This is a genomic window from Pseudonocardia xishanensis (genome assembly GCF_039541715.1).
GTDB classification, from domain to species: Bacteria; Actinomycetota; Actinomycetes; order Mycobacteriales; family Pseudonocardiaceae; genus Pseudonocardia; species Pseudonocardia xishanensis.
Map to the genome: position 1 here is coordinate 56119 of NZ_BAABGT010000097.1, position 55549 is coordinate 111667.

General features: G+C 74.0%; 55 protein-coding genes and 1 pseudogene (1 of these 56 cut by a window edge). 25 read left to right on the forward strand and 31 right to left on the reverse strand.

From position 1 onward, the window contains the following. Positions 1 to 262: 262 nt before the first annotated feature. The 5 genes from ABD993_RS29335 to ABD993_RS29355 form a co-directional block, all read right to left on the reverse strand. Entirely contained in the window at positions 263 to 1096 is an 834-nt protein-coding gene (locus tag ABD993_RS29335) for an alpha/beta fold hydrolase (protein WP_345425648.1), read from the reverse strand. A gap of 27 nt (positions 1097 to 1123) precedes the next feature. Next, on the reverse strand, positions 1124 to 1546 hold the full coding sequence (locus ABD993_RS29340) for a DoxX family protein (protein WP_142099959.1): 423 nt from the start codon (positions 1544 to 1546) through the stop codon (positions 1124 to 1126). Positions 1547 to 1654: 108 nt separating this feature from the next. After that, positions 1655 to 2500 (reverse strand): ABC transporter permease, encoded by an 846-nt coding sequence (locus tag ABD993_RS29345; protein ID WP_345425656.1) that lies wholly within the window; start codon positions 2498 to 2500, stop codon positions 1655 to 1657. Next, the gene (locus ABD993_RS29350) at positions 2497 to 3462 is read right to left on the reverse strand and encodes an ATP-binding cassette domain-containing protein (protein WP_345425659.1); all 966 of its coding nucleotides are present in this window, start codon (positions 3460 to 3462) and stop codon (positions 2497 to 2499) included. The genes ABD993_RS29345 and ABD993_RS29350 overlap by 4 nt, the downstream gene beginning before the upstream one ends. A gap of 103 nt (positions 3463 to 3565) precedes the next feature. Further along, positions 3566 to 4159, reverse strand: coding sequence for a PadR family transcriptional regulator (locus ABD993_RS29355; RefSeq protein ID WP_345425662.1), 594 nt, complete (start codon positions 4157 to 4159; stop codon positions 3566 to 3568). Positions 4160 to 4260: 101 nt separating this feature from the next. Here ABD993_RS29355 and ABD993_RS29360 point away from each other — a divergent pair, with 101 nt between their 5' ends. The 3 genes from ABD993_RS29360 to ABD993_RS29370 all read left to right on the forward strand — a co-directional run bounded on the left by ABD993_RS29360 (position 4261) and on the right by ABD993_RS29370 (position 6043). Continuing rightward, on the forward strand, positions 4261 to 4761 hold the full coding sequence (locus ABD993_RS29360; RefSeq protein ID WP_345425665.1) for a cyclase family protein: 501 nt from the start codon (positions 4261 to 4263) through the stop codon (positions 4759 to 4761). Positions 4762 to 4838: 77 nt separating this feature from the next. Beyond that, positions 4839 to 5618 carry a crotonase/enoyl-CoA hydratase family protein gene (locus ABD993_RS29365; RefSeq protein WP_345425668.1) on the forward strand — a complete coding sequence of 260 codons (780 nt, stop codon included), beginning with the start codon at positions 4839 to 4841 and terminating at the stop codon, positions 5616 to 5618. A gap of 275 nt (positions 5619 to 5893) precedes the next feature. After that, on the forward strand, positions 5894 to 6043 hold the full coding sequence (locus ABD993_RS29370) for a hypothetical protein (protein WP_345425671.1): 150 nt from the start codon (positions 5894 to 5896) through the stop codon (positions 6041 to 6043). Between the two features lie 234 nt (positions 6044 to 6277). Here the strand turns inward: ABD993_RS29370 and ABD993_RS29375 are convergent, their stop codons facing one another. Continuing rightward, positions 6278 to 7267: a LacI family DNA-binding transcriptional regulator gene (locus ABD993_RS29375; protein WP_345425674.1), complete on the reverse strand. Its 990-nt coding sequence runs from the start codon at positions 7265 to 7267 to the stop codon at positions 6278 to 6280. Between the two features lie 83 nt (positions 7268 to 7350). Here ABD993_RS29375 and ABD993_RS29380 point away from each other — a divergent pair, with 83 nt between their 5' ends. Next, the gene (locus tag ABD993_RS29380; RefSeq protein WP_345425677.1) at positions 7351 to 8676 is read left to right on the forward strand and encodes an MFS transporter; all 1326 of its coding nucleotides are present in this window, start codon (positions 7351 to 7353) and stop codon (positions 8674 to 8676) included. A 164-nt stretch (positions 8677 to 8840) separates the two neighbouring features. Here ABD993_RS29380 and ABD993_RS29385 read toward each other — a convergent pair whose 3' ends face one another. The 4 genes from ABD993_RS29385 to ABD993_RS29400 form a co-directional block, all read right to left on the reverse strand. Beyond that, positions 8841 to 9524, reverse strand: a complete 684-nt coding sequence (locus tag ABD993_RS29385) for a fasciclin domain-containing protein (RefSeq protein ID WP_345425680.1) — start codon at positions 9522 to 9524, stop codon at positions 8841 to 8843. Positions 9525 to 9633: 109 nt separating this feature from the next. After that, positions 9634 to 11175: a molybdopterin-dependent oxidoreductase gene (locus ABD993_RS29390; RefSeq protein WP_345425683.1), complete on the reverse strand. Its 1542-nt coding sequence runs from the start codon at positions 11173 to 11175 to the stop codon at positions 9634 to 9636. Positions 11176 to 11223: 48 nt separating this feature from the next. Further along, on the reverse strand, positions 11224 to 12003 hold the full coding sequence (locus tag ABD993_RS29395) for an anti-sigma factor (protein WP_345425685.1): 780 nt from the start codon (positions 12001 to 12003) through the stop codon (positions 11224 to 11226). Further along, a complete protein-coding gene (locus ABD993_RS29400; RefSeq protein WP_345425688.1) occupies positions 12000 to 12638 on the reverse strand; it encodes an RNA polymerase sigma factor in 639 nt (212 codons plus the stop codon). Before ABD993_RS29400 ends, ABD993_RS29395 begins: the two co-directional genes overlap by 4 nt. Positions 12639 to 12691: 53 nt before the next feature. On the opposite strand from ABD993_RS29400, the gene ABD993_RS29405 reads away from it, so the two are divergent. Then, entirely contained in the window at positions 12692 to 13594 is a 903-nt protein-coding gene (locus tag ABD993_RS29405; protein WP_345425691.1) for an NADP-dependent oxidoreductase, read from the forward strand. Here ABD993_RS29405 and ABD993_RS29410 read toward each other — a convergent pair. Next, on the reverse strand, positions 13584 to 14588 hold the full coding sequence (locus tag ABD993_RS29410; protein WP_345425694.1) for an LLM class flavin-dependent oxidoreductase: 1005 nt from the start codon (positions 14586 to 14588) through the stop codon (positions 13584 to 13586). The two genes, ABD993_RS29405 and ABD993_RS29410, sit on opposite strands and share 11 nt — an antisense overlap. A 182-nt stretch (positions 14589 to 14770) precedes the next feature. Here ABD993_RS29410 and ABD993_RS29415 point away from each other — a divergent pair, with 182 nt between their 5' ends. The 4 genes from ABD993_RS29415 (at position 14771) to msrA (ending at position 18415) form a co-directional block, all read left to right on the forward strand. After that, positions 14771 to 16369: a PP2C family protein-serine/threonine phosphatase gene (locus tag ABD993_RS29415; protein WP_345425696.1), complete on the forward strand. Its 1599-nt coding sequence runs from the start codon at positions 14771 to 14773 to the stop codon at positions 16367 to 16369. Continuing rightward, on the forward strand, positions 16366 to 17466 hold the full coding sequence (locus ABD993_RS29420; protein WP_345425698.1) for a cobalamin B12-binding domain-containing protein: 1101 nt from the start codon (positions 16366 to 16368) through the stop codon (positions 17464 to 17466). The genes ABD993_RS29415 and ABD993_RS29420 overlap by 4 nt, the downstream gene beginning before the upstream one ends. Further along, positions 17463 to 17810, forward strand: coding sequence for an STAS domain-containing protein (locus tag ABD993_RS29425; protein WP_345425700.1), 348 nt, complete (start codon positions 17463 to 17465; stop codon positions 17808 to 17810). Before ABD993_RS29420 ends, ABD993_RS29425 begins: the two co-directional genes overlap by 4 nt. A gap of 86 nt (positions 17811 to 17896) precedes the next feature. Next, positions 17897 to 18415, forward strand: coding sequence for a peptide-methionine (S)-S-oxide reductase MsrA (msrA, locus tag ABD993_RS29430; RefSeq protein WP_345425702.1), 519 nt, complete (start codon positions 17897 to 17899; stop codon positions 18413 to 18415). 31 nt (positions 18416 to 18446) lie between these two features. Here the strand turns inward: msrA and ABD993_RS29435 are convergent, their stop codons facing one another. The 4 genes from ABD993_RS29435 to ABD993_RS29450 all read right to left on the reverse strand — a co-directional run bounded on the left by ABD993_RS29435 (position 18447) and on the right by ABD993_RS29450 (position 25131). Continuing rightward, positions 18447 to 19916: a putative nucleotidyltransferase substrate binding domain-containing protein gene (locus tag ABD993_RS29435; RefSeq protein WP_345425705.1), complete on the reverse strand. Its 1470-nt coding sequence runs from the start codon at positions 19914 to 19916 to the stop codon at positions 18447 to 18449. Positions 19917 to 19926: 10 nt separating this feature from the next. Continuing rightward, positions 19927 to 21450 (reverse strand): amino acid permease, encoded by a 1524-nt coding sequence (locus ABD993_RS29440; protein ID WP_345425708.1) that lies wholly within the window; start codon positions 21448 to 21450, stop codon positions 19927 to 19929. Positions 21451 to 21639: 189 nt separating this feature from the next. Then, a complete protein-coding gene (locus tag ABD993_RS29445; RefSeq protein ID WP_345425710.1) occupies positions 21640 to 22221 on the reverse strand; it encodes a peptidoglycan-binding domain-containing protein in 582 nt (193 codons plus the stop codon). Between the two features lie 108 nt (positions 22222 to 22329). Beyond that, a complete protein-coding gene (locus ABD993_RS29450; RefSeq protein ID WP_345425713.1) occupies positions 22330 to 25131 on the reverse strand; it encodes an AfsR/SARP family transcriptional regulator in 2802 nt (933 codons plus the stop codon). A gap of 119 nt (positions 25132 to 25250) precedes the next feature. Here ABD993_RS29450 and ABD993_RS29455 point away from each other — a divergent pair, with 119 nt between their 5' ends. After that, on the forward strand, positions 25251 to 25430 hold the full coding sequence (locus ABD993_RS29455) for a hypothetical protein (RefSeq protein ID WP_345425716.1): 180 nt from the start codon (positions 25251 to 25253) through the stop codon (positions 25428 to 25430). A 29-nt stretch (positions 25431 to 25459) separates the two neighbouring features. Beyond that, positions 25460 to 26125 carry an HAD family hydrolase gene (locus tag ABD993_RS29460; protein WP_345425719.1) on the forward strand — a complete coding sequence of 222 codons (666 nt, stop codon included), beginning with the start codon at positions 25460 to 25462 and terminating at the stop codon, positions 26123 to 26125. 2 nt (positions 26126 to 26127) lie between these two features. On the opposite strand, the gene ABD993_RS29465 is transcribed toward ABD993_RS29460, so the two are convergent. Together ABD993_RS29465 and ABD993_RS29470 are read right to left on the reverse strand one after the other, a co-directional pair. Further along, positions 26128 to 26655, reverse strand: coding sequence for a DUF6328 family protein (locus ABD993_RS29465; RefSeq protein ID WP_345425722.1), 528 nt, complete (start codon positions 26653 to 26655; stop codon positions 26128 to 26130). A 32-nt stretch (positions 26656 to 26687) separates the two neighbouring features. Beyond that, entirely contained in the window at positions 26688 to 27653 is a 966-nt protein-coding gene (locus ABD993_RS29470) for an SDR family NAD(P)-dependent oxidoreductase (protein WP_345425725.1), read from the reverse strand. Between the two features lie 69 nt (positions 27654 to 27722). Between ABD993_RS29470 and ABD993_RS29475 the strand changes: the two genes are divergently transcribed. From ABD993_RS29475 to ABD993_RS29485, 3 genes are read left to right on the forward strand one after another with little or no spacing between them, the layout of a single operon-like run. Then, a complete protein-coding gene (locus tag ABD993_RS29475) occupies positions 27723 to 28904 on the forward strand; it encodes an alcohol dehydrogenase catalytic domain-containing protein (RefSeq protein ID WP_345425728.1) in 1182 nt (393 codons plus the stop codon). After that, on the forward strand, positions 28901 to 29920 hold the full coding sequence (locus ABD993_RS29480; protein ID WP_345425731.1) for a TIGR03557 family F420-dependent LLM class oxidoreductase: 1020 nt from the start codon (positions 28901 to 28903) through the stop codon (positions 29918 to 29920). The genes ABD993_RS29475 and ABD993_RS29480 overlap by 4 nt, the downstream gene beginning before the upstream one ends. Positions 29921 to 29960: 40 nt before the next feature. Beyond that, positions 29961 to 31169 (forward strand): saccharopine dehydrogenase family protein, encoded by a 1209-nt coding sequence (locus ABD993_RS29485; protein ID WP_345425734.1) that lies wholly within the window; start codon positions 29961 to 29963, stop codon positions 31167 to 31169. A gap of 7 nt (positions 31170 to 31176) precedes the next feature. On the opposite strand, the gene ABD993_RS29490 is transcribed toward ABD993_RS29485, so the two are convergent. Beyond that, positions 31177 to 33312, reverse strand: coding sequence for a DEAD/DEAH box helicase (locus ABD993_RS29490; RefSeq protein ID WP_345425737.1), 2136 nt, complete (start codon positions 33310 to 33312; stop codon positions 31177 to 31179). A gap of 269 nt (positions 33313 to 33581) precedes the next feature. Between ABD993_RS29490 and ABD993_RS29495 the strand changes: the two genes are divergently transcribed. Then, positions 33582 to 34226, forward strand: coding sequence for an isochorismatase family protein (locus ABD993_RS29495; RefSeq protein ID WP_345425740.1), 645 nt, complete (start codon positions 33582 to 33584; stop codon positions 34224 to 34226). Here the strand turns inward: ABD993_RS29495 and pta are convergent. Beyond that, complete coding sequence (gene pta, locus ABD993_RS29500) at positions 34201 to 36270, reverse strand: phosphate acetyltransferase (protein ID WP_345425743.1); 2070 nt, start codon at positions 36268 to 36270, stop codon at positions 34201 to 34203. The two genes, ABD993_RS29495 and pta, sit on opposite strands and share 26 nt — an antisense overlap. A gap of 83 nt (positions 36271 to 36353) precedes the next feature. Between pta and ABD993_RS29505 the strand changes: the two genes are divergently transcribed. After that, positions 36354 to 37634 (forward strand): glycosyltransferase family protein, encoded by a 1281-nt coding sequence (locus ABD993_RS29505; protein ID WP_345425746.1) that lies wholly within the window; start codon positions 36354 to 36356, stop codon positions 37632 to 37634. Positions 37635 to 37640: 6 nt separating this feature from the next. On the opposite strand, the gene ABD993_RS29510 is transcribed toward ABD993_RS29505, so the two are convergent. Together ABD993_RS29510 and ABD993_RS29515 are read right to left on the reverse strand one after the other, a co-directional pair. Further along, positions 37641 to 38123 (reverse strand): CoA-binding protein, encoded by a 483-nt coding sequence (locus tag ABD993_RS29510; protein WP_345425749.1) that lies wholly within the window; start codon positions 38121 to 38123, stop codon positions 37641 to 37643. Continuing rightward, positions 38120 to 39415, reverse strand: a complete 1296-nt coding sequence (locus ABD993_RS29515) for an O-acetylhomoserine aminocarboxypropyltransferase/cysteine synthase family protein (RefSeq protein WP_345425752.1) — start codon at positions 39413 to 39415, stop codon at positions 38120 to 38122. The genes ABD993_RS29510 and ABD993_RS29515 overlap by 4 nt, the downstream gene beginning before the upstream one ends. Before the next feature lie 923 nt (positions 39416 to 40338). On the opposite strand from ABD993_RS29515, the gene ABD993_RS29520 reads away from it, so the two are divergent. Continuing rightward, on the forward strand, positions 40339 to 41091 hold the full coding sequence (locus tag ABD993_RS29520; RefSeq protein ID WP_345425755.1) for a hypothetical protein: 753 nt from the start codon (positions 40339 to 40341) through the stop codon (positions 41089 to 41091). A 232-nt stretch (positions 41092 to 41323) separates the two neighbouring features. Here ABD993_RS29520 and ABD993_RS29525 read toward each other — a convergent pair whose 3' ends face one another. Together ABD993_RS29525 and ABD993_RS29530 are read right to left on the reverse strand one after the other, a co-directional pair. Further along, positions 41324 to 41539: a hypothetical protein gene (locus ABD993_RS29525; RefSeq protein WP_345425758.1), complete on the reverse strand. Its 216-nt coding sequence runs from the start codon at positions 41537 to 41539 to the stop codon at positions 41324 to 41326. A 367-nt stretch (positions 41540 to 41906) separates the two neighbouring features. Beyond that, entirely contained in the window at positions 41907 to 42671 is a 765-nt protein-coding gene (locus tag ABD993_RS29530) for an HNH endonuclease signature motif containing protein (RefSeq protein WP_345425760.1), read from the reverse strand. 692 nt (positions 42672 to 43363) lie between these two features. On the opposite strand from ABD993_RS29530, the gene ABD993_RS29535 reads away from it, so the two are divergent. The 7 genes and pseudogenes from ABD993_RS29535 (at position 43364) to ABD993_RS29565 (ending at position 48333) form a co-directional block, all read left to right on the forward strand. Then, positions 43364 to 44173 (forward strand): N-acyl homoserine lactonase family protein, encoded by an 810-nt coding sequence (locus tag ABD993_RS29535; protein ID WP_345425762.1) that lies wholly within the window; start codon positions 43364 to 43366, stop codon positions 44171 to 44173. After that, positions 44170 to 45021 carry an SDR family NAD(P)-dependent oxidoreductase gene (locus ABD993_RS29540; protein WP_345425764.1) on the forward strand — a complete coding sequence of 284 codons (852 nt, stop codon included), beginning with the start codon at positions 44170 to 44172 and terminating at the stop codon, positions 45019 to 45021. Before ABD993_RS29535 ends, ABD993_RS29540 begins: the two co-directional genes overlap by 4 nt. Next, positions 45014 to 45928 (forward strand): NAD(P)-dependent oxidoreductase, encoded by a 915-nt coding sequence (locus ABD993_RS29545; RefSeq protein ID WP_345425765.1) that lies wholly within the window; start codon positions 45014 to 45016, stop codon positions 45926 to 45928. Before ABD993_RS29540 ends, ABD993_RS29545 begins: the two co-directional genes overlap by 8 nt. Continuing rightward, positions 45925 to 46359 (forward strand): cupin domain-containing protein, encoded by a 435-nt coding sequence (locus tag ABD993_RS29550; RefSeq protein WP_345425768.1) that lies wholly within the window; start codon positions 45925 to 45927, stop codon positions 46357 to 46359. The genes ABD993_RS29545 and ABD993_RS29550 overlap by 4 nt, the downstream gene beginning before the upstream one ends. Continuing rightward, complete coding sequence (locus ABD993_RS29555) at positions 46346 to 46741, forward strand: carboxymuconolactone decarboxylase family protein (protein ID WP_345425771.1); 396 nt, start codon at positions 46346 to 46348, stop codon at positions 46739 to 46741. Before ABD993_RS29550 ends, ABD993_RS29555 begins: the two co-directional genes overlap by 14 nt. A gap of 15 nt (positions 46742 to 46756) precedes the next feature. Beyond that, a pseudogene (locus ABD993_RS29560) lies at positions 46757 to 47617 on the forward strand (NAD(P)-dependent oxidoreductase); the annotation flags it as partial. Then, on the forward strand, positions 47614 to 48333 hold the full coding sequence (locus ABD993_RS29565; RefSeq protein WP_345425774.1) for a GntR family transcriptional regulator: 720 nt from the start codon (positions 47614 to 47616) through the stop codon (positions 48331 to 48333). The pseudogene ABD993_RS29560 and the gene ABD993_RS29565, both read left to right, overlap by 4 nt. Positions 48334 to 48340: 7 nt before the next feature. Here ABD993_RS29565 and ABD993_RS29570 read toward each other — a convergent pair whose 3' ends face one another. From ABD993_RS29570 to ABD993_RS29595, 6 genes are read right to left on the reverse strand one after another with little or no spacing between them, the layout of a single operon-like run. Then, on the reverse strand, positions 48341 to 49108 hold the full coding sequence (locus ABD993_RS29570) for a carboxymuconolactone decarboxylase family protein (RefSeq protein ID WP_345425777.1): 768 nt from the start codon (positions 49106 to 49108) through the stop codon (positions 48341 to 48343). Positions 49109 to 49134: 26 nt separating this feature from the next. Then, complete coding sequence (locus tag ABD993_RS29575) at positions 49135 to 49707, reverse strand: carboxymuconolactone decarboxylase family protein (RefSeq protein WP_345425780.1); 573 nt, start codon at positions 49705 to 49707, stop codon at positions 49135 to 49137. Then, positions 49704 to 50648 carry a DUF6282 family protein gene (locus tag ABD993_RS29580; RefSeq protein WP_345425783.1) on the reverse strand — a complete coding sequence of 315 codons (945 nt, stop codon included), beginning with the start codon at positions 50646 to 50648 and terminating at the stop codon, positions 49704 to 49706. Before ABD993_RS29580 ends, ABD993_RS29575 begins: the two co-directional genes overlap by 4 nt. After that, a complete protein-coding gene (locus tag ABD993_RS29585; protein WP_345425785.1) occupies positions 50645 to 51571 on the reverse strand; it encodes an MBL fold metallo-hydrolase in 927 nt (308 codons plus the stop codon). Before ABD993_RS29585 ends, ABD993_RS29580 begins: the two co-directional genes overlap by 4 nt. A gap of 1 nt (position 51572) precedes the next feature. Continuing rightward, entirely contained in the window at positions 51573 to 53069 is a 1497-nt protein-coding gene (locus ABD993_RS29590; RefSeq protein ID WP_345425788.1) for a flavin-containing monooxygenase, read from the reverse strand. Between the two features lie 14 nt (positions 53070 to 53083). Then, positions 53084 to 53542 (reverse strand): carboxymuconolactone decarboxylase family protein, encoded by a 459-nt coding sequence (locus ABD993_RS29595; protein WP_345425791.1) that lies wholly within the window; start codon positions 53540 to 53542, stop codon positions 53084 to 53086. A gap of 145 nt (positions 53543 to 53687) precedes the next feature. Between ABD993_RS29595 and ABD993_RS29600 the strand changes: the two genes are divergently transcribed. Next, on the forward strand, positions 53688 to 54449 hold the full coding sequence (locus tag ABD993_RS29600) for an SDR family NAD(P)-dependent oxidoreductase (protein ID WP_345425794.1): 762 nt from the start codon (positions 53688 to 53690) through the stop codon (positions 54447 to 54449). Here the strand turns inward: ABD993_RS29600 and ABD993_RS29605 are convergent. Together ABD993_RS29605 and ABD993_RS29610 are read right to left on the reverse strand one after the other, a co-directional pair. Next, the gene (locus ABD993_RS29605; RefSeq protein ID WP_345425796.1) at positions 54403 to 54876 is read right to left on the reverse strand and encodes a hypothetical protein; all 474 of its coding nucleotides are present in this window, start codon (positions 54874 to 54876) and stop codon (positions 54403 to 54405) included. The genes ABD993_RS29600 and ABD993_RS29605 overlap by 47 nt on opposite strands. A gap of 26 nt (positions 54877 to 54902) precedes the next feature. Beyond that, a protein-coding gene (locus ABD993_RS29610; RefSeq protein ID WP_345425799.1) for an ABC transporter ATP-binding protein crosses the window boundary here: on the reverse strand, positions 54903 to 55549 show its 3' portion. The gene runs 406 nt beyond the window's last position; only the last 647 of its 1053 coding nucleotides appear in the window; its start codon lies beyond the right edge, outside the window — the gene reads right to left on this strand; it ends in the stop codon at positions 54903 to 54905.

Here is a 55549-nt window from a genome sequence, read left to right on the forward strand (position 1 = left end):
CGTCGGGTGGCGACGTACTCGCGGACCATCCAGTACGACACCACCCCGGCCCCGTCATGTTCGTCAAGCAGTCGATCGACGCGCGCGCCCAGGTCAGTACGACGGCCCGGCCTTGCGTGGTGACGAGCACGCCCAGGATCAGGCCTGTGATGCCGCCGACGACATCAACCTCGACACCACCTGTCCGCCCCGTGTCCCTGGCGCGACGAAGATCTGCTTGTGCGGTGCCTAATCGGTCTTCCTGCAGCACCTCGCGGGCCCCTCAGCGTTCGCTGCTGAAGAACCGTAGCAACAGCGGGCCGACGGTCTGTGGGTCGACGACGTGATCCGGCCCCTCGAGGGTCTCCCGTTGAGCGTGGGGTAGGAGGTCTGCGAGCTCGTCGGCCGCGCGGTCGAAGAAGTCCGAGGGCAGGCCTGCCATGTAGGGGACCGTGATCGGTCCTCCGGTGGTGACCAGGACCGGTTGGGTGACCGTTGCCAGTCGATCGGCCGGCAATTGGTAGCGGTTGAGGAAGACACTGTCGTGGACCAGCGTGGGCGCGAGGGCGACCGAATCCGCCCAATGCGCCGTCTGCTTGCCTACCGCTTTCCTGGCCGCGATGTTGTCGTCGGAGGCGCCGGTCATGCGCATGAACAGTTCGAGAACCTCCTCGTCTCGCCCGGCGTCGAAGGCGCGTCGGGTGTCCGCGATGTACTCCTCGAATCGCGGGCGTATGTCGTCCCCGACCGCGTAGGGCACCTCCCACACGGCGATCGTGTCGATGGCTGACCCGGCCGCGGCGGCTTCCAGCGCCAGCGCGCCACCAGAGGACGCCCCGAACAGGTGTGCCGAGCCGCCCGCCTCCGCGATCAACGCATCCAGGTCCTCGATCTCCCTTTCCACGGCGTAGGGCTCGGTGAAGCCGCTCGCGCCGCGTCCCCGACGGGCATAGTTGTAAACCGTGAAGTGCTCGGCGAGAGCAGGTATCAAGGGAGCGTTCTCGGCTCCGTCGTCCTGTGCGCCGCCTACCAGGACGACAGCCGGGCCGCTTCCCTTCCGGTCGTAGGCGATGGTGGTGCCATCGTTTGATGTCACGCGAAAGGCCATCTCGTTCATCTCACATCGCCGTTCGAGAGGTTTGTCTCAGCGCCTGAGCAGCGTGCCGACGACGGCCTCGGTGCGCGACCACCGCGCCCTTGCGATCACGGCCGCCACGACGAGAAAGGCGAGCGGCAGCCAAGGGCTCTGCTCGAGCACGAACTGATCGGTGATGACAGCACCGGTCAGCAATGCCGCCAACCCGAGACTGGCCAGGCCCGCCAGAGCCGGGATCAGAAGTCCAACCCCTCCCGCGACCTCCAGCGCTCCGACCAGGTACCGGAGCCACTGGCCAGCCCCGATGTCGGCGAACATGTCCACCATGACCGGGTCGCCGGCGAGCTTCGAGATTCCGCCGCCGCCGATTATCGCCGCCAGCACGACTTGCAGAATCCAGACCCCGATGCTGCTCGCCCGCCCGGGCGTGTGCGCAACGGTTTCCGAGTTGTTCTTGGGGATGGTGCTCATGCGTCTCTCCTTGTCGTGTCCGGGCCTGGCCTGGTACCGGTGATGGCGTTGGCCGAGTGGGCCGGGTTGTCGGAGTTGATGTCGACCAAGTGCTCGCGGTAGCGGGATCTACTTCTTCTTGCGGTAGAGGACCATGGTGATGGGACCGAAGACCGCGACGAGAAGTACGGACGAGACGAGCACCCAGCCGATTTCCCCGGCGGGCACCGAGCCGTGCATCAGGCCGCGTACCACGGTCGCCAGGTGGGTGATCGGGTTGACCTCGATGACCGCCTGCATCCACCCGGGCATCGTCTTCGGGTCCACGAAGATGTTGCTCACGAACGTCAGTGGGAACATCACCATCATGCTGACTCCCGCCACCGAGTTCGGCGTGCGCAGGATCAGGCTGAGCATCGTCCACAGCCACGACAGGCAGAACGAGAACACCAGCAGCAGCGCGACCGACAGCACCACGCCGACGGCGCCACCCTCCGGCCGGAACCCTAGGACCAGGCCGAGCATGATGACGATCGCCGACCCGATCGAGTAGCGCACCAGATCGCCGAGCAGGGCGCCGACCAGCGGGGACGGTCGCCACACCGGGAGCGACCTGAACCTGTCGAAAACGCCTTTCTGAATGTCGGTGTTCAGCGTAATACCAGTGTTCATGGTGATCATGACGTTCGCCTGCACCAGGATGCCCGGCAATAGGAACTGCAGGTATTCCTGCGTCGACCCGGCGAGCGCGCCACCGAACAGGTAGGTGAACATCAACGTGAACATGATCGGGAACATGGTCACGTCGACGAGTTGCTCGGGGACGTGCTTGATCTTCAGGAGGGCGCGCCAGCCGAATGTCAACGAGGTGCTCACCGGACCGGGTCGGGGCGGGCGCTCACCGGCCAAGAGCACACCGCGCAGCGCGTCCTCGGTGACCGGCGGCGACGCCTGCTCCGCGGACGTGGCATTCATGCGGCATCCTCCTTGGGTGTCTCCTCGGACGGGTGACCGGTCAGGGCGAGAAACACCTCGTCCAGGCTCGGCTGACCGAGCGCGAACTCGGTGACGTCGATGCCGCCGCGGGATAGCTCGGCCAGGGCGCGGGCAACCCGCTCGGGGTCGGAGATCCGCGCGGACAGCGCGACCGGGTCGGCGGACGGCTCGGCCGGCACGTCGAGAGCGGCGGCGAGGATCCGCTCGGCCTCGGCCCGCTGCTCGGGACTACGGAGGCGTACGTGCAGCGAGCCGGCGCCGACCGATGCCTTGAGCTGGCCGCTGGAGCCCTCGGCGATGACCTTCCCGTGGTCGATCACCGCGATGCGGTCGGCCAGCTGGTCGGCCTCGTCGAGGTACTGCGTGGTCAACAACACGGTCGTGCCTTCGGCGACCAAACCCCTGACGATCTCCCACACCTGGTTCCTGCTGCGCGGGTCGAGCCCGGTGGTCGGCTCGTCGAGGAAGATCAGTTCCGGGGGGACGACCAGGCTCGCTGCGATGTCGATGCGCCGGCGCATCCCGCCGGAGTACTTCTTCACCTGCCGGTCGGCGGCATTGGCGAGGCCAAACGCGTCGACCAGGTCGGCCGCTCGCCGCCTGCCCCGCGGGCGCGAGTAGCCGAGCAGCCTGGCGAGCAGCAACAGGTTCTCCACCCCGGTGAGATCCTCATCGACCGACGCGAACTGCCCGGTAAGGCTCACCCGGGTCCGTACCGAACGCGCATCACGCACGACGTCGTAGCCGAGCACTTGCGCCTCTCCGGCGTCGGGGCGCAGGAGCGTGGCGAGCATGCGGATCGTGGTGGTCTTGCCCGCCCCGTTCGGGCCGAGCACGCCGTACACGCCACCGGCGCTCACGGCCAGATCCACACCGGCGACCGCGTGGGTCTTGCCGAAGCTCTTCTTCAACCCTCTCGTCTCGATCGCGAGCTTTCCCATGGGTTCGAGTCCTTCTCTCGGTGTTGCGAACGGATTGGTTGAGCTAGTCAAGTTTGACTACTTGGTCAGTACTACACGAGGAGGAACGTCTAGTCAAGGTTGATTAGAAGCGCATCTTGAGGGGATCGTGGACCGTTCGCCACGAACCCGGATCATCGGCCATGGTGTAGGCGCCCTCAGACAGTCGTTTGCTCAGGTTCTTCGCCCACTCCAGTTCGGTGCGTGCGTGTCCCGCCCACAGTTCGGCCTGATCGCGGACGTGTTCGGGAATGTCGGGGTTCGGGTTCTCCCACCCCTTGGCCTGCCCTACGAGCTCCGCTTCCAGGCGCGCGACCCGCTCGTTAACGTGCGCGATGGCATCTGTCCTGGTCAGCATGGGCAACATGGCGATGGCCGCGTCGAGCATGGTGGGGTCATGGGTGCGCCGCAGACCGTCGCGGACCAGTTCGACCATCTCGTCACGTCCCCGAGCTGTCGCGCGGTACAAAACGCGCTCCGGCCCGGAGTTGCCCGGCTCGGCGTGTTCGGTGAGGAGGCCATCAGCCGCCGCCTTTTTCAGCGCGTGATAAATCGAGCCGGGCTTGACCTTGGCCCAAATCTCCGCACCCCAGCTCTGCAGTTCGGACCGCACCTGGTAGCCATGCGCGCCGCCGGAGAGGTGCACGATTCCGAGTACCAGGAGCTTCGTCGCCGACATACGCCCACCTCCGCTCAACCTGCTCGGACTCGCTCCGCTTGCGCGCCCGCCAGGGTGGTGTCAACTCCCACCAACACTAGGGTGCCCTCCTGGTCCGGGTGGTGTCAGCACTGACCTACAAACGGTGCTGGTGGAGACCTCCAAAGCCACCCGGCGGCGCCACGCTCGCCGACCTCGACCTCGACCTCGACCTCGACCTGGAGCTGTTCCGCGGCGAGGCGGCGGTGGTGGACCTCCGCGGTTCGCGCGAGATCGGCCCGGCGGACCTGGGGGAGCTGCGTCCCGGCGTCGTGCTGGTGGTGTGCACGGGTTGGTCGGCCCGGTTCGGCACGCCGGAGTACCTCGAGCCTCCGTGGCTGACCGACGACGCCGCCCGCGCCGTCGTCGACGCCGGGATCCGGGCACTGGCGGTGGACACCCTGAGCCCGGATCCCCGCGGGTCGCTCGCGGTGCACGAGATCGTACTGGGCGCGGGCGGGGTGATCGTGGAGAACCTGCGCGGCGTCGAGCGGCTGCTGGGTCACCGCGCGACGCTCGCCTTCCACCCCCTCGCTCTCGCGGGCGACGGGTCCCCGGTCCGCGCGGTCGCCGAGATCGCCTGACCGTTCGCGGGGTGTCGGGTCGCGCGTGCTCGCGCGGGCGGGGAAGCTGTCGACCGGTTCGGTCGAAGGGGAGTGGCGTGGACGAGAGTGTGCAGGAACCGGTGCGGGTCGAGGTCCCGGTCGAGGGGGTGCTGCTGGTGACCCTGGACCGGCCGCGGGCCCGCAACGCGGTGAACGCCGACCTGGCCGAGCGGATGGCCGCCGCGATGGACCGGCTGGACGGGGATCCCGAGCTGCGCGTGGGGATCCTGACGGGTGCGGGCGGCACCTTCTGCTCGGGGATGGACCTCAAGGCGTTCGTACGGGGCGAGTCCCCGGTCGTGCCGGGTCGGGGGTTCGGCGGGCTCACCGAGCGCGGGCCGGAGAAGCCGCTGATCGCGGCCGTCGAGGGGTACGCGTTGGCGGGAGGTTGCGAGCTCGTGCTCGCGTGCGACCTCGTCGTGGCGGGGGAGGGGGCGAGCTTCGGGATCCCGGAGGTGAAGCGGGGTCTGGTGGCCGCCGCGGGCGGGCTGCTGCGGCTGCCGGAGCGGGTCCCCTACCACGTCGCGATGGAGCTGGCGCTGCTCGGCGAGCACGTCCCCGCGGCCCGGATGGCCGAGTTCGGCCTGGTCAACCGGCTCGTCCCGACCGGCGAGGCGCTGTCGACGGCCCTGGACCTGGCAGCCCGGATCGCGGCGAACGGCCCGCTCGCGGTCCGGGCGAGCAAGAAGATCGTGGCCGAGTCGCGCGGCTGGCCCGCGGACGAGCGGTGGTCGCGCCAGCGCGAGATCAGCGGGCCGGTGATGACCTCCGAGGACGCCCGCGAGGGCGCCACCGCCTTCGCCGAGAAGCGCCCTCCGGTCTGGCGAGGCCGCTAGCACCGAGACGAGACCCGGCACCCGGGGTCGCCACCGGGCTACCCAGCCGTTCCCGGATCGTCGGGAGTAGGGCGCCCCTGCGGGGGAACTGCGCCCTCCGGCGGCCTCGCTCCGGGGGTGGCGGCCCCGGGTCTGCGCAGGCCTGCGAGATCTGCACCCGTGGTCTGGAGTCGCGGTACCGGAGAGCGGAGGCGGTGAGGTCGGAGGCGGGGCGCGGTGAGGTCGGGCGCGGTGAGGTCGGGCGCGGCGAGGCCGGGGCGGCGAGGGTGCGTTCGATGACCTGGGCGTGGTCGAAGGAGATCTCCGCCGACGCCAACGCCTCGCTGGTCGACGGCATCGGGGCGGGCAGCTCCTGGCCCTGCAGGGTGCGCTCCGCAGTGACCTTCCGCGCCACCCGCACCCGGGCTTCGCGGCGGCGGAGGTGATCCGTTGCACGGCCTGCAACAGGTCGGCGATGTTCTGATAACCGCGCTCAGTGGCGAGTCCGCGGGCCTCGATTTCGGCGATGGTGGCTACCAGCGAAACAGGGGAAGATTCGGCGAGTGGTGGGCTCGCCGGGATGACTGGTGAGTGGGAGCGAGGCCCCCCGGAGGGCGTGGTCTGTCAACTCGAAGTGCGAGCCCCCGAATGACATCCCCACCGACCAGTCCGAGCGGGGGTCACCGAGCCGGACCGGTGGAACCCCGAACCACGAGCTCGGAAGGAAGAACGGGGTCGTCCGGCGCCGTGCCCGTGACCAGGTCGACGAGTGCCCGGCCCGCCAACTCGGCGGGACTGGTCACCGTCGTGAGCGGGGGGTGGCAGAAGGAGGCGCCGAAGACGTCGTCCGCGCCGACCACGGCGACCCGCCCGGGGACGTCGATGCCGAGGCGCTCCAGGTGTTGGAGCACGCCGATCGCGATCAGGTCGTTGAAGGCGATGAGGGCGGTGGCGCCGGTGGCGAGGCCCGCCTCGGCGGCGGGGGCGCCGGAGTCGAGCACGGCGGGGTGGTGGCCGGTCGCGGCGAACTCCAGACCGTGCTCGGCGGCGTGGGCGGCCAGGGTGCGGTGGCGCTCGCCGTCCGCCCAGGAGGTGTCGGGCCCGCGCAGGTAGGCGATCCGCCGGTGGCCCCGCTCGGCGAGGTGGCGCACGACCTGGGCGCTCGCCGCGTCGATGTCGGTGACCACGCCGGGCAGCCCGGCCAGCGGCCGGTTGAACACCGCGGCCGGGTGCCGGTGGAGCAGCGCGGCCAGCTCGTCCGCCGGGGCGCGGGGGGAGACCAGGAGGAAGCCGTCGACGAACGAGGCGAGCCTGCGCAGGTGGGCGAGCTCGACGGCGGCGTCCTCCTGGCTGTCGGCCAACACCAGGCTGTGCCCCGCGGCGGCGGCCTGCGCCTCCGCGCCCCGGATCAACCCGACGTGGTGCGGGTTGGTGATGTCCGGGATGACCAGCGCGAACAGACCCGTCCGGCCGGAGGGCAGCGCCTGGGCGATCCGGTTCGGCACGTACCCCAGCCGCTCGGCGACCGCGACGACGTGCGCCCGGGTCCGTTCGCTCACCCGGCCCGGGTTGGACAGGGCCCGGGAGGCGGTGGAGGTGGCGACGCCGGCCTCGCGGGCCACGTCGTAGATCGTCACGGCCCGCGGGCGCGGACCGTCGGTGTGATCCATGGCGGCATTCCAGCACACCGCTGGAAACCGATGGCAACCGGTTGCCATACTGGCCCGACCGACACCGAGGGGGCAGGACAGCGATGCGGACCGCCGCGCCGGACGAGCACGGGACATCCACCGGCGCAGGCACAGCGCCCGGCGTGTGGGTGGTGTGGGGCACCGCCGTCGTCGTGTACCTGCTGGGGGTCACCCAGCGCACCTCGCTCGGCGCGTCGGGGCTGGACGCGGCCGCGCGGTTCGGCATCGATCCGGGGACCCTCGCGCTGTTCGTCTTCCTCCAGATCTCGGTCTACGCGGCCGGGCAGATCCCCGCGGGCATGCTGGTCGACCGGTTCGGCTCCCGGCGGATGCTCCTCGTCGGCGGTCTGCTGCTGGGGGCGGGGCAGGCGCTCCTGGCGCTCGCCACGGTGCTGCCGCTCGCCCTCACCGCCCGGGTGCTGGTCGGCGCCGGGGACGCGGTGGCCTTCTCCTCGGCCCTGGTGCTCGTCGCGCGGTGGTTCCCGGCTCGGCGGGTCCCGGTCGTCACGCAGGTGACGACGATCCTCGGCCAGCTCGGCCAGATCCTCTCGACGCTGCCGCTGCTCCTGCTGCTGCACGCCGCGGGCTGGACCACGGCCTTCGGGGTGGCCGCGGCGGCGAGCGTGCTGTCCGCGGTCGCGGCGGCCGTGCTGGTGCGCAACGGACCGATCGGCTGGCGGGCGCCGGCGCCGGTGCCCCCGCGCGAGATGCTGCGCCAGGTCGCGGCGGTGTGGAGGCGGCCGGGGACCCGGCTGGGCTTCTTCGGCCACCTCGGCACGCAGTTCTCGATGATGACGTTCTCGCTGCTGTGGGGTGTGCCGTACCTGGTGTCGGGGCAGGGGCTGGACCCGCTGGTCGCGGGGACCCTGATGACGCTGCTGGTGGTCGCGTCCGTCGTCGTGGGGCCGCTGGTGGGGATGGTCACCGGCAGGCACCCGATGCGGCGCTCGTGGATCCTGCTCGGCGTCATCGGGCTCACCGCGGCGACCTGGACGGCGGTGCTGCTGGTGCCCGCGCCCGCGCCGACCTGGCTGCTCGTGGTGCTCGTCGTCGTGCTGGCGGTCGGGGGTCCCGCCTCGGTGGTGGGCTTCGACATCGCCCGCACCACCAATCCCGGCGGCAACCTGGCGGTGGCCCAGGGGATGGTCAACATCGCGGGCTACAGCGCGTCGGTGCTGGTGCTGACCGTGATGGGCGGGGTGCTGACGGCGATGGGCGGCTTCACCGAGGACGCCTTCCGGGTGGCCTGGCTGGTGCAGTACCCGGTGTGGGCGTTCGCCCTCGTCGGGATCGTGGTGACCCGCCGCAAGGCCCGCCGGGTCGACGCCGCGCGCGGGGTGGTCCCGCGCCCGCTCCGCGAGGTGGTGGCGGGGATGCGCCGCGCCTGACGGGGAGAGCCGGTCCCGGCGGGGGCACGCCGGGACCGACCGCCGTCGGCGATCCCCCTCGAGCACCGGACGGCGAAGCGCCCGGTGGGTCCGTCGAGATCCCCACCGGGCGCCACGTCAGGGCGTTCGAGGCGAACCGGGCGACCGGTTCGCTCCGATCATGCTCAGGCCTTCGGCATGAGGACCTTGTCGATCACGAAGACGGTCGCGTTCGAGGTCGGGATGTTGCCGCACAGGATGTTCGCGGTGTTGCCCTGGCCGTCGGTGACGGTCGGGGCGTCGGCGGTGCCGCCGATGGTCAGGTCGCCACCCGCGAGCTCGGTGGTCTTGCCCGCCGCCACGAGGCCCGCGGCGTCGTAGCGCTTCGGGACGACGTGGTAGCTGAGCAGCCCGCCGAGCTGCTGCTGGTTGGCGAGCAGGCTGTTGAAGGCCTGGTCGCCGACCTTCTGCTGGACGGCCGCGAACGCGTCGTTGTAGGGAGCGAAGACGGTGATCGCCTTCTGCTGGTTCAGCGTGTCCGCCAGGCCGGGGACCTTGCCGACGGCCGTGACCAGCGTGGTCAGCAGCGGGTTGGTGCTCGCCGCGGTGGCGACCGGCTGCGGGCCCATCGCGTTCAGCGAGCCGGGCTCCTGGCCCTGGGGCAGCTTGGAGCAGGCCGGTCCGAAGACGTCCGCGTTGGTGGTGACGCCGTCGCCACCCGCCGCCATCGGGGCCGACATGGGGGCCGACATCGGGGCGGCCGACGGGGCGGCGGCCGGGGCCGCGGACTCGGAGGACCCACAGGCGGCCAGGGTGACGGTCAGGGCGGCGATCGACGCGGCGGCGGCGAGGCGGAAGGGCTTGCGCATTCTGGGTGCTCCTCGAAGAAGATTTCAGGTCCGGATCTCCCGGCCCCTTCGACTGTTGTTCGGAACGGCTCGCGGAACGGTTCGGAGGAATCTGGGAATCTTGCCGGTGTCACCCGACCGTGAAGATCGTTGCGGGCTGGCCGGAGGCGCCGTCGGGAATGGGGTCGGTTCGTTGTTCGGTCTGCACGGCGCCGTTCGCGTCGGTCGCGCGCACCTGGACGGTGTGGCTGCCGGGCGCCAGGTCGAAGTCGACCGTCCACATGCGCCAGGTGCGTCCGCTCACCTCGGTGGTGAGCGTCGCCGGGCGCCAGGGTCCGCCGTCCATCCGGACCTCCACCCCGCCGACGCCCACGGGTTGCGACCACGCGATGCCCGCGCAGCGGACCCGGCCGGGCGGGACGGTCTGGAACCCGCGGGGGAAGTCGATCCGGGACTGGGTCTTGATCGGCGCCCGCTGCGCCCAGCCGCGTTCGAGCCAGTAGGCCCGCCGCGCGTCGAAGGTGGTCAGCTCGAGATCGACCAGCCACTTGGTCGCGGAGACGAAGCCGTACAGGCCGGGGACCAGCATCCGCACGGGGTAGCCGTGCTCGGGCGGCAGCGCCTCGCCGTTCATCCCGAGCGCGAGCATGGCGCCGCGGGCGGGCTCCATGACCACGTCGGTGGGCGTGCCCGCCGTCCAGCCGTCGACGCTCGTGGCGAAGATCTGCTCCGCCCCCGGTCGGACGCCGACCTCGCGGAGCAGGTCCCGCAGGTCGATGCCGGTGAAGGTCGCGGTGGAGACGAGGTCCCCGCCGATCGGGTTGGACACACAGGTCATCGTCACGGTCCGCTCGACGAGCGGGCGGGCGAGCAGGTCGTCGACGGTCAGCGTGACCTCGCGGTCGACCATTCCGTGGATCCGCAGCGACCAGTCCTCGGCACGCAGCTCGGGCACCCGCAGCGCCACGTCGATCCGGTAGAAGTCGGCGTTCGAGGTGAGGAACGGGGGAGTGCCGAGCTCGGCGAAGTCCGCACCCGCCGGGATCGCGGGGGCGCGCTCGGCGAGCCGGGCGCGCGCCAGGCGGTCGGTCATCCGGGCCCGGGACTCGGCCAGCCCGCTGCCTGCCGGCAGCCCGCCGACCCCGGAGGCCACCGCGACGACGGCGACGGCCGCCATGCCGCCGAGGAGGGCCGCCCGCCTGCTGAGCCCGTGCGGCTCGACGTCCGAGGAGCGCCGGGCGAGCCGGTGCAGCCCGAGGAACACGGCGGGCCCCACGACGAGGGAGACCAGCGGGGCGACGAGGTCGAGCGCCCGGAACGTGGGCGCGGTGACCACCGTGGCGAGGCCCAGCAGCCCGAGTGCCACGACGACGGTGACCCCCCGTCCCACCCGGCGCCGCCCGGCCAGGCCCGCCACGACCGCCGCGGCCAGGATGACCACGGCCATGCCGCCGAGCAGCACCGGTTTGTCGGCGGTGCCGAAGGTCGTCTTCGCGAACTCGGTGAGGAACTGCGGGGAAAAGCGGATCACCGTGTCCCCGACCGCCAGGAAAGGCGACGAACCGGGTCCGGTGAATGCGGCGACCAGATGTCCGACGGCGACCGCGGCGGCCACCGACAGGATTCCGATCCCGGCGCCGAGGAATCGGGAGGGGCGAGGCTGCGGGCTCATGTCCGGTATTCGATTCCGGACCCCGTTCCGGTTCGTTTTCCGGAGAGGTCAGGCGAGCCCACCGGTGGCGACGACCGTGCCGGGGACGGCGGGGGCGGTGCGGCCCGGCTCGAGCGACACGGCGTAGGACAGCACCCCCGGCCCGCCCGCCGCGAGGGTGACCACGCGGGTGCCTCCGGAGCCGGCGTCGAAGGTGCCCAGGGGCTGGGGGGCCCCGGCCCCGATGCCCCACAGCACGTAGACCGAGCGGGTCGGGTCGTTGGCGGGCATGCCCGCGACCACGACCTGCACCGACTCCGTCGACGCGACCACCGCGGCGACGGGCGCCCCCGTGCCGTCGTGCAGGGTCGAGTGGACGCTGCCTGCGGTCTCCAGCGCGGACAGCGTCGTGTCGAGGCCGGTGCCGGTCGAGCCGACCGCCTGCCCCGCCAGCCCGCCGACCGCGATCGCGCACGCGGCGGCGAGCAGGACCCCGAACCTCCGCCGGTGCGGTCGGCGGCCGGGGGCGGGCTCGGCTCGTGGCGCGACGGTCGGCGGCGCCGGGTCGGCTGCGGGGGGCGGGAGGACCCGCAGCGCCCGCGCCGGAACGGGTGCCTCCGCGCGCGCCGAGGCACCCTCCAGGATGCGGCGGCGCAGCTGGGCCGGCGGGCCGTCGGCGAGTACGGCCCCGCCGAGGTCCGCGAGCACGGCCTCGTAGCCGGGCAGCGCGGCGGTGCACTCGCGGCAGGTCCGCAGGTGTCGCGCCAGCACGATCTCCTCGGCGGGCTCCAGCGCGTGCAGCGCGTACCCGACCAGCTCGCGGCCCATCGGGCAGGGCGGCGCGGTCATCGGCCGACCCCCTCGTCGAAGGCGGGGGCGAAGGACGGGCCGAGGGAGGCGCGCAGCCGCGCGAGCCCGGCGAACATCCGCGACTTCACGGTGCCGAGCGGGCTGTCGGTGAGCGAGGCGACCTCGCGCTGGGTGTACCCGCCGAAGTAGGCGAGCGCGAGGGCGTGGCGCTGCTCCTCGGGGAGTGTGTCGAGCGCGCGTCGGACGGCGGTGGCGGTCACGGCGGCCAGGGCCGCGCCCTCCGCGGCGGGCACCGACGGGAGGTCGGGCTGCTGGTCGTCGAGCGCGGTGGTGCGCCTGCGCGGGCCGTCCTCGCGGCGGACCAGGTCGACGGCCTTGTGGTGGACCAGGGTCATCACCCAGGTCCCGACGCGGCCGCGGGCGGGGTCGAACCGCGCGGCGCCCTTCCAGACGGCGAGGAAGGCCTCCTGCACGGCGTCCTGGGCGTGGTCGTCGTCGGCACAGATCCGGCGGGCCAGCGCCCAGGCCCGGCGTCCGTAGCGGTCGTAGAGCCCGGCCAGCGCGGCGCGGTCGCCCGCGGCGAGGGCGACGACGAGGTCCTCCTCGGTCGCCGGGCCGACGGGACGCCCGCCCGTCCGGGTCCCGGGTCGCGCCTCGGGCTCACGTGCCTTCACGGTGGGGTGTTCGGCGCGCCCCGGCGTGCGGTTCGGTCCGGCATGATCGCCGTATGCGCGCGTACGGCTTCACGGAGATCGGCGGCCCCGAGCACCAGGCGTTCCTGGACGTCGCGGTGCCCGAACCGGGGGAGGGCGAGCTCCGGGTCCGGGTCCGGGCGGCCGGGGTGAACCCGGGGGACTGGCGGCTGCGCGAGGGCGCCTACGGCGCCGTCGGGTCCGCCGTGCTGGGCCGCGAGGTGGCCGGCACCGTGACGGCGGTGGGCCCCGGCGTGTCCGGCTTCGCCACCGGGGACGAGGTGTTCGGCGGCTGCCCGGGGATGGTCGGCGGCTGGGCCGAGGAGGCCGTCGTGACCGCCGGCTTCGCCGCGCACCGTCCCGCGGACGTGCGGCCCGAGGACGCCGCGGCCCTGCCCGTCGCCGCGGGCACCGCGTTCGACGCGCTCACCGGGCTCGCCCTGCCGCCGGGCGCGACCCTGCTGGTCAACGGGGCGGGCGGCGGGGTCGGGGTGCCCGCCGTGCAGCTCGCGCGGGCGGCGGGGCTGCGGGTGGTGGGCGTCGCGAGCCCGCGCAAGCACGAGCTCGTCGCCCGGTTCGGCGGGATCCCGGTGGCCTACGGCGAGGGGGTCCTGGACCGGGTCCGGGCGGCCGCGCCGGACGGCGTCGACGCCGTGTTCGACATGGTCGGCGGGGACCCGCTGCGCGAGGTGGCCACGCTGCTCACCGACCCGACGCGGCTGCGCTCGGTCGCCGACAAGGCGCTGGCCGCCGAGCTGGGCGGGAGCGACGTCGTGCGGGACCGCAGCACGCGGGTGCTCGCGGAGCTGGTCCGGATGGTCGCGGCCGGCGAGCTGGACCCGCACGTCACCGAGGTGTTCCGGCTGGCCGAGGCCGAGCGGGCGCTCGGGCTGGTGGAGTCCGGGCACGCCGAGGGCAAGGTCGTGCTCATCCCGTAGGGCGCCACCCCAGCAGCGGGCCGAGCCGGGTCGCGATGTCGCCGAGGATCTGCTCGTAGTCCTCGGGCTGGAACGCGAAGGGCAGCGCGAACACGACCTCGGTCACCCGTTGGTAGCCCGCGTGCGCGTGCAGCTCGGCGGCGATCTCCTCCGAGGTCCCGACCAGGTCGCGGGCGAACAGCATCCCGCGCTCGCCCTGCGGGGTGGCCGTGCGCGGGGTCCGGGCGGCGGCGTAGGCGTGGTAGCGGTCCCGCTGCGCGGGGCTTGCGGAGTCGGTCGGCACCACGACCAGGCCCTGCGACACCCGGCCCTCCGGGCGGACCTCCCGGTAGGCGTCGATCTGCGCGGCCTGGGTCTCCGCGAAGTCCCACGGCCCCTCCTTCGAGGTCGCCTCGATCACGCTGCTGGTCAGCAGGTTCATCCCCAGCTCGCCCGCCCGTCGGGCCGACGAGCGGCTCGCCCCGCCGTACCACATCCGCTCCCGCAGGCCCCGCGAGTGCGGCTCGACCCGCTCGGAGAAGACCTCGAACCCCTCCGTGCCCGCGAAGGGGCTCGCCTCCTCGCCCGCCACCAGGTCCAGCAGACGGGTGAGCCGGGCGGGGGAGAAGTCCTCGACGTCCGCGGTATCCGGGTAGAGCGCCCCCTTGACGTCCGACCAGCGCAGCGGCGGCCCGACGCTGACGCCCGGGTTCAGCCGCCCGCCGGAGAGCAGGTCGACCGTCGCCAGGTCCTCGGCCAGCCGCAGCGGGTTCTCCCAGCCCAGCGGGATCACGGCGGTGCCGAGCGCGATCCGGCTGGTCCGCTGGGTGGCCGCGGCCAGCAGGGCCACCGGCGACGAGACCCCGTACTGGAGGTGGCGGTGCCGGACCCAGGCGCTGTCGTAGCCCAGCCGCTCCCCGAGCTCGATCATCCGCAATGTCGTCTCGTGCCCGGCCCGCGGATCCTCCCGGTCGAACGTGCCGATGGTGAGGAACCCGAGCTTCTCCAGCGCCATACCGCGCGCAACACCCGCCGGACCCGATCACTTCCCGGCGCTCCGACTCGACGCGTCCGCGCATCCGAGTACCCTGGCACCCCAGCGAGTGCAGACCACGTGCTCGGCCCACCGCACGAGCGGCCCACCCCGCCGCACGAGACAGGAAGGTGGCAAGGACTCCCGGACCCGAGTCCGCAGCCGTGACTTCTCTCCACCGTGACCCGCAGCTTCTCGTCGGCGACGAGACGCCGTGGCACGCTGCCGCGGTGCCGTCGCTGGTGATCGACCGGCTCGGTGCCGTCGAGGCCGCGAACGCCCGCTCCCGCGAGCTCCTGCCCGCCGCCCTGCCCGGTGCCCCGATCGCGGACACCGCGCCCGGCTGGCTCAGCGGCACGAGCCCGGTCTCGGGCGTGCTGGGGGACCGCGTGTTCACCGCGCACCCCGTCCGCCTGCCGGACGGCGGGACGTGCTGGTGGCTGATCGACGACACGGACGTCACCGCCGCCCGCTCCGACCTCGACCGGGCCCGCGCGCGCACCGAGTTCCTCACCGAGGCCTCGGACGAGCTGCTCGGCTCGCTCAACCTGCAGCGCTGCATGGAGATCGCCGCGCGGCTCGCCGTGCGCCACCTGGCGGACGCGGCCTGGGTCGTCGGACCCGGGGAGCCGCAGCCCGTGGTCGTCGCCACCGCCGACGTGCTGCAGCACGACCTGCTCGACCACCCGCCGGAGGACGTCCTGGGCCTGCGCGAGGCGCTGCTCGGGTTCCCGCCGGTGCCGTCGCGCTGGCTGGACCCGTCCGGCGTGCCGCGCTGGCTCGTGCCCGAGGGCTTCGGGGAGGTCGGCTCCGTCGTCGTCACGCCGCTGCCGGGGCACGCGGTGGCCACCGGGGCGCTGATCCTGCTGCGCCGCCCGGCCAGCCCGCGGTTCTCCGGGGAGGACGAGGGCGCGGCGCGGCTGTTCGCGGCCCGCGTCGGCGTCGCGATGTCCGCGGCGCGGATGTTCGCCCAGCAGGCCTCGGTCACCGACACCCTGACCCGCGAGCTGCTCCCGCCGGTGCTGCACCAGCTGCCCGGTGTGGAGATGGCCGCGCGGTACCGGCCCGCCTCGGACACCGACCGGGTCGGCGGGGACTTCTACGACGTCCACCCCTCGGACACCGAGGACGGCGAGTCCCTCGTCGTGCTCGGCGATGTGTGCGGCAAGGGCCTCGAGGCCGCGGTGCTCACCGGCCGGATCCGCAGCACGCTGCGGGCGCTGCTGCCGATGGCCGCGGACCACCTGCGGATGCTGCAGCTGCTGAACTCGGCGCTGCTCAGCACCGAGCACACCCGGTTCGCCACGATGGTGCTCGGCTCGGTCTCGCGCCACCACGCGGACGTCCGCCTGCGCCTGACGAGCGCGGGTCACCTGCCGCCGCTCGTCGTCCGGGGCGACGGTCGGGTCGAGGAGGTCCCCACCCGGGGCAGCCTGGTCGGCGCGATGACCGAGATCGAGGCCGAGTCGGCCGAGGTCGTGCTCGGCCCAGGGGACACCTGCGTGCTCTACACCGACGGCATCACCGAGGCCCGCGGCGGCCCGTTCGGCACCGACTTCTTCGGCGAGGACCGGCTGCGTCGCACGCTGGCCGAGTGCGCCGGGATGCCCGCGGACGCCCTCGTCGAGCGCGTGCAGATGGTGGCCGCCGAGTGGGCGGGCCGCAGCCCGTCCGACGACCTGGCCGTCCTCGCCATCACCGCTCCCCGCGGACAGCACCTCACCGCCGTCGGGGGGCACGGACCAGGGAGGTACACCGCGTGAGTGCACCGACGACCGCGGAGGCGGACACCGCCGAGCCCGGGGATCAGCACACGCGGCTCTGGAACGCGGTGGTGGCGGGGGACGCCCGCGCCGCCACGGACACCGTGCTGGCCGCGCTCGCCGCGGGCCTGGAGCCCGAGAGCGTCCTGCTGGACCTGATCGGCGGGGTGCAGCGGCGGGTCGGCCAGGAGTGGGCCGCCGCCCGCATCGACGTGGCGCAGGAGCACACCGCCACGGCGATCAACGACCGCGTCATCACCGCGGTGTCGCTCGCGGCGCCGCCGGTCGAGCCGCACCGCGGGCGGGTCACCGTCGCCTGCGTGGACGGCGAGTGGCACGCGCTGCCCGCTCGGCTGCTCGCCGAGGTGCTCACCCTGCGCGGGTTCGCGGTGGACTTCCTCGGCGCCCAGGTGCCCACCCCCCACCTCGTGGAGCACCTGCACCGGACCGGCCCCGAGGCCGTCGCGCTGTCCGGGTCGCTCGCGCCGCGGCTGCCCACCGCCCATGCCACGATCAACGCCTGCACCGCCACGGGCACGCCGGTCCTCGCGGGCGGCGCAGCCTTCGGCGTCGACGGGGCCTACGCCCGCCTGCTCGGGGCGCACTGGGCGCCGGACGCCCGGGCCGCTGCGGACCTGCTCGCCGCCGGGTCGCTCGCGCGCCCGGAGCCGCCGGGCCAGGCCGTGGACCAGCTGCCGCACCTCGCGGACCAGGAGTACACGATGATCACGCTCACCCGCGGGGAGCTGGTCAAGGCCGTGTACACCGGGTTGGAGGAGCAGCTGCCTGCGATGCGCTCCTACACCGAGGACCAGCGGGAGCGGACCGCCGAGGACCTCGCCCACATCGTCGACTTCCTGTGCGCGGCGCTCTACACGGACGCGGACGCGGTGTTCGGGGACTTCCTGGAGTGGACCGCGGACGTGCTCGGGGTGCGCGGGGTGCCGCGCCGCGCGGTGCTGCCCGGGCTGGACCTGCTCGCCACCGAGCTGCGGGAGTTCCCCCGCGCCCGGCGGATCCTGGACGCAGGCCGCGCGCGCCTCGCCCCGGAGCCGGGACCGACCGCCCGCACCGAGCGTGCCGCGGAGGCCTCGTGACCGCCGGCGTGCTGAACCTGACCTGGGCGCGGCCGGAGCCCGGCGCCGCGGCCGTGGCGGTGCGCGGCGACCTGGCCCACGGCACCGCGGACCGGCTGCTGGCCGACGTCACCGAGCTCGCGGGCGAGGCGGGCCTGACCCGGATCGTCGTCGACTGCGGGGAGCTGGCGTTCTGCGACTCCCACGGGCTGGCCGTCCTGCTGATGATCCAGCGCAGGCTCTCGGCCGCGGGGATCGCGCTGGACCTGGACAACCGCACGGTGCGCCTGGACCGGCTCTTCGCCCTCACCGGCACCGCGGCCCTGCTCACGGGCTCGGTGCCGAAGGCCCGCTCGCAGTCCTGAGCGCCGTCCTGCGGGACGGGAACTGGCGGGGCCCCCTCGTTGTTGAGAGGGTCGTACGAGACGAGACCACGACCCGAGGGAGTGAGATGAGCGCTGCGGCGACCACGGCGAAGGCCATCCTGGCGGGCGGGTGCTTCTGGGGCATGCAGGACCTGATCCGCAAGCGGCCCGGCATTCTGTCGACCCGCGTCGGCTACACCGGCGGAGACGTCCCGAACGCCACCTACCGCAACCACGGCACCCACGCCGAGGGCATCGAGATCGTGTTCGACCCGGCGGTGACCAGCTACCGGGAGATCCTGGAGTTCTTCTTCCAGATCCACGACCCGACCACGAAGAACCGGCAGGGCAACGACATCGGCCTGTCGTACCGGTCGGCGATCTACTACACCGACGACGAGCAGAAGCGCGTCGCCGAGGACACCATCGCGGACGTCGAGGCGTCCGGCATCTGGCCGGGCAAGGTCGTCACCGAGGTGGAGCCCGCCGGGGACTTCTGGGAGGCCGAGCCCGAGCACCAGGACTACCTGGAGCGCATGCCCTGGGGCTACACCTGCCACTTCCCGCGGCCGAACTGGGTGCTGCCCAAGCGCGCCGAGGTCTGAGCCGAGAGGTGACGGCGGGGCGGCGCGCCCCTCAGGGGGAGGCCGCCCACTCCTCGGCCGGGGTGTACTGGAGCAGGTTGGCCAGCCGGGTCTGCACGGTCCCGATCTCGCGGACGGACTGGGCGATCCGGCTGCGGTCCAGCGGGGGCAGCCTGCGCATCCGCACCACGTCGGACACGGGCTCGCCCTTGTCCCACTGGGCGAGCTGGACCCGCAGACGGGTGTGCTGCAGGACGTCGAACACCTCGACCAGGACGTCCGCCTGCTCGGCGGGGAGCAGCATCGTGCCGCTCGCGGCGGCGAGCCGCGCCCGGGTCGACAGCTCGGGGGAGCGCACGCTCAACGCCGCCCACCGGGCGATCTCGACGACGGGCCGCAGTGCGTGGGCCTTGAGGTCGAAGGTGCCGCCGCGGCCCGCGAGGACGTCCCGCACCGAGACCAGGCGCGCCTTGGCCGTGAGCGACTCGCGGATCAGGAACCGCAGGGTGGCGGGATGGTCCCGGACGTCCGCGAACACCTCGTGGACCACCGGCTCGGTGCGGCCGTGCACCGAGCGGCCGTCCAGCAGCAGCGAGGCCATCAGCATGCCCTGGTCGTCCAGGGGGCTGCGCAGCCACTGCCGGGCCGCCGCCCGCCACTCGGCGCGGCTGCGGGCGAAGCGCGGGTTGGTCGGCGTGGCGCCGTGCCCGTCGACCCTCAGGCCCGCCGCCCGCAGCGCGTCGGCGACCTCGCCGAACGCCTCCCGGTAGGCCGCGCGGCGGGCCTGCGGGACCGAGTCCGCGAACACCACGGCGGAGTCGATGTCCGAGCCGAGGGTCGGCTCGCGGCGGGCGTTGGAGCCCAGCACCATCCAGGTGAACTCCTCCGCCGACAGCCGGGGGTGCGCCTCGAGCACGAGGGCGAGCACCCGGCGTTGGACGGCGTCGAGGGCGGTCGCGTAGACCGCCGTCGTCTCGCTGGGGTCCCGGCGCTGCCGCACCAGGTCGGCGAGCAGCCGGGGGAGCCGCTCACCCAGCGCCGCGACCTGGCCGAGGGTCTCCGCCCGCTCCACCTGACGCGCGAGCACGACGCCTGCCCCGGACGGCGCGGCGAGGAAGTCCTGCGGGTCCACCGCCCCCCGCAGGTTCCCGGCGGGGTCCACCACGAGCAGCTGGTCGAGGCGGTACTGGACCAGCTCCTCCAGCACGGTCGCGGTGGGCGTGCCGGTCGGGACGGTGCGGACGTCCCGGGCCATGACCGCGCCGATGGGGGTGTCCCCGGGCAGGCCCGCCGCGAGCACCCGCTCGCGCAGCACCCGGTCGGTGACCAGCCCGAACCGGCCCGGCCCGTCCGGCACGGCGACGTAGCCGCAGCCGCCCATCAACCGGGCGGCCGCGGCGACAGTCATGTCCGGGGTGCCGAGGACGGGCGCGCTGACGACGAGCTCGTCCACCGTCCGGTAGCGCGGGGTCTCCCGCGGGCCGACCCGGACCTCGAGGCGATCCTCCGGCCGCTCGTCCACGGCGCGGACGCTACTCCTCGACGTCGGCGGGTCGGGCGGACTCGGTGCGCCCGTCGCCCGACCAGACGGGCCCGAGCTTTCCGCCCGTGTGCGCGACGACCTTGGGCTTCGCGATGAACCACCCGCCCACCAGCAGCGCCGTGATGATCGGGATGCCGAGGACCACGACGATGAAGTTCGTCTTGTGCCAGAACTCCTCCGAGCTCTGCCAGCCCGAGATCGCCATGCCGACGATCACGAAGGCCAGGAAGGCGAGGCCGAAGTAGCTGGTCCAGGGCGCGCCGGGCATCGGGAACGGGCTCGCCGGGATCACGCCGGAGTCGGAGAGCTGCCGGAGCCGGATCTGGCAGAGGAAGATCGTGGCCCACGTGAAGATCACGCCGATCGCGGCGGCCTCCAGGGCGGTCTCGAACGCGTCCGGGTCCACGGCGTTGAGGATGGCGCCGAGGACGTAGACCACCGAGGTCATCAGGATGCCCGCCCACGGCACGCCGGAGGCGCTCATCCGCATGGTGAACGGCGGTGCCTGCTTGCTCATGCCGAGGCTGCGCAGCACGCGCCCGGTGGAGTAGAGGCCCGAGTTGAGCGAGGACATCGCCGCGACGATGAGGATCGCCTGGATGACATCGCCCATCCAGCCCCAGCCGAGCGCTCCGAACACGCTGACGAACGGGCTGGTCCCGGCGGTGTACTGCTCCGTCGGCAGCATCGAGACCAACAGGAGCAGCGACCCGCAGTAGAAGACGCCGATCCGGAAGATGACGGCGTTGACCGCCTTGGGGACCTCGCGCTTCGGGTCGGCCATCTCACCCGCGGCCACGCCGACCATCTCGATGGCGGCGTAGGCGAACACCACGCCGGACATCACCAGGATCGGGCCGTACCAGGCGTAGTCGCCGGAGGCGGGCCAGAAGCCGCCCGGGTTCGACCAGAGGTTCTGGAACCCGGCCTCGTGCCCGCCGATGTCGAACCGGCCGATGACGAGTACCAGGCCGATGACGAGGAACAGCACGATCGCGCCGACCTTGAGGATCGACGCCCAGAACTCGAACTCGCCGAAGGCCTTGGCGGAGAGCAGGTTCACGATGAGCACGACGCCCAGCGCGATGAGCACCGTGGCCCAGGTGGGCATGCCCGGCAGCCAGTGTTGGACGTAGAGCCCGACCGCGGACAGCTCCGCGATCCCGGTCAAGGCCCAGTTCAACCAGTACATCCACCCGGTCACGTACGCGGCCTTCTCACCGAAGAACTCGCGCATGTACGACACGAACGCACCGGAGGTGGGCCGGTGCAGGACCAGCTCCCCGAGCGCCCGCATCAGCAGGTAGGCGACCACGCCGACGAACGCGTAGCTGAGCACGAGCGCCGGTCCGGTGCTGTGCAGCCGCGACGCCGACCCGAGGAACAACCCCGTGCCGATCGCGCCCCCGATGGCGATCATCTGCACCTGGCGGCGACCGAGGGACTGCTTGTAGCCCTCCATCTCCGCGTGCAGGCCGCCGGTGTCCTGCTGTTCCCCGACCGTGTCCGTCACAGGTGCCCCTCCCAGTGGTCGCGGCGGGGCGTGAGCCCCGCCGGTCCGTCCCGCCGTGCAACGGACGCTAGGTCGGGTCGGCCGGGCCCGCTGGTGAACTGGGAGACGATCCGGTTACGGAATGGGGCGCTCCGGACACGCGCCGAGCCCGCGTCCCCTGCGGGGCGCGGGCTCGTTCGGCGGGTTCGCTCAGCCGCCCATCTGGTTGTCACCGGTGGCGAGCATCTGCGTCAGCGCGGCCTGGGTGGCGGCGTTCATCGTGCCGGTCTGCGGCAGGTGCGCGTCCCGCTGCAGGTAGGTGATCGCCTGGGTGGTCTGCGCGTTCATGATCCCGGTGTCCGCGCCCTCGTAGTAGTTCAGCTGTCCCAGCTCCTTCTGCAGGGTCTCGATCGCCTGCGACGGCTTCACGGGCGGAGCGGGCGGGGTGGGCGGGGTGACGTGCGAGCCGCCGCCGTTCGCCGGAGTGACGCTGTGGCCGCTGCTCGCGGGCAGGACCGCGACCGCGCCGCCGCTCGACGGCAGGACCATGATCGGGGTGATCTGGGTGGCCTCCGGGACGGGGGCCGACGGGCTCGACGACCCGCCCCCGCTCAGCCCGACGAACAGCCCCGCGGTGAGTCCGGCCGCCGCGAGCGCGGCGCCGGCCACGATCGCGATCGTCTTGCCCCGGCCAGAGCGCCGGTGATCGGCGGTCCGGGTGAGGTCGTAGTCGGTGGTGGGCTGGTCGCCGCTGGGGTAGTCGGTGCTGGTGCGCTGGTCGGTGGTGCTCATCGGGTGCCTCCCCGGTCCGTCCGCCCGGTCCCTCCGGGCACACTCGGAGAGTGCGCCCGCCGACTTCAACGGTGGTCCAACGTGCACGGCTCCCGCTGCAACGGGGGTTCAGCGGGGCGTGCGGGCCTCGACGAGGTCGGCGAGGCCCAGCCGCGCACCCTCGGACCAGGCCGCGTCGGCCTCCGCCTCGGGGAGCGCGGCGCGGGCGGCGGCGAGCAGCGGTGGGGCCCATTCGGTGTGCGGCCAGCCGATCCCCGCGCGGGTGAGATGCGCGTGCGCGGCCCCGAACTCCCGCACCGCCTCGCGGTCCCGGCCCGCCCGGGCGAGCAGCCCGCCCCGGAGCTCGAGCAGGAACGGCGCCTCGACGACGCCGTGGGACCGGTGCGCGGCGAGCAGCCGGTCCGTCCACCGCAGCCCGTCCTCGACCGCCCCGGCGCGCAGCGCGTCCGCCGCGGCGACGACGGCCGCGACCCAGCAGGAGAAGTGGTCGTCGAGCGCCTCGCCGCGGGCGAAGACGGCGGCCGCGTCCCCCCGGCCCGCGAGCAGCGCGGTCACGTCCACCAGCAGCAGGGTGTGCGGGTCGGGCGACCCCGCGGCGACGGCCCGCACGGCGTCCAGCACCGGCGCGACCGCCTCGGCGCCCACCCCCGCCAGCCACGTGCCCGCAACCACGGCCAACCGGTCGACGAGCAGGTCGACGGGCGAGGGCACCGGCACACCGCTTCCACGGGCCGCGGGGTCGGCCGCGGGGCGGGCGCCGCGGAGCGCGGGGTCGGCCGCGCCCGTGAGCAGGTCGGGATCCGCCTCGCCTGCCAGCCCGCGGAACCCGGCGAGCGCGAGGCGGACCAGCACGCGGTCCAGCGCAGTGCCCAGGTCCAGCGTGACGGCCCGTTCCAGCCTGCGCCGCGCCTCCAGGGACAGCCCCCGGTGGTACAGGTACTGCGCCACCCGACCGACGACCGCGACCCCCGCCGCCGAGGGCAGGTCGACCACGGCGTGCACGAGGGTGGCCTGCAGGGCGGCGCGGTCGTCGTCCAGCCGGGCGAACCACGTGGTCTCGGCGGCGGACCCGAGCCGCGGCAGCGCCCCGGCGAGCTCGGCGACCCAGCGGTCCCGCCGCAGGTGCAGGGCCTCCGGGTCCTCGGCGACGGAGGCGGCCTGCCCGCGGACCGTGGCGAGCTGCGCGAACCGCGACGGCCGACCCGGCGCGACCGGACCCAGCGGGCTCAGCAGGGAGCGGTGCACCAGCCCGGCGACGGCGGCACCGGTCCGGTCGGCGGGCAGCGCGGCGAGCGTCGCCGCCAGCTCCACGGTGAAGGGACCGGACACCACGGAGACCGCCGCGTGCACGGCCGTCTCGTCGGCGTTGAGCAGGGCGACGGTCTGCGCGACCGTCTCCCGCAGCGTGAGGCCGCGGTGCGCCCGTCCGACGGCGGCGAGCCCGCTCGGGTCGGCGGTGACCTGCGCGAGGATCTCGGGCAGGCCGAACGCGCGGGTGCGGGCGGCGGCGAGCTCGACGGCCAGCGGCAACCCGTCGACGGCGCGACAGATCTCCGCGACGAGGGCGAGGTCGGCGTCCGGGAGCCGGGCCCGGTCGAGGAAGAGCCGGACGGCGGGGGCCTGCGCGAGCGCCGGGTCCTCGGGGTCCGGCGGCGGCAGGGGCGCCAGCGGGACGACGGTCTCGCCGGGCACGTCCAGCGGCTCGCGGCAGGTGGCCAGCACGGTCACGGCGGCGCCGTCGGAGAGCAGGGCGTCCGCGAGGTCGGCCACCGCGTCGAGCACCCGGCCGCAGTGGTCGAGGACGAGGAGCAGGCGCAGCCCGCCCAGGTGGGCCCGCACCGCGTCGGACGCGGGGACGGCGAGCCCGAACGCGCCGCCCACCGCGTCGAGCACCTCCTCGGCGGCTCGGGCGCCGGTCAGGTCCACGAACCGCACGCCGTCCGGGAACGCGGGCGCGGCCGCGCGGGCGGCCTCGACGGCCAGCGCCGTCTTACCGCACCCCGCGGGCCCGACGACGGTGACCAGCCCGGCCCGCGCGACCGCCTCGGCCACCCGGTCCACCTCGGCCCGCCGCCCGACCAGCACCCGCCTGCTCGGCAGGAGCACCCCGATGGCGGGGGCGGTCGGGGCTCGGCGGGGGCCGTCGAGCGCGGGGTCCTCGGCGAGCAGCCGGGCGTGCAGCTCGCGCAGCTCCCTGCCCGGCTCGACGCCCAGCTCGTCCAGTAGCAGGGTGCGTGCCTCGATGAACGTGGCGAGGGCGCTGTCCGGGCGTCCCGCGCGGTGGCAGGCGAGCATGCGCTGCGCCCACAGGTGCTCGCGCAGCGGGTGGTCGCGCAGCGCGCCCTCCAGCTCGACGAGCGCGGCGTCCGCGTCCCCCTCGGCGAGCAGCGCGTCGACGTGCCGCTCGCGGACCTGGCCGTGCAGCTCCTCGAGCCTGGCGACGGTGGCCTCGGCCCAGGGCTCGTCGGACAGCTCGCCGAAGGGCCTGCCGCGCCAGGACCCCAGTGCCTCGCGCGTGACCACCAGCGCCTGGGCGGTGCGGCCCGCCGTCAGCAGGTCCTCGGCGTCCCGGGCGAGGCGTTCGAAGCGCCGCGAGTCCACCTCGTCCGGCCCGGCGAGCAGGCGGTACCCCGCCGCTTCGTGGGCGAGCACCCGCGAGGCGGCACCGCGCGGCCGGTCCGGTTCCAGGACCCTGCGCAGCCGGAAGACGTGGGACTCCACTGTGGACGCCGCGCCGGGCGGCGCCGACCCGGACCAGAGCGCGTCGACCAGGGCGTCCACGCTGACGGGGCGGTCGGCGTGCACGAGCAGCAGGCCCAGCGCGGTCCGCAACCTGCCGCCGACCACCGGGACCGGCTCCCCGTCGCGCTCGACGACGATGTCGCCGAGATCGCGGTACCGCAGCGCCATGCGGCGATCCTAGGGTGCGCCGACCGTCGAGCGGCCCCGTGTGTGGGCGGGGTCCGGGCCGGGAACCCTCGCGGGACACGGCGAGCCGCATCGACGCGGTCCCCTGAAGGAGGTGGCCGATGACCGGCCGTTCCGCCGCCCAGCACGGCGCCGCGCACCCGCACGACGAGCACGACGCCCTCGACCCGGGTGATCCCGAGGAGCGCGGGCGCGATGCCACGCCGCCCGACAAGCCGGACGATCCCGAGGGCGCGACCGACTCGCGGGCCGGCACCGAGGACGACCCCGCCGCCGGATAGATCCGGCGCGGGCCGGGTAGCCGTCCGGCATGGACGATCCGAACGGCCGACCCCTCGACATCGCGGTGCTCGACGTGGACGGGACCCTCGTCGACACCAACTACCAACACGCCCTGGCGTGGTACCGGTCGTTCCGGCGCTTCGACGTCACCCTGCCCGTCTGGCGGCTGCACCGGGCCATCGGGATGGGCGGCGACCAGCTCGTCCCGGCCGTGGCCGGGGAGGACTTCGAGGCCCGCCACGGCGACGCGGCCCGCGAGGCGTGGGGGGAGGAGTTCACGCCGATGCTGGCGGAGGTGCGGCCGTTCGAGGGGGTCCGGGAGCTGTTGGAGGGCCTGCGGTCGGCCGGGCTCAAGGTCGTGCTGGCCAGCTCCGGCAAACCGGAGCACGTGGACGCCTACCTCGACCTGTTCGACGGCCGCGACCTGGCCGACGCCTGGACCACCAGCGAGGACGTCGAGCGCACCAAGCCCGAGCCGGACCTGATCGGCGCCGCCGTCGAGCGCGTCGGCGGGGGGACCGCGCTGGTGGTGGGCGACTCGGTGTGGGACTTCGAGGCGGCGAGGCGGGCGGGGTACGTCGGCTACGCGGTCCGGACCGGCGGCTTCGCCCCGGACGAGCTGACCGACGCCGGGGCCGAGGAGGTCTTCGACTCGGTCCCCGACCTCCACGGGTACCTGGCGAAGCGCCTCTGAGGTCAGTCGACCGGCGGGATCCGGCGCCGGACGGCGAGCGGGAAGGCGCCCCAGAGCAGGGCGAGCAGGAGCACCGCCGCGATCCCGGCGACGATCCCCGCGGCCGTGCCGAGCACGATCTCGAAGATCAGGCCGACGACGGCGGTGACGGCGAGCCCGAGCGTGCTGAGCCCGGCGATCGCGAAGACCTGCGCGGCCCCGACCAGCAGCGCCATCCCGCGCTGCCGGAACAGCACCCGGTGCAGCATCACCGGTGAGATCAGCAGCCCGGTCGCGAGCACCGACAGCGAGGTCGCGATCAGATAGAGGACCCGCTGGTGGGTGGCGAGCTCGACGAACCGGGCCTGGAACGGCACGGTGAGCAGCAGGCCCGTCAGCAGCTGGACGCCGGTCTGCGCCACCCGAAGCTCCTGCAGGAGCGCGCTCCAGTTGCGGTCGAGGCGTTCGGTGGGTGTCTCGCCCCGTGCCTCGGCGTTCCAGGTGTCGTGCGCGCTCCACGACTCGTCCGCCGGGGGACCGTTCGGTGTCATGGCTCCTCCCTCGTCGAGCCTTCGCAGCGTAGCTACGTCGCGGAGTCGGTGTGCTCGTGGAACCGACGGGCGGCGGAGCGGTCGAGCGCGGTGAGCCTGCGGAACCAGAGGGGCGGCTCGGGGGTCGTGTGGGCCGGGCGGGTCGCGCCGCCCGTGGGCCCGGGCAGGAGCCGTTCGACGGCCGTGAGCAGGCGCAGCGTGGTGGCGGGGGCCAGCCCGTGGACACGGGCCCCGATCTTCGCCGGCGGGGTCAGGATGATCTCCGGTGCGCCGCGCAGGGTGGCACGGACGAGGCGTCGGGCGGCGTGTTCGGCGTCCATCGACAGCAACGGCAACGACGCGGCGGGGGTGAACCACCGGTGTTCCGCGGTGGAGGTCACCTGCGCGTTGCGGGTCGCGCCCGTGCGCATGAGCCCCGGGACACCCACCGTGACCGACACGCCGCGTCGCCCGGCCTCCAGCCGCAGGCCCTCGGCGAACCCGACGGCGGCGTGCTTGGCGGCGCCGTAGGGCAGCAGGTGCGGGGCGGGCAGCTTCCCGCCGACCGAGGTCACGGCGAGGATCCGGCCCCGCGTCCGGGCGAGCAGCGGCAGCGCCGCGAGCACCGGCCGCACGAGACCCCAGAACATCACGTCCATGGCCTGCTCGTAGTCGCCCAGCCCGAGGTCCTCGGCCGGTCCGACCTGGATGACGCCCGCGTTCGCGACCAGCACGTCCAGCCTGCCGAACTCCCGCTCCGCCGTCTCGACGAGCAGGTCGGCCGCCTCGGGCGCCCCCACGTCCGCCGGGACCGCGACCACGCGGGCACCGCCCCCGGCGAGGTCGGCGCGGGCGGACTCCAGCCCGTCGGCGTCCCGGGCGACGACGAGCAGGTCGTGCCCGCGGGCCGCGAGCTCGCGGGCGATCAGCAGGCCGAGGCCGCGGCTCGCGCCGGTGACGAGAGCCACCGGTCGCTCGGTCCGCGGGGTCGCCCGGGAGTGCTCGGGGGTGTCGGTCATGGGGCGGGATGCCCGGCCGGGACCCGCTCACACCTGTTTCGGCGCGGGGGTGCCGGGTAGCGCTGTGGGATGCGAGCACTGTCATATCACGGCAAGCGCGACGTCCGGGTGGACACCGTGCCCGATCCCACGATCGTCGATCCGGAGGACGTGATCGTGCGGATCACCTCCTCCGGGCTCTGCGGCTCCGACCTGCACCTCTACGAGGTCATGGGCCCCTTCCTCGGCGAGGGCGACATCCTCGGCCACGAGCCGATGGGCGTCGTCGTCGAGAAGGGTCCCGCGGTCACCGCCCTGGCGCTCGGGGACCGGGTCGTCGTCCCGTTCAACGTGTCCTGTGGGACCTGCTGGATGTGCGAGCGAGGCCTGCACTCGCAGTGCGAGACCACCCAGAACCGCGACCAGGGGATGGGCGCCTCGCTGTTCGGCTACACCAAGCTCTACGGGCAGATCCCCGGCGGACAGGCGGAGTACCTGCGGGTCCCGTTCGGCAACCGGCTGCCGGTCACGGTGCCGGAGGGCCCGGCGGACGACCGCTTCCTGTACCTGTCCGACGTCCTGCCCACCGCCTGGCAGGCCGTCGCGTACGCCGACCCGCCGAAGGGCGGCACGCTGGTCGTGCTCGGGCTGGGACCGATCGGTGACATGGCCTGCCGGGTCGCGCGACACCACGGCGTCGAGCAGGTCATCGGGATCGACCTGGTCCCCGAGCGGCTCGCTCGGGCCGCCGCCCGCGGGGTCACGACGATCGACCTGACCGGGTCCGACGACGTCGTCCAGGCCGTGCGCGAGCTGACCGGCGGGCGGGGACCGGACGCGGTGATCGACGCCGTCGGGATGGAGGCGCACGGTTCGCCCTTCGGCTCGATCGCGCACCGGCTCGTCGGCCTGCTGCCGGACATGCTCGCCGCGCCGCTGATGAGGACCGCGGGCGTGGACCGGATGGCGGCCTTCCTGCTCGGCGTGGAGCTCGTCCGCCGCGGCGGCACGCTCTCGCTGTCCGGGGTGTACGGCGGCACGGCCGACCCGATCCCGATGCTGAAGGTCTTCGACAAGCAGATCCAGCTGCGGATGGGCCAGGCGAACGTGCACCGCTGGGTGCCGGAGATCCTCCCCCTGCTCACCGACGCCGATCCGCTCGGCGTGGACGACTTCGCGACCCACCGGCTCCCGCTGGAGTCGGCCTCGGACGCGTACGCGATGTTCCAGGACAAGAAGGACGGTGCGATCAAGGTGGTGTTCCAGCCGTGACCTCGTTCGGCTACACGCTGATGACCGAGCAGCGCGGGCCGCGCGACCTCGTCGCCGACGCCGTCGGCGCCGAGCGCGCGGGCTTCGACTTCGCGGTGATGAGCGACCACTACTTCCCGTGGCTGGACGAGATGGGCCACGCCCCGTACGCCTGGAGCGTGCTCGGGGCGGTCGCCTCCGTCACCGAGCGGATCCCGCTGATGACGTACGTGACCTGCCCGACCGTGCGGTACCACCCCGCCGTCGTCGCGCAGAAGGCGGCGACGGTCGCGCTGCTGTCCGAGGGCCGGTTCACCCTGGGCCTGGGGTCGGGGGAGAACCTGAACGAGCACGTCGTGGGGCGCGGGTGGCCGACCGCCGACGTCCGCCAGGACATGCTGGACGAGGCGATCACGATCATCCGGGAGCTGGTGGCCGGCGGGTACGTGACGCACGAGGGGCCGCACTTCCGCGTGGACTCGGCGAAGCTCTGGGACGTGCCCGAGGAGGGCGTGCCGCTGGCCGTGGCGGTGTCCGGGAGGCAGTCCGTCGAGCGGTACGCGCCGGTCGCCGACGCCATGGTCGCGGTGGAGCCGAAGGCGGACCTCGTGACCGGCTGGGACGCCGCGGCGGGCGCGGAGCAGCCCAAGATCGGTCAGCAGCCGATCAGCTGGGGTCCGGACCACGGTGCCGCCGTCGAGCGCGCGCACTCGCTGTTCCGCTGGTTCGCGGGCGGCTGGAAGGTCAACGCCGAGCTGCCCGGGACCGCGGGTTTCGCGGCGGCGACGCAGTTCGTGCGGCCGGACGACGTGTCGAGCGCGATCCCCTGTGGGCCGGACGTGTCCGCGCACGTCGAGGCCCCGCGGCCGTTCGTCGACGCCGGGTTCACCCACGTCGCGCTGGTCGAGATCGGCGGCGAGATGCAGCCGGACTACCTGGAGTTCGCCCGGACCGAGCTGCTGCCCGCCCTGCGCGAGGAGTTCGGCGAGGCGAAGGACAGCGCGATCCGCGTCAGCAGGAGCCCGCGGGGACGCTAGGCGGCGCGGCGAACCACGCGGCTCGGGGCATGCTCGGGTGATGAGCACCGAACGGGAGCACGATCTGGTCGTCTTCGGCGCCACGGGGTTCGTCGGGGCGCTGCTGGCCGAGTACCTGGCGGAGGCCGCCCCTGCCGGGCTGCGGATCGCGCTGGCCGGGCGGTCGCGGGACAAGCTGGAGCGGGTGCGGGCCGGGTTGTCGGGGCGGGCCCACGGCTGGCCGCTGGTCTCCGCGGACTCGACCGACCCGGCGTCGATGCGGGCGCTGGCGGAGTCCACCCGCGTCGTGGCGACGACCGTGGGTCCCTACGCGCGGTACGGGTTGCCGCTGGTGGAGGCCTGCGCGAAGGCCGGGACCCACTACTGCGACCTGACCGGGGAGGTGCTGTTCGTCCACGAGGCGATCGCGCGCTACGACGGTCCGGCGCGCAGCTCCGGCGCCCGGATCGTGCACTCCTGCGGCTACGACTCCATCCCCTCCGACCTGGGCGTCCTGTTGGTGCGCGAGGCCGCGGGCGCCGACCTCACGGACGTCCGGGCCGTCGCGACGGCGCGGGGCGGGTTCAGCGGCGGGACGCTGGCCTCCCTGCTCGGCCACGTCGAGGCGGTGTCGGGGGACCCGGTCGCCCGGCGGATCGCGGGCGGGCCGCATTCGATCAGCCCGGACCGCGCCGCCGAGCCCACGCCGGACCAGCCGCGGGACGCCTCGCCGCCGCGCCGCGAGGCGGACGGCTCGTGGACCGCCCCGTTCGTCATGGCGCCGTACAACACGCGGATCGTGCGGCGCAGCAACGCCTTGCAGGACTGGGCGTACGGGCGCGGTCTGCGCTACGAGGAGCGGATGGCCGCAGGGAAGGGGCTCGCCGGGGCGGTCGCCGCGGTGGCGATCACCGGGGCGATGGGCGCAGTGGTCGGGGCCGCCGCGCTGGGCCCGACCCGGGCGCTGCTGGAGCGGGTCCTGCCGAAGCCGGGCACCGGGCCGAGCGCGCGGGCGCGGGCCGAGGGCTTCTTCCGACACGTGCTGACCGGCACCACGGTCGACGGCCGCACGGTCACCGCGACGGTCGCGGGCCCTGGCGATCCCGGCTACGCCGCGACCGCGGTGATGCTGGGCGAGAGCGCGTTGTCCCTGGCCCTGGACGACCTGCCCGACCGTGCGGGCTCGCTCACCCCGGCCACCGCGATGGGACGGGTGCTGATCGAGCGCCTCCGCGAGGCGGGCCACACGTACGAGGCGGGTCCGCGCTAGCCGGCCGTCAGCGGGCCTCCAGCGCGTCCGTCAGCAGCGCGACCAGCGCCTCGAGCTGGATGTCCGCCGACGAGCCGACCTCGGCGTCCGAGCCGTCCAGGGCCTGGGCGGCGAGCCCCGCCTTGCTGTCGATGAGCCCGGCGATCCGGGCGTCGATCGTCTGCGCGGCGATGATCCGCCAGGCGGTGACCGGCTCGGTCTGGCCGATCCGGTGGCTGCGGTCGATGGCCTGGGTCTGCTCGGCGGCGGTCCAGGACAGCTCGGCCAGCACGATGTTGGACGCGACCTGAAGGTTCAGGCCCACGCCCGCCGCCGTCAGCGAGCAGACCGCGACCGCGACGCCGGCGTCGTCGACGAACGCGTCGATGTTGCGCTGCCGCACGGACGGTGTCTGGTCGCCGCGGATGGAGGAGAACCGCACGCCCTGCTTCGCGAACAGCTCCTCGGCGGCGTCCATGACATCCACGTGCTTGGCGAAGAACACGACCTTGCCCGCGGACCGCGCGAGCTGGGCGGCGTAGTCCGCCGCGAGCGTGGCCTTCGCCTGCCCGATCCTGCGCATCATGGTGAACACGTTGTCGCCCGTGCTCGCCTCGTTCGCGTCCTTCTGCTCCCACTTGGCGACCCGGCGCACCAGGTCGCGGTCGATGCCCTCGAGCGGCGCCGACCCCCGGGTGACCAGCGCGTCGTCGTAGCGGGCGACCATGCGCCGGGCCAGGTCCCGCTCGGCGGCGCGGATGGACCGCCCCGCGGCCCCGTCCAGCTCGACGGGCAGGTCGGCGATCCGGCGCGCGGGGATGTCCGCGGCCACGTCCACCTTCCGCCGACGGACGATGCCCTGGTTCACCACGGCCTGCCGGGCCACCCGGTAGAAGCCCGGATCGGCCGGGGTCAGCCCGGACGCCGACAGCGCGTCCATCAGCTCACCGCGCGGCTTGGTGGCGTCGATCCAGCCGAGGAACTGCCAGATGGCCAGGAAGTCCTCGATGTCGTTGATCAGCGGGGTGCCGGTCAGCGCCATCATCAGCGGCCGCGCGGTGAAGGTGCGGATCCGGTCCGCGATCTCCAGCACGTGCTGGCTGCGCTGGGAGGACTTGTTCTTGATGAAGTGCGCCTCGTCGACGACCATCCCGCGGAACCCGAAGTCCCCGAGCCAGCCGACGTGCCGGTCCAGCACCTCGTAGTTCACGACGACGATGTCCGCGAACCCGTCGATCGTGTCCCCGTTGCCCTGGATCACCGTGGCCGGGCGGCGCGGCGACCAGAGGTCGGCCTCGCGAACCCAGTTGGTCTTGACGACGTTCGGCACCACCACGAGCAGGGGGTAGGCGTTCGCCGCCTCCGCCGCGACGAGGGCCTGCGCCGTCTTGCCTAGGCCGGGCTCGTCCGCCAGCAGGAAGGTCCGGTGGCCCTGCTCGGCCGCAGCGACCAGGCGCGCCTGGTGCGGCATGAGCTCCAGGCCCGGGGGGACCTTGCGGGACGAGGGGAAGGGCAGGTCCATGCAGGCCGAGGCGCCGCTGCCCGCGCGCTCGAACGACCGCAGCAGCGGGCCGAGCAGCTCCCACCCGGCCAGCGGCGTGGGCCGGGGGGTGGCGGGCCGGGCCGCGGAGAAGTCCGGGGCGAGGAAGGGGTTGGCCAGCTGCCGCGACACGACCGACTGCGGCACCACGCGGGGCTTGGCCGGGACGGCCGCGACCTCGACGGGCGGGGCCTCCTGCAGCTCGGGCACCGGCGCGGGCTCGACCCCGGCGGCCTGCAGGACCTCGCGGGCCAGCGCCCGCGCCTCGGGGGAGACGACGGCGTCCTCCCCGAGCAGGGCCAGCAGGCCCTGGTCGCGGACGGCGGTCATCGCGAGGGTGCGCGCGATGTCGTCCAGCCGCTTGATCCGGTCGCCGCGCTTGGCCTCGTTGAGGGTGGCGTCCGCCTTGACCCGCGCGCGCTCCTCGCGCAGCAGCAGGGCCACGGCCTGGAACTTCGTGCGGGTCGCCGGGGTGACCCGGCTCCTGCGCAGGGCGGCCTCGACCTCCCGCACGGTGCGCGCGAGCACCGACATCACGTCGACGTCCTGGCCGGTCCGGCCGCGCCGTCGATCCTGCGGGGCACTGCGGCGAGCCCTGGTCTGGGGCTTGCCTCGTCGAGCCACGGACAACTCCTCTTCGGTCAACGCCCACCCGCGGTCGTGCGGCGGTCGGCCGGGGATGGCCCCGCGCACGACCCGATCGGATGGGTCCGGCGAGATCGCCTCCGGGGGATGGACGGCCGGGACACGGGGAAGCGGGGCGACCGGACGACGGCCGCGGCACCGAACAGGGGCCACCGTGCCGGACGAGTTCCCGGCGGGATCAGATCTCGACACCATCGTAGCGCCTGGCCGCAGAGCGCGCGGCCGGACACACCGGGGACACTGTGCGGATGACGTCGAGTGGACCCCACGGGACGGCGTTCTCCGGCCGGGTGGGCTGGGGGAGCAGGCCCGCGCTGGTGGTCGTGGACCTGGTGCGCGCCTACACCGATCCGGCCGGGCCCTTCGCCCTGCCGGAGGCGGACTCCGTGGTCGCCGCGACGGCGGAGCTGGTCGACGCGGCCCGCACCGGCGGGCACCCGGTCTTCTGGACCGAGGTGCGCTACTCGCCCGGGATGGCCGACGGCGGGCTGTTCGCCCGCAAGGTGCCCGCACTGCGTGCCTTCGCCGCGGGTGCCGAGGGCGGCTGGGGTGAGCAGGCCCTCACCCCCGGCCCGGCGGAGGTCCTGGTGAGCAAGCAGTACGCCAGCGCCTTCTTCGGGACCTCGTTCGCCGCCACGCTGACGACGGCGGGCGTCGACACGCTCGTCGTCGCGGGGGTGTCCACCTCGGGCTGCGTGCGGGCCACGGCGATGGACGCGCTCAACCACGGGTTCCGGCCGCTGGTCGTCGAGCAGGCCTGCGGGGACCGGACCCGCGCTCTGCACGAGAACAACCTCGCCGACCTGGACGCGAAGTACGCCGACGTCGTCGACGCCGCCGAGGCCCTGGAACGGCTGCGCGCCCCGCTCAGCCCTGCGCCTGGATCGCGGTGATCGCGACGGTGGTGACGATGTCGTGCACGGTCGCGCCGCGGGACAGGTCGTTGACCGGCTTGGCCAGCCCCTGCAGGACGGGGCCGACCGCGACGGCGCCGCCCGCCCGCTGAACGGCCTTGTAGGTGTTGTTGCCGGTGTTGAGGTCCGGGAAGACGAACACGGTCGCCCGGCCCGCCACGTCGCTGTCCGGCAGCTTGGTCCGGGCCACCCCGGGGTCGACGGCGGCGTCGAACTGGATCGGGCCCGCCACCGGCAGCGCGGGGCGGCGGGCGCGGACCCGGGCGGTCGCCTCCCGCACGAGGTCGACGTCCGCGCCGGAGCCGGACTCCCCGGTGGAGTAGGACAGCATCGCCACGCGCGGCTCGATGCCGAACATCGCCGCGGTGTCCGCCGCGGACAGCGCGATCTCGGCGAGCTGCGCGGCGTCGGGGTTGGGCACGACCGCGCAGTCGGCGTAGACGACGACCTGGTCCGGCAGGCACATCAGGAACGCGCTGGAGACCAGGGAGACGCCCGGGGCCGTCCGGATCACCTCGAATGCCGGACGGATGGTGTGGGCGGTGGTGTGGGTGGCGCCGGAGACCATCCCGTCCGCGACCCCGCGGTGGACCATCATGGTGCCGAAGTAGGTGCCGTCGGCCATCAGGTCCAGCGCCATCGGCAGGCCGACCCCGCGGTGGCGGCGCAGCTCGGCGTAGGTCTGCGCGAAGTCCGCCCGCCACGGCGACGTGGCCGGGTCGACGATCCGGACACCCGGCAGGGCCAGGCCCGCCGCGCTCGCCCGGGCCCGGATCCCCGCCTCGGGGCCCAGCAGCGTCAGGTCGACCACGCCGCGCTGCAGGAGCTGGTCCGCGGCGGCGAGGACCCGGTCGTCCTCGCCCTCGGGGAGCACGATGTGCCGCCGGTCGGCGCGGGCCCGGTCCAGCAGCTCCTGCTCGAACATCAGCGGCGTCGTCCGGGTCGGGCGGACGACGGCGAGGCCGACCGCCAGCGCGTCGTGGTCGATCGCGGCGTCGACGAGCCGCAGCGCGGCGGCGATCTTGCGCTCCCCGCCGGGACGCAGGGCGGCGCGCACCCGGCCGACCGCGGAGACGGTGTCGTAGGTGTCCTCGGCGACGGCGAGCACGGGCACGCCGGCCGCGCCGAGGCCCTGCGCCAGCCTGCGCACGGCGGGATCCACCGACCCGCCGGTGAGGACGAGGCCCGCGATGGCGGGGTAGGCGCCGGACAGGTGCGCCGCGAGCGTCCCGGCGACCAGGTCGGCCCGGTCCCCGGGGGTGATGACGAGGTCGGCGTCCCGGATGCGGTCGAGGAAGTGCGGCAACCCCATCGCGCCCACGACGACCCGCTCGATCTCCCGCGCGGCCCCCGGATCGCCCGCGACCCGCTCGGCGTCGAGGGCGTCGGCGACCTCGGCGACGGTGGGCGCGGCGAGCAGCGCCAGCTCGGGCAGGACCCCGCCGGGCAGCCCGCCCGACGCCGCGGACAGGCCCGCCCGCACGGTGTCGACGTGCGCCGGGTCGACCCGGTTGCAGGTCACGCCGAGCAGGTCGCAGCCCCGCTCGGTCAGCGCCGCGACGTCCCGCCGGACGGCGTCGAGCACCTGGGCGCCCGTCCGGTCCCGCCCGCCGACCACCAGCACGACCGGCGCCTCGAGGTGGACCGCGATGCTCGCGTTGAGGTCCACCTCCGACGCGGGGGAGTCGGTGAGGTCGCTGCCCTCGACCACGACGACGTCCGCCTCCTCCGCGAGCACGGCCCACGCCTGCATGACCCGGCTGAGCAGCACGTCCCGCGGGGAGTGCAGGTCGGCGGCGGTGAGGGCGTAGGACGCGGCGTAGTCCTGGGGGAGCCGGAAGTGGTGTCGGATCAGCTCGATGTCCGGGTCCGGCGGGTCCGCGGACGCGACGACGGGGCGCAGGAAGGCCGTCCGCCCGGCCCGGCGGGCGAGGGCGTCGACCACCCCGAGGACCACGGTGGACTTGCCGGTCCCGGGTTCGAGCGCGACGACGGAGACGGTGCGGGCGCGCCGTTTCTGCACGGGGGCTCCTGCCTGTGGGGGACGGGTGCCCGCCATCGTGTCCGACGGCGGCCCGGACTGCGCCCAGGCTAGGTTCACCGTCCATGGAGCCCACGCGCGACCTCACCGACCCCCGGCAGAACGAGGCGGTGCTCGAGTCCGCGTCCGCGCTCCTCGCCGACGGCGGGGCGGACGTGCCCGCGGCCGTCGCGGCCGAGGCCCGGGCGGTCGCGGACTCCCGGCGCAGGCTCGCCGCGCTGGACGGCCCGGTGCACCTCACGGTGGTCTGGGCGATGTACGGCGAGACCGGCCGGATGGCCACCCGCGAGGAGCACCCGCACGGGGAGGACTTCGTCCGGGTCAAGGTCCGCCAGCTGGACTGGCTCACCGCGGGGCTCCCGCAGGTCACCTGGAGCATCCTCGCGGTCGACGACGGCTGCCCCGACCAGCCGTCGAGCGCCGAGACGATGGCCTCGATCGCGGCCGCCGAGGGCTACCCGACGGGCGGCCACCGCTCGGTCTCGGTCCTCCGCCTGGCGGACGTCCTGGCCGCCGACCCGTCCACCGGCCCCGCCTACAGCGCGGAGTTCCGGGCCCTGACCTCGCCGGACGAGTCCCGCAAGGGCGGCTCGATCCTCGTCGGGCTCGCGACCGCCGTCGCCGTGGGCCCGGGGGCGGGCAGGCACGTGGTCTGCTACACCGACGCCGACCTCTCGGCGAACCTGGCCATGCTCGGCTCCCTCGTCGCCCCGATCGTGCTCGGCGGCGCGGTCGCGGCGGCGGGCCAGCGCTACGGCATGCCGGGCGCGGTGCTGGTCAAGGCGGACGGGCCCTCGGTCGAGCCGCGGAGCACCGGTGACAAGCCGGACAAGCTGATCGTGCTGTTCCGGCACGTCGTGCGGGCGATGCTGGTGCCGGACCTGGCGCACGTGGTGGACACCCAGGCCGGGTTCAAGGCGTTCGACGCCGCGGCCGTGGGTCCGGTGCTCTCCCGGATGACCTCGTTCAACGAGACGTTCGACGTCGAGCTGCTGGTCCTGCTCGCCCGGGCCCACGGCCCGCAGGCACTCGCCGTGGAGCCGATCGTGTTCACCGAGGACTTCGCGGCCACCCACTTCCCCTCGGTCGACCCCGGACCGCGCCACCTCGCAATGGTCGAGCAGGTCGTGGCCCTCTACGACCGGCTGGTCGCCCCCGTCACGCCCGCCACGGGCGAGGCCGCGCAGCTGCTCGACCTGCTGCGCACGCTGGACCTGGACGGCTACGTCCGGCTCATCGAGCAGCTGCGCGCCGAGGACCACGACGACCCCACGCTGTTCGACCGCCGCTGGCCGGTCGAGCACCTGCGGGGGATCCTCGCCACCGAGGGCGCCGACCCCCGCTGACGGGCCTCACCGCGGGGGTCTGCGGGAGGTGATCACGCCGGTGTCGAAGCCCGCGAGGTGCAGGCCGCCGTGGAACCGGGCGTGCTCGATCTTGAGACAGCGGTCCATCACCACGGTGAGGCCGGCCGCCTCGGCCTTGCGGGCGATCTCGGGCTCGAACAGCCCGAACTGGAGCCAGAGCGTCCCCGCGCCGACGGCGATCGTGTCGGCGAGCACGTCCGGGAGGTCGGCGGGCCTGCGGAAGACGTCCACGATGTCCGGGACGACCGGCAGCGCGGCCAGGGTGGGGGACACCGGCCTGCCGAGGATCTCCTTCTCGTTCGGGTTGACGAAGTGGACGTCGTAGTCCGTGCTGGCGAGCAGGTAGGTGGACACGAAGTTGCTGGCCCGCTCCGGCTTGCTGGACGCGCCGACCACGGCGACCGTCCTCGCCCGGCGCAGCACGGCGAGCCGCTCGAGCGGGGTCGGGTTCTGCCACTCGGCGGTCACGTCCGGTCCTTCGTGGCCGCGGCGAGGGCCTGGTCGAGGTCCCAGAGGATGTCGTCGACGTCCTCGAGACCGACGCTGATCCGCACGAGGTCCGGCGGCACGCCCGCCTCGTCCAGCTGCGCCTCGGTGAGCTGGCGGTGGGTGGTCGAGCCCGGGTGGATCACCAGGGTGCGGGTGTCGCCGACGTTCGCGAGGTGGCTGGCCAGCTGCACCGCGCCGATGAAGCGCTCGCCCGCCTCGCGCCCGCCGCGCACCCCGAACGCGAAGACGGCCCCGGGGCCCTCGGGGGTGTAGCGCCGCGCGAGGGCGTGGTGCGGGTGGTCCGGCAGGCCCGCCCACCGGACGTACGAGACCCGGGGGTCGGCCGCCAGCCACTCGGCGACGGCCCGCGCGTTCGCCACGTGGGCCGCCATCCGCTGCGGCAGCGTCTCGATCCCCTGCAGCAGCTGGAACGCCGACGTCGCCGACAGCGACGGGCCGATGTCGCGCAGCTGCTCGGCCCGGACCCTGGTCAGCCAGCCGTACTCCTGGAAGTTCCCCCACCAGGACAGCCCGCCGTAGGACGCGACCGTCTCGGTCATCGTCGGGAAGCGGCCGTTGCCCCAGTCGAAGCGGCCCGCCTCGACGATCACGCCGCCGAGCGTGGTGCCGTGCCCGCCGAGGAACTTCGTGGCCGAGTGCACGACGATGTCCGCCCCGTGCTCGATCGGGCGGCACAGGTAGGGCGTGGCGAGCGTGGCGTCGATCGCCAGCGGGACGCCGGCGGCGTGCGCCACGTCCGCCAGCGCCGCGATGTCGGCGATCTCGCCGGAGGGGTTGCCGATCACTTCCGCGAAGACGACCTTCGTCCGGTCCGTGATCGCCGCGGCGATCCGCTCCGGGTCCGTGCCGCGGACGAACGTCGTCTCGACCCCGAACCGGCGCAGCGTGACGTCCAGCTGCGTGATCGTGCCGCCGTACAGCCCGGCCCCCGCGACGATCTCGTCACCGGCCCCGGCGAGCGCGGCGAAGGTCAGGAACTCGGCCGCCTGCCCGCTGGCGGTGGCGACAGCACCCAGCCCGCCGTCCAGGCTCGCGACCCGTTCCTCCAGCGCCGCGACGGTGGGGTTCGCGATCCGGCTGTAGACGTTGCCGAACTTCTGCAGCGCGAACAGCGCCGACGCGTCCGTGACATCGGAGAACACGAAGCTGGTGGTCTGGTAGATGGGCACGGCACGCGCGCCCGTGGCGGCGTCGGGCGCCCCACCGGCGTGCACGGCACGGGTGTTGAAGCCCCAGGCGTGGTCGGGCATCGATCCCTCTCGGTGGGATGAGCGGGTCAGCGACGGCCCGGACACGCGCAGGTGCCCACCATGCCGAAGTCCACGTGTCGACGCCGCACGAGCACGGAGACGGCCGACATGCGAGTGTTCGTACCACCTCCGGGCCGGGATGCCAAACGTCAACCCGAACATCGACAGCGGCGCCCCGGTGCCGTCCCGGAAACCGCCACGAGCACCGCGCCGATGTCGCGCAGGCGCCCGAGGACGCCGCCGAGCTCGGCCCGGTCGGCCGCCGGGAGGGTGAGGGGGGTGGGCCGTCGTCCTCCCGGATCACGGACGACCGGCTGCTGCGGCATCGCCTGTTCCGCGCGCACGTGCTCGACTCGTCGACGGTGAACCGGAGGTCGGCGGCCCGGATCTCGACGAGCTCGCCGCGGGCGCGCAGCCGGGACAGGGCAGTGCCGCGCCGTCGGCCTCCAGCAGGCGTTCGCCTTCGCGCCCGCGCCGGGCTCGACCGTGCCGACCGCGGCCACGAGGGGGGTGAGGACCGCCGCAGGTCCCCGTCTCCTGCGTCGAGGGTCACCCACGCCACTCGGCGCTGCGCCGCCCGGGCCGCCGCCCACTGCGCGAGCAGGGTCGTCTTCCCGAAGCCCGCAGCCGCCACCAGGACCAGCCGCGGCCCGGCGTCCCCGAGCAGACGGTCGGTCAGGCGGTCCCGCCGCACCGACCCACGTCGTGGCGAGGGCAGGTGGAACTTCGTGCCGGCACCGCCATCGGCCGAGCGTAGCGGCGTCATGGTTCCGACGAGGCTCCGTCGTGCCGGGCGGCGCCGCGGCCGTGGCGCCACTCCCGGCCGCCTAGGGCGCCGGTCCGCTGTGGACCGTCGCACCTGGTGGCCGGGTGATCCCAGGCCCTACGCTGGCGACGCCGCGCAGCCGTGAGGGAGCCGCCCGATGTCTCAGCAGCCGCAGGGCCAGGGATGGTGGCAGGCCACCGACGGTCTCTGGTACCCGCCCCAGCAGTGGCGGCCCCCGCCTCCCGGCCCCGGGCCGCAGGCACCGCCGCAGTACAGCGGGCCGCAGCCCGGCGGACCCCAGCCGAGCGGGCCCCAGTACGGCGGACCCCAGTACGGGGGGCCCCAGTACGGCCAGACCGCGCGTCCCCCGCGGAAGCCTCGCCGCGGCTGCCTCGTCGCCGTGGTGGTCGCCGTGGTCCTGGTGCTGGTCGTCGCCGGGATCGCGGCCTACTTCGTCAACCGGGCGGTCACCGCGGTCCAGGACGTCTCCGGCGGTGCCGGGTCGTTCGGCCAGGCGAGCTGTCCCGGCGAACAGGCCGTGTCCGCCGCGGTCGGGTCCCCGGTCACCCTGGCGATGAGCGGCAATGTCATCGTCGCGTCGGGATGCAGCTACCTCGCCGTCGACCGTGCGGCAGGCGCCGACGTCCAGATCACCGTCGGCTTCGCGCTCGCGGCGGACGACCAGTTCGCGCAGGTCGCCTCCGACGCCGCGACACAGGGCACCACCCCGGAACCGATCTCCGTGGGCGATCGCGGCGAGGCCTTCGGGGCGCCCGGCCGCAGCGACGCCATCGCCGTCACCGGCGACTCGATGATCCTGGTGGAGGTGTTCAACGCCGGGAGCAAGGACATCGGGGACCGGAAGGACGCCGCCGTCGCCCTGCTGGAGCAGGTGATCGCGGCCCGCTGAGGTCGGCCCCACCACCGACGCGGCGGGGCCCCGGGACCCGGCGCGCTCGACGGCGGCGACCGGCTCCGCGCTACTCGCCCGCGACCGGGACGGGGACGGAGTCCGATCCGGTCGACGGCGGCGATCGACCGGGCGACCTTCGCCTGCCCGCTCTCGGTGAGGACGGCGAGCGTGCTGCGACCGTCGGCGGGGTGGGGCCTGCGGTCCACCCGGGCCTCGCTCTCCGGGCGGTTCACCACGTAGTTGTTGCACCGCGGTTGTTGCACCGCGCGGGGGAGATGAGCAGGCGTTCGGCCATCCTGCTCAGGGGGCTGCTGCGGTCGGGAGCCATGGCCAGGTGCAGCAGCGCGGAGTGCTCGGTGATCGAGAGCCCGTGGCTCTTGAGCACCTTCCGTACCGTCTCGAGGACCTGCTCGTGGGTCCGGAACAACGACATGAAGGCGTTCATGGCCGTCGGTCCCGGCCAGCCGGGCTCGCTCCAGCGCGCCCGGTCCTGGGCGACGATCCCGTCGACCGGCTTCTCCGCGCCGCCCGCGGTGACGGACGGCCGCGCCGCCGCGTCGACGGTGCGCCTGCCAGCTGGTCGACCAGGTCGGCGGCGTCGCCGTTGGATCCGGCTCGTCAGGGCACGGCACAGTCCGACCCCGCGAACCTGTTGGGCGCGTGCGCGTGGACACGCTGGGCAATACGGCACTCCGGCGACCGCACGGGCGCCGACGCGGGCGCACCCGGCATGAGTGCGCTCGTTCCCTATCCGACGAGTGCGTCGATGCTGAGGCGTTCGACGTCGCGGCGGGGTGGGGGGATGCGGCCGATCAGGTCTGGTCGGTGCCTGGTGTTGTGGCCTGGTGGTGCCCCGGACCAGGCGGGTGGGTGGAACACCGCCACCCCTTGGTCGATCTGCAGGGTCCAGTCGCCGTGGTGGAGCAGGCGGTGACGGCGCGGACACAGCAGGACTTCGCCAGGGTGGTCTCGCCGCCGTGCGCCCAATGTTGGATGTGGTGGGCGTCGGTCCAACGGGCGGGGATCCCGCAGCCGGGGAACGCACACCCGCCGTCGCGGACGGCGAGGGCGCGGCGCAGCGCGGTGTGCACGATGCGGTGTTTGCGGTCGACGTCGAACGGCTCCCCGTCCGAGCCCAACACCACCGGGACGACACCTGCGTCGCAGGCGATGCGGCGGGCGTCTTCGGCGCGGATGACTCCGCGGCCGATCCCGTCGCCGGCTTCGAGCAGGCCGGCCCCGGAACCCCGGAGGTCGTCGAGGGTGATGGTGACCGTGACCTGCGGTCGGTTCCCGTTCCCAGTCGGCAGCTCGCCGATCTGCAGCATCCGCCGGGCCAACTCGACCACCGCGTCGCAGTCCCGCTCCGCGGCCGAGCGCGGGTCGGGCAGTCGCTCGCCGGCGCCGTCGCAGATCGGGTCTCGCAGGTCCCGGGGTCGTGTGCTCCCACCGGGGCAGCCAGGGGTGAGAGGGCCGAGCGCAGGATCGCGGTGGATGCGGAGTCGAACCAGCCCCCGCCTCCAACCCTGCACCACTCGCGTGAACAATCCGCGTCCGAGCCTCCTGCGCGATGCCACCTCCGGAGCGAGGCCCCCGGAGGGCTGCAGTCCACAACGACCAGCGGTTCGCCTCGGGAATCGTGCGCGGAGAAGCGTGCAGGACCGCCTGCTCAGGCGCGGGTAGGAGTGCTTGCGACAGGCATTTCAGGCGGTCGTCTCCGTCGGGGAGAGGATCCTGGGGTTGCCGAGCAGATCGGCGACCAGGAACTCCTGTGTGGATGATGGTGTCGAGTTGCCCCGGAGAGGTGGGCCGCTGGGTCGTCGACGATGGGGTCGGGCCGGCGACGAGAGACCCATCGATCAAGGAGTCATCCGGGTCAGAAGTCCTGGGTCTCCGCGTCGGTCGAGTACGCCGCCGTCCCCCTCATCCCGCGGGTGAGGGGTACCGCGCAGGTGTTGCGGAGGCGGATACTCCGGGCACGGCCCTCTCGGGCTTGGCTTTCCACGGGCCGCGCGAGTCGACGAGGTACTGGAAACGGGGGCGGACCCGGTCGATGGGGTGGAGGACGGGTTGGTGCCCGTACTGCGGGGTGGGGGCGTCATCGAGGGGCAGGCTCGGCGCCCGTCGGGCCGCGTCGACCGCCATGGGCGGCCCAGGGGTGGTGGGCTCAGCGGCGCGCCGTCGATGGCGCGCGAGGTAGTCGTTGCAGGCCTCCAAATTGTCTGACAGTCTGACGATGGCAGCAACGATGCGGCGGGAAGGTGCGAGGGTGGACGAGGTCCTTGCGGTGCGGTACGGCACGCGGACGGCGAGGAGGAGCGAGAGCTATCTCAACTTCCACGTCTACGGCGAGGCGGACGCGTCCTTCGAGATGGACTACTTCTTCTGGGTCCTTCGCGGCCCCCGGGAAGTGGTGCTGGTCGACTGCGGCTTCGACTCCGTCGTGGGTGAGCGGCGCGGGCGCACGACCCTGATCGATCCCCTCGAGGCGTTGGCGCACCTGGGAATCGCCCCCGCCGACGTGGGGCGGACCGTGGTGTCCCACGCGCACTACGACCACATCGGCAACCTCCACCGGTTCCCGGACGCCGAGATCGTGATCGCCCGGCGGGAGTACGAGTTCTGGGCCGGGCCGATGGCCGAGCGCCTGCAGTTCTCGCACTCCACCGAGCGGGCCGAGCTGGACCATCTCGGTGCGGTGGCGGCGCAGGGCCGCCTGACGCTGGTCGAGAAGACGCTGGACCTCCTGCCCGGAGTGGAGCTGACGGTGGTCGGGGGGCACACGCCGGGCCAGATGGTGGTGCAGGTCGCGGTGGGGTCCGAGACGGTCGTCCTGGCCGCCGATGCGTTGCACTTCTACGAGGAGCTCGAACGGGACCGCCCGTTCTTCGTCGTCTCGGACCTGGTCGAGATGTATCGCGGGCTGGACCTGCTGAACGAGATGGGCACGGGGCCGGGACGGTCGTTGGTGGCCGGTCACGACGCGGCGGTCCGTTCCCGGTTCGGCGGTCGTGTCGACGGGCTGCCCGCAGGCGTCGACGACCTGGTCGTCCGCATCACCGAGGGAGTGGCGGCGTGAGCCTCGCCGGGAAGGTCTGCCTCGTGACCGGGGCGGCGGGTGGACTCGGTTCGGCGGTGGCGAGGCGACTGGCCGCCGACGGGGCTCGCCTCGTCCTCACCGACCTCGACGCCGACCGGCTCGACGAGCTGGCGAAGGAGCTGCCCGTCCCCGTGGTGGTGCGCGCCGGGGACGTGGCGGAGCAGGCCGACGTCGAGGCGGTCGTGGCCGCGGGGGTCGCGGAGTTCGGCCGGATCGACCTGCACCATCTGAACGCCGGCATCCCCGGCCGGCTGACCAGGCTGCCCGACCTGCGCGTGGAGGACTGGGACCGGGTGCTCGGGGTCAACCTGCGAGGTGCGTTCCTCGGGGTCCGCGCCGCGTTCCGGCAGTACGAGGCCCAGCCGTCGGGGGGTGCGATCGTGCTCACCGCGTCCATCGCGTCGTTGCGGGCGAGCGACGACCTGCTGGCCTATCACGCGTCCAAGCACGGTGTGTTGGGCCTGCTCAAGGGGGCCGCGATGTTCGGCGGTCCGATCGGCGTGCGGGTGAACGCGGTGGCGCCGGGCATCGTGCCGACCCCGCTGTTCGCGGGGGCCGGGTCGGGACCCGGCGGGGGCGACGACATGGCCCGCCGAGCGGCGACGAGCCCCCTGCGCAGGCCCGGCGCCCCGGAGGAGATCGCCTCGGTGGTCGCGTTCCTGTTGGGGGAGGACGCCGCGTACATGACCGGCGAGGTCGTGTCGGTCGACGGCGGGGCGGCCGCGGTCAGTGTCGTGCGGCCGTCCGGGGGAGCGGGGGCGTGGGACCCGCATCCGCACGACGTGCGGATGCATCCGGAGCTGGCGGGAGGGGAGCGGAATGGCTGAGCGTCGCCGGGTGGGGTTCGTCGGCCTGGGGAACATGGGCGGGCGGATGGCGCGTCGGCTCGTCGCGGCCGACATCGAGGTGATCGGGTTCGACCCGCGCCCCGGCGCCGCCGAGTCGGTGGGTGCCGTGGCCGCGCGGGGACCTGCGGACCTCGCCCGTGAGGTCGACGTCGTCCTGATGTCGTTGCCGGACAGCCGCGTCGTCGAGGCGGTCGTCGGTGGGGCCGACGGTCTGCTGGCAGGCGCACGAGCCGGAACCGTCGTGGTCGACCTGTCCACGGCGTCGCCGCAGTCGACGGTCTCCCTCGCCGCGTCCGCGGGCCGCGGCGGCGTGCACTACGTCGACGCCGGTGTGTCCGGTGGCGCGGCGGCGGCCGAGAAGGGGGCGCTGACGATCATGGCCGGGGGAGACGCGGACGTCCTCGCGGGGCTCGCCCGGGTGTTCGAGCCGATCGCCGCGCAGGTCCACCACATGGGACCCGTGGGAGCGGGACACACCGCGAAGGTGCTCAACAACTTCCTCAACGCGGTGAGCCTCGCCGCGACCGCCGAGGTGATGGTCGCGGGCCGCAAGGCCGGGTTGGACCTGCCCCAGCTGCTCGACGTGTTCAACGCAGGCAGCGGCGCGAGCTTCGCCACGAGGGCCCGGTTCCCGCACATCGTGCGCGGGGACTACCTGGAGGGTGGGCTGACGGGGCGGCTGATGACCAAGGACCTCGCGCTCTACCTGGACCTCGTCGGGAGGCTGGGGGTGCCGTCGCTCAACGCGGCCGGGCCGTTGGCGAGCTTCGGGCTCGCGGAGAACCTCGGGTACGGGGACCAGATCAGCAACCGCGTCGTCGACGCGATCGGTGACGTGGCCGGCGGCGTGCGCGTGCACGACGCCGCCGAGACGACGGAGGGATGACGACCGTGCAGATCGTCAGGGGGCGGGCCGACGGGACCGCGACACTCGCCCGGACCGACACCTTCACCGGGGCGGTGTGGGGCGATCCGGTGCTGCCGACCACCGCCGAGAAGAACACGATCAACAGCGTGACCTTCGCGCCGGGGGCGCGGACGTACTGGCACCACCACACCGGCGGCCAGATCCTGGTGGTGACCGCGGGACGCGGCTGGGTGTGCACCCACGGCGGTACCCCTCAGGTCATCCGGGTCGGTGACGTGGTCTGGGTTCCGCCGGGGGAGCGGCACTGGCACGGTGGTACGGCGGACACGATCATGACGCACCTCGCGATCTCGATCGGCCCGACCGTCTGGGAGCACGAGGTGTCGGCAGCGGAGTACGACGGGGCGAACCGGACGCGGACGGGGGTGCTGGTCGATGGACGCGACTGACGCGGCGGACGGGCGGTACGCGCGCGGGTTGCAGATCCGCAAGGAGGTGCTGGGCGAGGCCCACGTCGAACGCTCGATGGCCGGCGTGAGCGACTTCGCGCGGCCCGTGCAGGAGTTCGTCACCGCGGTGTGCTGGAACGACGTGTGGGGCCGTCCGGGGCTGGACCGGCGGACCCGCAGCCTGCTCAACCTGGTCATGCTGACCGCGCTCGGACGCAACCACGAGCTGGGTGTGCACGTGCGCGGGGCGCTGACCAACGGCGTCACCGAGGCGGAGATCCAGGAGGCACTCCTGCAGGCCGCGGTGTACTGCGGGGTCCCGGCCGCGCTGGAGTCCTTCCGGGTGGCCGAGGCGATCCTGCGAGAGCACCACGATGGCTGACGCACGGGTGGGTTCGTCGGCCTCGGGCGGATGGGCGGGCCGATGGTCCGCCGCCTGGCCGCCGCGGGGTTCGAGGTCGGTGCCCACGACGTCGTGCCCCGACCGGACCTGGCCGACGTCGTGACGCTCGTCGACTCGGCGGCCGCAGCCGCGGAGTCCGGGTCCGTGGTCGTGCTCATGCTGCCGAGCTCCGACACCGTCGAGGCCGTGGCGGACGGCGGGTTGCTGGACGCCCTGACGCCGGGGTCGACGCTGGTCGACATGAGCAGCTCGGAGCCGCTGCGCACCCGGGCCCTCGCCGAGCGGGTGGCGGCCCGCGGGGCGGTCCTGGTCGACGCCCCGGTCTCCGGCGGGGTCGGCGGTGCCGAGGCGGGCACCCTGACGATCATGGTCGGCGGCCCGGGCGACGCGGTCGCGGCACTGGATCCGCTGCTGCGCGCGCTCGGCACTCCGCGCCACGTCGGTCCGGTCGGCGCCGGGCACGCGCTGAAGGCGCTGAACAACCTGATGTCGGCCGCGCACCTGCTGGCCAGCTCGGAGGCGCTGCTGGCCGGGGAGCGGTTCGGGCTCGACCCGGCGGTGATGCTCGACGCCGTGAACGGGTCCAGCGGGCGCAGCGGCTCCACCCAGAACAAGTGGCCCACCTTCGTGCTGCCGGGCACCTTCGACTCCGGTTTCGCGCTCGGCCTGATGCTCAAGGACATCCGGATCGCCGCGGGTCTGGCCCGGGCCACCGGTGCCGCGGCCGAGCTGACGGAGCGCACGGTCGCGCTGTGGGCCGAGGCGGCCGAGGAGCTGGGCCCCGGTGCGGACCACACGGAGGTCGTGCGATGGTTGCGCCGATCGGCGAGGTCGGAGTCGGAGGCGGGGGCGTGAACGGCAGCTCATCGACGGCCGTCGGCGGGCCGACGTGGTCCGCCGACCAGGTCGGACGCGTCGCCGCGCCGCTGCGCGAGCAGGTCGTCACCCTGGTGCGGGACGCCATCCTCGGCTTCCGGCTCCAGCCCGGGCAGCGGCTCGTCGAGCGTGAGCTCGTCGAGCAGCTGGGGGTGTCCCGCGCGACGGTCCGCGAGGTGCTGCGGCAGCTCGCGGCGGAGGGGCTGGTCACGGTCGTCCCGCAGCGCGGGGCGGTCGTCACGGCGCTGTCGGCGGAGGACGCCGCCGACCTCTACCAGATGCGGGCCGTGCTCGAGGCCCTCGCGGTGCAGCGGTTCGTGGAGCGGGCCACGGCGGAGCAGGTCCGCGAGCTGCGGGCGGCGGTCACCGCGATCGCGGAGACCGCGGACGTGGACGATCCCCAGGCGCACCTGGGGGCGAAGGACCGGTTCTACGAGGTGCTGTTCCGAGGGTCGGGCAGCGAGCCGCTGCAGCAGACGCTCGCCGGTCTGCAGGCCCGGGTCCGGCTCCTCCGAGCCCACTCCCTGGCCGAGCCGGGCAGGCCCGCGGAGGCGGCGGCGGAGCTCACCGCCGTCGTGGACGCGGTGGAGGCGGGCGACGCGGCGACCGCCGCCGCGGCATGCGCCGCCCACATCCACCACGCCTCGGCCACCGCCCTCGCCCGGCTGCGCGCCGACGGACCGCCCCCGGCCTGACCCGCCCTCAGCGCTGCGCCGCGATCTCCGCCAGGATCGGCGCCGCGGTCGTGGCGGCGTGGATGCCCAGCACACTCACGATGGCGAGCACCTCCATGATCTCGCCCGCCGTCGCCCCCAGCCGCACGGCGTTCTGCATGTGCAGCTTCAGGCCGGGGACGTAGAGGTGGGTGGCCGAGGCGTCGAAGGCGATGTAGATCAGCTCCTTGATCTTCGGCGGCAGCGTGCCGGTCCGCCAGGGCACCGAGGAGAACTCGATGTAGGCCTCGAACAGGTCCGGGTCGAGCTCGAGCAGCCCGTCCCAGAACCCGTGCCAGTAGCCCCGGTTCCGGGTGAACTCCGCCTTGAGCCGCTCCCGGCGCTCGTCGAGCGGGGCGGGGCCCGCCCGCAGTCCCTCCTCTTCCAATACCTCGAGCAGCAGTGGCACCCCGATGTTGCCGGCGTGGATGCCGAGGGTGGAGGTCAGCTCGATGACCTCCATGATCTCCCCGGTCGTGGCGCCGTGGTCGAACGCGGCCGCCACGTGCTGGCGGATGCCCGGTTCGTAGAGGTGGGTGGCCGCGGCGTCGGCGGCGATGTAGACGAACTCCTTGACCTTGGGCTCGAGGTGGGTCCGCCCGGTCCAGGGCACCGCGGAGAAGTGCAGGTAGGCGCGCACGAAGGCGGGATCGAGCTCGAGCATCCGCTGCCAGGACTCGCCCCAGGTGCCCCGCACCCGGACGAACTCGTCCTTGATCTCCTGCTGGTCGGCGGTGAGCGACTGGGTGGTCGACATGGGTGTCCTCCGGTGGGGTGAGGGGCTCAGTTCTCGGGCGGGACGACGCCGAACACCGCCAGCTGGGTGGCGACGGAGTCGTACCAGCCGAGCAGGACGACGAGCTCGAGCAGCCCCCGCCTGCCGAGCGAGGCCACGGCGGCGGCGAACTCCGTGTCGTCGAGGGTGCGGCGGTCGAGCAGGGCGAGGGTGGCCGCGTGGACGGCGCGTTCCTCGCTCGAGCAGGACGCGGGAGCGACCCGGTCGGCGAGCCCGGCGATGTCGTCGTCGGAGAGACCTGCGGCGCGCCCGGCCAGGCGGTGGGCGTAGAGCTCGAACGGGCTGCGGCGATGGAAGGCCATCAGCAGGATCGCGATCTCGCGGGCCCGTGCGGAGAGCTCCAGCTCGAAGCGCAGCACCCGCCCGAAGCCTTCCAGGGCGTGCGCCAGCGGTGGGCTGAGCAGCCAGGCGTTGGGCGGGCCGATCAGGCCGCCCTCGGGGTGGACGAGGGAGAACGCGGCGTCCGGAGCGGCCCGCACACCCCCGGTGAAGGCGGCGTAGACCTCCAGCTGCGGCGGGGTCATCTCGGCCGGGGCGAGGCGGGGCAGGCGGTCGCTCATGGGGGCTCCTGGTCGAGTCCGAGGAATCGCCGCGGGTTGACGGCGAGCATGCGGTGCAGGGCGGGGGGCTCCACCCCGAGGTGGCGGAGCTGTTCGGCGACCACCCGCAGGCACTCCGGTTCCGGTGGCACCCAGCGGGAGAACACGTCCGAGCTCAGCACGAGCCGGTCGGGGCCGAGGACGTGCACCGCGCGGGCGAGGTCGCGCACGTGCAGGTGTCCCTCCGGATGGAGCAATGGGGCGGCGGCCAGCTCCACCAGCGCGCCGGTGTCGGTGAAGCGGCGCAGCTCGGCGGCGTCGTCGACGTAGTGCAGGGGATGGGTCACCAGGACGCGGTCGTGACCGATCGCCGCGCAGTACTCGACGACCGCGGTGCTCTCGGCGAGCCCGAGGTGGCCGGTCCCGACGGACAGGCCGCGTTCGGCGCAGGCGTCGAGCGTCTCCCTGGCGGCGCCGGTCAGCCTCCCGTCGCCGTCGACGACCCGCACGGACCGCTCGTCGGCGAACCCGTCGAGGCTCGGTGCGATCCGGCGGAGCAGGGTCGTCACGTACCCGTCTCGGTCGACGTCCGCGGCGGCGCCCCAGGTGGGCAGGAAGATCACCGTGGCGCCGTGGGCCGCCGCGAGCTCGACGACGGTCGGGCAGACCCCACCGAGCGTGGGGTTCAGGGTGAAGCTGCCGCGCACCGTGAAGTCGGGCCCGGCCGCCCGCTGCAGCAGCGCCGCGCGGTCGGTGGTCGGCCAGAGGTGGGACTTGAGCACCCATCCGGCGAGGCCGTACCGCTGGGCGAGGCGGAGCACCCCGAGGTCGTCGCCGCGGTTCGGCAGCGCCGTCGCGAGGTCGGGCTGGCCGTGGACGTGGACGTCGATCGCCCCGGTGAGCAGGTCGGCGAAGCCGTCGGGCTGTGCCGCGGCCCAGTCGTCCGGGGAGTCGTCCCTCACGACGCCGGACCGATCGGGACGTAGCGGTAGCCGCCGAGTGGATCGGTGACCACCCGCCCGGGCGCGGCCTCGGGGAAGTGAGCCGGGAACAGCAGCGTCTCGGTGTCCGCGATGTCGCGCAGCAGGGCCTCGCGAGAGGCCGTGGCGCGGGCGTTCTCCACACAGAAGTCGGTGCTCAGTGCGGGGCGGGCGAGCTGCAGTGCGTGATGGACCACGTCCCCGGCGAACACCGCGCGCTCGCCCTCGGACCGGACCTCGACGCAGACGTTGCCCGGGGTGTGCCCCGGCGCGGGCAGCCGCCGGACCTCGGCGCAGAGCTCGTGGTCGGGCGAGACGACGTCGAGGACGCCTGCCGCCCGCAACGGCAGGACGCTGTCGGCGAGGTAGTCCCCGAGCCGGGCGCGGTCGCCCGCGGACCGCGGTCCGGTCCAGTGGTCGAGCTCGGCCCGGGTGGTGACGTACCGCGCCGCGGGGAAGGCCGGCTCGGCCGCACCGGGGCGGATGGCCGCGCCGACGTGGTCGACGTGGAGATGGGTGAACACGACGGCGTCGACCTGCTCGGGGGCCGCCCCCGCCCGGCCGAGCCGGTCGAGCCAGCCGTCGGCGCGGCCGTCGAAGCACGGGTTGGGTCGGGTCTTGGCGTCTCCCACCCCGGCGTCGACCAGCACCGTCCGGTCGGGGGTGCGGACCACGAACGCCCCGATGTCGACGACGAGGAACCCGTCGTCGCAGTAGGGCGGTCGCAGGTACCAGTCGTCGAGCCCGTCGAGCCCGTCGAGCCCGTCGAGCACGAGGTCGGGGAAGAACAGTGCCGGGTCGACGCGGTACCGGAACTGGACGACGGGGGTCACGGTCACCGCGCCGACGCGCACCGGCCGCGGGCGGTGGGCGTCGGCGGGGCGGACCCAGGAGGGACGGGGCACGTCAGGCTCCCCGCGAGGCGGGAGCCGGGGACGTCCGGATCCCGACGCGGCCGAGCAGCCGGGTCGCCACCAGGTACTTCAGGTGGGCCCCCGGCCACTGCGTGATGTTGGCCCCGCCCGGGGCGTGGTAGTAGTTGCGGCACCCGGCCTCCATCGCGTTGGCCTTGCGGGCGATCTGGTCGTCGATCCAGGCCACCCACCGCCGCTGGGCCCGGGGATCGGTGTCGACCGCGGTGGCGCCGCGCTCCAGGCGCCGCACCGCGCGGGCCGCGATCTCGGCCTGGCGCTCGAGCTGGGCGATGATCGAGAACCCGCCGTTGGTGTTCGGCCCGTAGAGGATGAAGAAGTTGGGGAAACCGGCCACCGTCACGCCCAGGAAGGCCGAGGCGCGTTCGGCCCACGCGTCGTGGATCCGGCGGCCGTCCCGACCGGTGACCTCCAGGTTGGCGAGGAAGCGGGTCGGCTGGAAGCCCGTGCTGAGCACGAGCACGTCGATGTCGTGGTGCACACCGCGGGCGTCGACCAGTCCCTTCTCCGTCACCGACGTGACCGCGTGCGGCACGAGCTCGACGTGCGGCAGGTTCAGCGTCTCGTAGAAGGTCGAGGCGAGTACCGGGCGCTTGCACCCCCACGGGTAGTCCGGGGTCACCGCCGCGCGGGTGGCGGGGTCCTGCACCGTGGAGGCGATGTAGTCGAGGCACCGCTGCCGCACCGTCTCCTGCATTCTGCTGGAGGCGTCGTAGCCCTTGAACCGGGCGATGGACTGGGCGAACAGCCAGCCGCGGTGCAGCCACTGCGCGCCCGGGACGTTCCGGTAGACCCACCGCTCGCGGGGGGTGAACTCGCGCTCCCGCTTCGGCTCCACCCAGCCGGGTTCCCGCTGAAAGACCAGCAGCGACCCGACGGTCTCGGCGATCCCCGGCACCACTTGCGCCGCGGTCGACCCGGTGCCCACCACCGCCACCCGGCGGCCCTCCAGGTCGGCGTCCGCGGGCCATCGCGACGTGTGGAAGCTGGTGCCGCGGAAGTCGTCCAGACCCGGCCAGTCGGGCCGGTTCGGGACGCTGAGCAGGCCCAACGCCGAGATCACGACGTCGAACTCCTCCGCGTCGCCCTGCGCGGTGCGGACGGTGTAGTGCTGCCGGGCGTCGTCCCAGGTCACGTCGGTGACCGCGGTGTCCAGCCGGAGCAGGGGGCGCAGCCCGAAGGCGTCGACGACCTCGCGGGCGTAGCGCAGCAGCTCCGGCTGCCGGGCGTGGGTGCGCGGCCAGTCGTAGCGCAGGAAGGAGAAGCTGTACGCGTGCGAGGGGATGTCGACCTCGCACCCGGGGTAGCGGTTGTCCAGCCAGGTGCCCCCGACGTCGCCGGACTGCTCGAAGATCACGATCGAGGCGGACGTCCGCTGCCGGAGCTTGATCGCGGCGGCGATCCCGCCGAAGCCCGCGCCGATGACGGCCACCCGGACGGAGCGGCGGGGTCTGTCGCGTCGCAGTCGCACGATGCCTCCTCTGCTCAGTCCGACGCGGGGTCGGGAACGGTGTCGGGAACGGGGTCGGGAATGGGGGCCGTCGGAGGAGCGGCGGGGAGCACCCCCGCCTCGGTCAGCACGCGCTCCGCCTGCCGGAACGCCTGCAGCGCGGCGGGCGCCCCGCAGTAGGGCGCGGTGTGCAGGAGCAGCTCCTGGAGGTCGGCCACCGAGCACCCGTTGGTCAGCGCCGCGCGGAGGTGGGAGTCGAACTCGGTGGGCCGGTCGAGTGCGGTGAGGATCCCGAGGGTCACCAGGCTGCGGGTCCGCCGGTCCAGACCGTCGCGGGTCCACACGTCGGCCCAGACCGCACTCGCGATCCACTCCTGGGCGGGCCGGGCGAAGTCGGTGGCGTGGGTGTAGTTGCGGTCCACGAGATCGTCGCCGAACACGGCCCGCCGCACGGCCAGCCCCTCCTGCACGCCGGCGTCCTGGGGTTCACGCATGGCATTCTCCTTGCATTGTCTGACAGTCCGACGATGTGTGTAGGGTGCTCGACGCGCCCCGATCCGGGGATCCGCTCCCTCCCCTCACCTCCGGTCGGCCGGGTACGAGGGGCGATCAGTCGGCCGACAGGACGTGGAGGCACCGATGGACGCGACGGAGCGGACACCGGAGGACGACGGTCGGGTGGCGGTGGTGACCGGTGCCGCCGGCGGGGTCGGCCGGGCCCTGGTCGACCTGCTGGTGGACCAGGGGTACGCGGTTGTGGCCGAGGACGTGGCACCCGCCGTCGAGCGGTACTGGAGCGGCGGATCGGTCGTGCCGCTGCGCGTCGACGTCACGGCGCCGGGGTCGGCCGAGCAGGCGGTCGCCACCGCCGAGGCCGAGTTCGGCAGGCTCGACCTGCTGGTCAACAACGCCGCGCGGTTCCTGCGCAAGCCGATCGCGGACTCGACCGACGAGGATCTCGACGGGGTGTTCGCGGTCAACGTCGGTGGTGCGTTCCGGCACGCGCGTGCGGCGGTCGAGGCGCTGGCCCGGACCCGCGGCTCGATCGTCACCGTCACCTCGATCTCCGGGTTGGTGGGCATGCCGAACCAGTCCGTGTACGCGATGACGAAGGGGGCACTGGTGCAGCTGACCCGCCAGCTCGCGATCGAGCTGGCTCCGCGCGGGGTCCGGGTCAACGCGGTCGCCCCGGGGGCGATCGACACCGACTTCATCGCCGAGGCGCGCGGTGCCGACCCCGATCCCGAGGCGACCGCGGCCGCCGTCCTGGCGCGCCACCCCCTCGGCCGGATCTCCACGCCCGAGGACGTCGCGCGGGCGATCGCGTTCCTCGCCTCGCCTGCGGCCTCGGGCATCACCGGGACGATCGTGAGCGTCGACGGGGGCTACGTGGCGCAATGACGCGGCCGCGGGCCACCTCGACCCCGCCGTGCGGGGCCGGGTCGAGGTGGTCCTCGGCACCGAGCTCGTCGTGGCCGAGCAGCGTGACGAGCTCCCGGAACCCCCTGTGCCCCAGGATCCCGAGTGCCGCGGCGCGTTCGGCACGGTCGAGGTGGCGCCGGTCCAGCACCGCCGTGACGGTGCCGAAGACCGTCAGCTCCTGTGTGGACAGTCGCGGGGGCGGGAGGCGCGAGGCCAGGCGGTCGATCTCGGCACCGGACAACCCGGCGGCGAGCCCGGCCCGCCGGTGGGCGTAGAGCTCGAAGGGGGTGTCCCAGTGGAAGGCGTGCAGGAGGATCGCGATCTCCCGACAGCGGCCGCTCAACGCCGGGCCGTCGCCGTCGAGCTCGACGGGATGCCGGGCCCGCACGGCGCTGTGCGTCCTCATCTCGGCACTGGTCATCTCGGCGCTGGTCATTCCGGCGCCGCGGTGGTCGGTCCGGTGCCCGCTCCGATGCCCTGGTGCAGCAGGCAGGCCACGCGGTGTCCGGGTGCGGCGTCCACGAGCCCGGGGTCGGTCTGCGCGCAGGACGGCATGGCGAAGGCACACCTGCTCTGGAACCGACAGCCCGTGGGCAGCGCCGTGGGGTCGGGGGACTCGCCCCGCAGCAGGATCCGGCTCCGGGTGCGTTGGATCTTCGGATCCGGTACCGGCACGGCCGAGAGCAGGGCCTTCGTGTACGGGTGCAGGGGCTCGCGCACCACGTCCTGGGTGGGCCCCTCCTCCACGACCCGGCCCCGGTACATGACCGCGACCCGGTGGGCGAGGTGCTGGATCGTCGCGAAGTCGTGGGACACCAACAGGATCGACAGCCCGGTGTCCTGCTGCAGGGTGAGCAGCAGGTTGAGGATCTCCGAGCGGGTCGACAGGTCCAGCGCCGACGTGGGTTCGTCGGCGACCAGCAGCCAGGGCGACAGGGCGAGTGCCCGGGCGATGCACACCCGCTGGCGTTGGCCGCCGGAGAGCTGCTCGGGGTAGCGGCGGGCGAGGCCCGGGTCGAGGCCGACCCGGGCGAGCAGGTCCTCCGCGGCGGCGAGCATGCCCGGGCGCCGGACCCGGC

Coding starts and splice junctions, on each gene's coding strand:
- ABD993_RS29380 (WP_345425677.1), top strand. CDS start 7,351: ATGCGGACCGCCGCGCCGGACGAGCACGGGACATCCACCGGCGCAGGC.
- ABD993_RS29600 (WP_345425794.1), top strand. CDS start 53,688: ATGGACGCGACGGAGCGGACACCGGAGGACGACGGTCGGGTGGCGGTG.
- ABD993_RS29525 (WP_345425758.1), bottom strand. CDS start 41,539: ATGAACGCCTTCATGTCGTTGTTCCGGACCCACGAGCAGGTCCTCGAG.
- ABD993_RS29395 (WP_345425685.1), bottom strand. CDS start 12,003: ATGACCGCGCCGCCCTGCCCGATGGGCCGCGAGCTGGTCGGGTACGCG.
- ABD993_RS29495 (WP_345425740.1), top strand. CDS start 33,582: ATGACGTCGAGTGGACCCCACGGGACGGCGTTCTCCGGCCGGGTGGGC.
- ABD993_RS29465 (WP_345425722.1), bottom strand. CDS start 26,655: ATGACACCGAACGGTCCCCCGGCGGACGAGTCGTGGAGCGCGCACGAC.
- msrA (WP_345425702.1), top strand. CDS start 17,897: ATGAGCGCTGCGGCGACCACGGCGAAGGCCATCCTGGCGGGCGGGTGC.
- ABD993_RS29555 (WP_345425771.1), top strand. CDS start 46,346: ATGGACGCGACTGACGCGGCGGACGGGCGGTACGCGCGCGGGTTGCAG.
- ABD993_RS29470 (WP_345425725.1), bottom strand. CDS start 27,653: ATGACCGACACCCCCGAGCACTCCCGGGCGACCCCGCGGACCGAGCGA.
- ABD993_RS29505 (WP_345425746.1), top strand. CDS start 36,354: ATGGAGCCCACGCGCGACCTCACCGACCCCCGGCAGAACGAGGCGGTG.
- ABD993_RS29370 (WP_345425671.1), top strand. CDS start 5,894: ATGACCTGGGCGTGGTCGAAGGAGATCTCCGCCGACGCCAACGCCTCG.
- ABD993_RS29520 (WP_345425755.1), top strand. CDS start 40,339: ATGTCTCAGCAGCCGCAGGGCCAGGGATGGTGGCAGGCCACCGACGGT.
- ABD993_RS29545 (WP_345425765.1), top strand. CDS start 45,014: ATGGCTGAGCGTCGCCGGGTGGGGTTCGTCGGCCTGGGGAACATGGGC.
- ABD993_RS29550 (WP_345425768.1), top strand. CDS start 45,925: ATGACGACCGTGCAGATCGTCAGGGGGCGGGCCGACGGGACCGCGACA.
- ABD993_RS29475 (WP_345425728.1), top strand. CDS start 27,723: ATGCGAGCACTGTCATATCACGGCAAGCGCGACGTCCGGGTGGACACC.
- ABD993_RS29455 (WP_345425716.1), top strand. CDS start 25,251: ATGACCGGCCGTTCCGCCGCCCAGCACGGCGCCGCGCACCCGCACGAC.
- ABD993_RS29340 (WP_142099959.1), bottom strand. CDS start 1,546: ATGAGCACCATCCCCAAGAACAACTCGGAAACCGTTGCGCACACGCCC.
- ABD993_RS29375 (WP_345425674.1), bottom strand. CDS start 7,267: ATGGATCACACCGACGGTCCGCGCCCGCGGGCCGTGACGATCTACGAC.
- ABD993_RS29345 (WP_345425656.1), bottom strand. CDS start 2,500: ATGAATGCCACGTCCGCGGAGCAGGCGTCGCCGCCGGTCACCGAGGAC.
- ABD993_RS29595 (WP_345425791.1), bottom strand. CDS start 53,542: ATGCGTGAACCCCAGGACGCCGGCGTGCAGGAGGGGCTGGCCGTGCGG.
- ABD993_RS29570 (WP_345425777.1), bottom strand. CDS start 49,108: ATGTCGACCACCCAGTCGCTCACCGCCGACCAGCAGGAGATCAAGGAC.
- ABD993_RS29515 (WP_345425752.1), bottom strand. CDS start 39,415: ATGCCCGACCACGCCTGGGGCTTCAACACCCGTGCCGTGCACGCCGGT.
- ABD993_RS29605 (WP_345425796.1), bottom strand. CDS start 54,876: ATGAGGACGCACAGCGCCGTGCGGGCCCGGCATCCCGTCGAGCTCGAC.
- ABD993_RS29410 (WP_345425694.1), bottom strand. CDS start 14,588: ATGGCGCTGGAGAAGCTCGGGTTCCTCACCATCGGCACGTTCGACCGG.
- ABD993_RS29460 (WP_345425719.1), top strand. CDS start 25,460: ATGGACGATCCGAACGGCCGACCCCTCGACATCGCGGTGCTCGACGTG.
- ABD993_RS29355 (WP_345425662.1), bottom strand. CDS start 4,159: ATGTCGGCGACGAAGCTCCTGGTACTCGGAATCGTGCACCTCTCCGGC.
- ABD993_RS29390 (WP_345425683.1), bottom strand. CDS start 11,175: ATGAGCCCGCAGCCTCGCCCCTCCCGATTCCTCGGCGCCGGGATCGGA.
- ABD993_RS29385 (WP_345425680.1), bottom strand. CDS start 9,524: ATGCGCAAGCCCTTCCGCCTCGCCGCCGCCGCGTCGATCGCCGCCCTG.
- ABD993_RS29445 (WP_345425710.1), bottom strand. CDS start 22,221: ATGAGCACCACCGACCAGCGCACCAGCACCGACTACCCCAGCGGCGAC.
- ABD993_RS29485 (WP_345425734.1), top strand. CDS start 29,961: ATGAGCACCGAACGGGAGCACGATCTGGTCGTCTTCGGCGCCACGGGG.
- ABD993_RS29350 (WP_345425659.1), bottom strand. CDS start 3,462: ATGGGAAAGCTCGCGATCGAGACGAGAGGGTTGAAGAAGAGCTTCGGC.
- ABD993_RS29450 (WP_345425713.1), bottom strand. CDS start 25,131: ATGGCGCTGCGGTACCGCGATCTCGGCGACATCGTCGTCGAGCGCGAC.
- ABD993_RS29575 (WP_345425780.1), bottom strand. CDS start 49,707: ATGAGCGACCGCCTGCCCCGCCTCGCCCCGGCCGAGATGACCCCGCCG.
- ABD993_RS29405 (WP_345425691.1), top strand. CDS start 12,692: ATGCGCGCGTACGGCTTCACGGAGATCGGCGGCCCCGAGCACCAGGCG.
- ABD993_RS29335 (WP_345425648.1), bottom strand. CDS start 1,096: ATGAACGAGATGGCCTTTCGCGTGACATCAAACGATGGCACCACCATC.